At 66.8% G+C, this 54,441-nt stretch carries 61 protein-coding genes (2 of these 61 cut by a window edge); 24 read left to right on the top strand and 37 right to left on the bottom strand.

All coding sequences use genetic code 11. The features are described 5' to 3' along the window. Positions 1 to 837, top strand: the 3' portion of a protein-coding gene (locus MUU56_RS13680; protein ID WP_244767842.1) for an FAD-binding oxidoreductase. The gene continues 267 nt to the left of window position 1, outside the view; 837 of the gene's 1,104 nt are visible here — the last part of the coding sequence; its start codon lies beyond the left edge, outside the window; it ends in the stop codon at positions 835 to 837. A gap of 10 nt (positions 838 to 847) precedes the next feature. Here MUU56_RS13680 and MUU56_RS13675 read toward each other — a convergent pair whose 3' ends face one another. Continuing rightward, on the bottom strand, positions 848 to 1,942 hold the full coding sequence (locus tag MUU56_RS13675) for a glycoside hydrolase family 25 protein (RefSeq protein ID WP_244767841.1): 1,095 nt from the start codon (positions 1,940 to 1,942) through the stop codon (positions 848 to 850). Positions 1,943 to 2,160: 218 nt separating this feature from the next. Here MUU56_RS13675 and MUU56_RS13670 point away from each other — a divergent pair, with 218 nt between their 5' ends. The 6 genes from MUU56_RS13670 to MUU56_RS13645 all read left to right on the top strand — a co-directional run bounded on the left by MUU56_RS13670 (position 2,161) and on the right by MUU56_RS13645 (position 8,833). After that, on the top strand, positions 2,161 to 2,772 hold the full coding sequence (locus MUU56_RS13670; RefSeq protein ID WP_244767840.1) for a BA14K family protein: 612 nt from the start codon (positions 2,161 to 2,163) through the stop codon (positions 2,770 to 2,772). 183 nt (positions 2,773 to 2,955) lie between these two features. After that, positions 2,956 to 4,752, top strand: a complete 1,797-nt coding sequence (locus tag MUU56_RS13665) for an acyl-CoA dehydrogenase family protein (RefSeq protein WP_244767839.1) — start codon at positions 2,956 to 2,958, stop codon at positions 4,750 to 4,752. A 245-nt stretch (positions 4,753 to 4,997) separates the two neighbouring features. Next, positions 4,998 to 5,753: a crotonase/enoyl-CoA hydratase family protein gene (locus MUU56_RS13660; protein WP_244767838.1), complete on the top strand. Its 756-nt coding sequence runs from the start codon at positions 4,998 to 5,000 to the stop codon at positions 5,751 to 5,753. Positions 5,754 to 5,954: 201 nt separating this feature from the next. Continuing rightward, a complete protein-coding gene (mcpU, locus tag MUU56_RS13655) occupies positions 5,955 to 8,048 on the top strand; it encodes a methyl-accepting chemotaxis protein McpU (protein ID WP_244767837.1) in 2,094 nt (697 codons plus the stop codon). A gap of 108 nt (positions 8,049 to 8,156) precedes the next feature. Beyond that, positions 8,157 to 8,411, top strand: coding sequence for a type II toxin-antitoxin system Phd/YefM family antitoxin (locus MUU56_RS13650; protein WP_244767836.1), 255 nt, complete (start codon positions 8,157 to 8,159; stop codon positions 8,409 to 8,411). Beyond that, positions 8,411 to 8,833, top strand: coding sequence for a type II toxin-antitoxin system VapC family toxin (locus tag MUU56_RS13645; RefSeq protein WP_398432141.1), 423 nt, complete (start codon positions 8,411 to 8,413; stop codon positions 8,831 to 8,833). Before MUU56_RS13650 ends, MUU56_RS13645 begins: the two co-directional genes overlap by 1 nt. 4 nt (positions 8,834 to 8,837) lie before the next feature. Here the strand turns inward: MUU56_RS13645 and MUU56_RS13640 are convergent, their stop codons facing one another. From MUU56_RS13640 to MUU56_RS13570, 15 genes are all read right to left on the bottom strand, one after another. Then, on the bottom strand, positions 8,838 to 10,088 hold the full coding sequence (locus MUU56_RS13640) for a class I SAM-dependent RNA methyltransferase (RefSeq protein WP_244767835.1): 1,251 nt from the start codon (positions 10,086 to 10,088) through the stop codon (positions 8,838 to 8,840). Then, positions 10,085 to 10,837 (bottom strand): TlyA family RNA methyltransferase, encoded by a 753-nt coding sequence (locus MUU56_RS13635; RefSeq protein WP_244767834.1) that lies wholly within the window; start codon positions 10,835 to 10,837, stop codon positions 10,085 to 10,087. Before MUU56_RS13635 ends, MUU56_RS13640 begins: the two co-directional genes overlap by 4 nt. A gap of 42 nt (positions 10,838 to 10,879) precedes the next feature. Beyond that, positions 10,880 to 11,152, bottom strand: coding sequence for a hypothetical protein (locus MUU56_RS13630; RefSeq protein ID WP_244767833.1), 273 nt, complete (start codon positions 11,150 to 11,152; stop codon positions 10,880 to 10,882). 178 nt (positions 11,153 to 11,330) lie between these two features. Then, positions 11,331 to 13,250, bottom strand: a complete 1,920-nt coding sequence (dxs, locus tag MUU56_RS13625; protein WP_244767832.1) for a 1-deoxy-D-xylulose-5-phosphate synthase — start codon at positions 13,248 to 13,250, stop codon at positions 11,331 to 11,333. Positions 13,251 to 13,510: 260 nt separating this feature from the next. Continuing rightward, entirely contained in the window at positions 13,511 to 13,945 is a 435-nt protein-coding gene (locus MUU56_RS13620) for a DUF1801 domain-containing protein (protein ID WP_398432139.1), read from the bottom strand. Continuing rightward, positions 13,942 to 14,361 (bottom strand): DUF1801 domain-containing protein, encoded by a 420-nt coding sequence (locus tag MUU56_RS13615; RefSeq protein ID WP_244767830.1) that lies wholly within the window; start codon positions 14,359 to 14,361, stop codon positions 13,942 to 13,944. Before MUU56_RS13615 ends, MUU56_RS13620 begins: the two co-directional genes overlap by 4 nt. Next, positions 14,358 to 14,576 carry a hypothetical protein gene (locus tag MUU56_RS13610; RefSeq protein ID WP_244767829.1) on the bottom strand — a complete coding sequence of 73 codons (219 nt, stop codon included), beginning with the start codon at positions 14,574 to 14,576 and terminating at the stop codon, positions 14,358 to 14,360. The genes MUU56_RS13615 and MUU56_RS13610 overlap by 4 nt, the downstream gene beginning before the upstream one ends. Positions 14,577 to 14,611: 35 nt before the next feature. Next, complete coding sequence (locus tag MUU56_RS13605; protein WP_244767828.1) at positions 14,612 to 15,010, bottom strand: SRPBCC family protein; 399 nt, start codon at positions 15,008 to 15,010, stop codon at positions 14,612 to 14,614. After that, positions 15,007 to 15,330 carry an ArsR/SmtB family transcription factor gene (locus MUU56_RS13600; protein WP_244767827.1) on the bottom strand — a complete coding sequence of 108 codons (324 nt, stop codon included), beginning with the start codon at positions 15,328 to 15,330 and terminating at the stop codon, positions 15,007 to 15,009. Before MUU56_RS13600 ends, MUU56_RS13605 begins: the two co-directional genes overlap by 4 nt. Positions 15,331 to 15,456: 126 nt before the next feature. Beyond that, positions 15,457 to 16,380, bottom strand: a complete 924-nt coding sequence (locus MUU56_RS13595) for a pirin family protein (RefSeq protein WP_244767826.1) — start codon at positions 16,378 to 16,380, stop codon at positions 15,457 to 15,459. 105 nt (positions 16,381 to 16,485) lie between these two features. Then, complete coding sequence (locus tag MUU56_RS13590) at positions 16,486 to 16,839, bottom strand: HepT-like ribonuclease domain-containing protein (protein WP_244767825.1); 354 nt, start codon at positions 16,837 to 16,839, stop codon at positions 16,486 to 16,488. Further along, the gene (locus MUU56_RS13585) at positions 16,829 to 17,137 is read right to left on the bottom strand and encodes a nucleotidyltransferase family protein (RefSeq protein WP_244767824.1); all 309 of its coding nucleotides are present in this window, start codon (positions 17,135 to 17,137) and stop codon (positions 16,829 to 16,831) included. The genes MUU56_RS13590 and MUU56_RS13585 overlap by 11 nt, the downstream gene beginning before the upstream one ends. Positions 17,138 to 17,182: 45 nt before the next feature. Further along, the gene (locus tag MUU56_RS13580; protein ID WP_133034382.1) at positions 17,183 to 17,434 is read right to left on the bottom strand and encodes an exodeoxyribonuclease VII small subunit; all 252 of its coding nucleotides are present in this window, start codon (positions 17,432 to 17,434) and stop codon (positions 17,183 to 17,185) included. A 2-nt stretch (positions 17,435 to 17,436) separates the two neighbouring features. Next, on the bottom strand, positions 17,437 to 18,363 hold the full coding sequence (locus MUU56_RS13575; RefSeq protein WP_244767823.1) for a histone deacetylase family protein: 927 nt from the start codon (positions 18,361 to 18,363) through the stop codon (positions 17,437 to 17,439). A 69-nt stretch (positions 18,364 to 18,432) separates the two neighbouring features. Beyond that, positions 18,433 to 19,383 (bottom strand): zinc-dependent alcohol dehydrogenase family protein, encoded by a 951-nt coding sequence (locus MUU56_RS13570; RefSeq protein ID WP_280531047.1) that lies wholly within the window; start codon positions 19,381 to 19,383, stop codon positions 18,433 to 18,435. 21 nt (positions 19,384 to 19,404) lie between these two features. On the opposite strand from MUU56_RS13570, the gene MUU56_RS13565 reads away from it, so the two are divergent. Next, positions 19,405 to 19,806 (top strand): acyl-CoA thioesterase, encoded by a 402-nt coding sequence (locus tag MUU56_RS13565; protein ID WP_317633314.1) that lies wholly within the window; start codon positions 19,405 to 19,407, stop codon positions 19,804 to 19,806. On the opposite strand, the gene MUU56_RS13560 is transcribed toward MUU56_RS13565, so the two are convergent. The 6 genes from MUU56_RS13560 to MUU56_RS13535 are packed head-to-tail and all read right to left on the bottom strand — an operon-like array spanning position 19,792 to position 24,722. Then, positions 19,792 to 20,187 carry a GFA family protein gene (locus MUU56_RS13560; RefSeq protein WP_244767820.1) on the bottom strand — a complete coding sequence of 132 codons (396 nt, stop codon included), beginning with the start codon at positions 20,185 to 20,187 and terminating at the stop codon, positions 19,792 to 19,794. The genes MUU56_RS13565 and MUU56_RS13560 overlap by 15 nt on opposite strands. Positions 20,188 to 20,197: 10 nt before the next feature. Then, on the bottom strand, positions 20,198 to 21,373 hold the full coding sequence (locus MUU56_RS13555) for a thiolase family protein (RefSeq protein WP_244767819.1): 1,176 nt from the start codon (positions 21,371 to 21,373) through the stop codon (positions 20,198 to 20,200). Further along, a complete protein-coding gene (locus tag MUU56_RS13550) occupies positions 21,351 to 22,838 on the bottom strand; it encodes a class I adenylate-forming enzyme family protein (RefSeq protein ID WP_244767818.1) in 1,488 nt (495 codons plus the stop codon). Before MUU56_RS13550 ends, MUU56_RS13555 begins: the two co-directional genes overlap by 23 nt. Positions 22,839 to 22,842: 4 nt before the next feature. Beyond that, positions 22,843 to 23,406, bottom strand: a complete 564-nt coding sequence (locus MUU56_RS13545; RefSeq protein ID WP_244767817.1) for a biotin transporter BioY — start codon at positions 23,404 to 23,406, stop codon at positions 22,843 to 22,845. Positions 23,407 to 23,442: 36 nt separating this feature from the next. Next, positions 23,443 to 24,048, bottom strand: a complete 606-nt coding sequence (locus MUU56_RS13540) for an energy-coupling factor transporter transmembrane component T family protein (RefSeq protein ID WP_244767816.1) — start codon at positions 24,046 to 24,048, stop codon at positions 23,443 to 23,445. Further along, the gene (locus MUU56_RS13535) at positions 24,042 to 24,722 is read right to left on the bottom strand and encodes an energy-coupling factor ABC transporter ATP-binding protein (protein WP_244767815.1); all 681 of its coding nucleotides are present in this window, start codon (positions 24,720 to 24,722) and stop codon (positions 24,042 to 24,044) included. Before MUU56_RS13535 ends, MUU56_RS13540 begins: the two co-directional genes overlap by 7 nt. A gap of 181 nt (positions 24,723 to 24,903) precedes the next feature. Here MUU56_RS13535 and MUU56_RS13530 point away from each other — a divergent pair, with 181 nt between their 5' ends. Then, positions 24,904 to 26,100 (top strand): winged helix-turn-helix domain-containing protein, encoded by a 1,197-nt coding sequence (locus MUU56_RS13530; RefSeq protein ID WP_244767814.1) that lies wholly within the window; start codon positions 24,904 to 24,906, stop codon positions 26,098 to 26,100. Between the two features lie 10 nt (positions 26,101 to 26,110). Here the strand turns inward: MUU56_RS13530 and MUU56_RS13525 are convergent, their stop codons facing one another. From MUU56_RS13525 to MUU56_RS13505, 5 genes are all read right to left on the bottom strand, one after another. Then, on the bottom strand, positions 26,111 to 26,929 hold the full coding sequence (locus tag MUU56_RS13525; protein ID WP_244767813.1) for a class I SAM-dependent methyltransferase: 819 nt from the start codon (positions 26,927 to 26,929) through the stop codon (positions 26,111 to 26,113). A gap of 10 nt (positions 26,930 to 26,939) precedes the next feature. Then, positions 26,940 to 27,836: a metal-dependent hydrolase gene (locus MUU56_RS13520; protein ID WP_244767812.1), complete on the bottom strand. Its 897-nt coding sequence runs from the start codon at positions 27,834 to 27,836 to the stop codon at positions 26,940 to 26,942. Between the two features lie 116 nt (positions 27,837 to 27,952). After that, positions 27,953 to 29,053, bottom strand: a complete 1,101-nt coding sequence (ribB, locus tag MUU56_RS13515) for a 3,4-dihydroxy-2-butanone-4-phosphate synthase (protein WP_244767811.1) — start codon at positions 29,051 to 29,053, stop codon at positions 27,953 to 27,955. A gap of 9 nt (positions 29,054 to 29,062) precedes the next feature. Beyond that, complete coding sequence (gene aroC / locus MUU56_RS13510; protein ID WP_244767810.1) at positions 29,063 to 30,160, bottom strand: chorismate synthase; 1,098 nt, start codon at positions 30,158 to 30,160, stop codon at positions 29,063 to 29,065. 108 nt (positions 30,161 to 30,268) lie between these two features. Then, entirely contained in the window at positions 30,269 to 33,823 is a 3,555-nt protein-coding gene (locus MUU56_RS13505; protein ID WP_244767809.1) for a bifunctional diguanylate cyclase/phosphodiesterase, read from the bottom strand. Between the two features lie 287 nt (positions 33,824 to 34,110). Here MUU56_RS13505 and MUU56_RS13500 point away from each other — a divergent pair, with 287 nt between their 5' ends. After that, positions 34,111 to 34,371, top strand: a complete 261-nt coding sequence (locus MUU56_RS13500; protein WP_023511842.1) for a DUF1344 domain-containing protein — start codon at positions 34,111 to 34,113, stop codon at positions 34,369 to 34,371. 174 nt (positions 34,372 to 34,545) lie between these two features. Here the strand turns inward: MUU56_RS13500 and MUU56_RS13495 are convergent, their stop codons facing one another. From MUU56_RS13495 to MUU56_RS13480, 4 genes are all read right to left on the bottom strand, one after another. Then, the gene (locus tag MUU56_RS13495; protein WP_244767808.1) at positions 34,546 to 35,127 is read right to left on the bottom strand and encodes a histidine phosphatase family protein; all 582 of its coding nucleotides are present in this window, start codon (positions 35,125 to 35,127) and stop codon (positions 34,546 to 34,548) included. Between the two features lie 29 nt (positions 35,128 to 35,156). Continuing rightward, positions 35,157 to 35,975, bottom strand: coding sequence for an enoyl-ACP reductase FabI (gene fabI / locus MUU56_RS13490; RefSeq protein ID WP_244767807.1), 819 nt, complete (start codon positions 35,973 to 35,975; stop codon positions 35,157 to 35,159). A gap of 132 nt (positions 35,976 to 36,107) precedes the next feature. Then, the gene (locus tag MUU56_RS13485) at positions 36,108 to 37,169 is read right to left on the bottom strand and encodes a DnaJ domain-containing protein (protein ID WP_244767806.1); all 1,062 of its coding nucleotides are present in this window, start codon (positions 37,167 to 37,169) and stop codon (positions 36,108 to 36,110) included. Between the two features lie 98 nt (positions 37,170 to 37,267). After that, entirely contained in the window at positions 37,268 to 37,714 is a 447-nt protein-coding gene (locus MUU56_RS13480; RefSeq protein ID WP_398432127.1) for an RT0821/Lpp0805 family surface protein, read from the bottom strand. Between the two features lie 44 nt (positions 37,715 to 37,758). On the opposite strand from MUU56_RS13480, the gene pdxH reads away from it, so the two are divergent. Beyond that, positions 37,759 to 38,379 (top strand): pyridoxamine 5'-phosphate oxidase, encoded by a 621-nt coding sequence (gene pdxH / locus MUU56_RS13475; protein WP_244767804.1) that lies wholly within the window; start codon positions 37,759 to 37,761, stop codon positions 38,377 to 38,379. Between the two features lie 228 nt (positions 38,380 to 38,607). Here the strand turns inward: pdxH and MUU56_RS13470 are convergent, their stop codons facing one another. After that, positions 38,608 to 39,663: a polysaccharide deacetylase family protein gene (locus tag MUU56_RS13470; RefSeq protein WP_244767803.1), complete on the bottom strand. Its 1,056-nt coding sequence runs from the start codon at positions 39,661 to 39,663 to the stop codon at positions 38,608 to 38,610. A gap of 34 nt (positions 39,664 to 39,697) precedes the next feature. Beyond that, positions 39,698 to 39,826 (bottom strand): hypothetical protein, encoded by a 129-nt coding sequence (locus tag MUU56_RS32665; protein ID WP_263194278.1) that lies wholly within the window; start codon positions 39,824 to 39,826, stop codon positions 39,698 to 39,700. A gap of 100 nt (positions 39,827 to 39,926) precedes the next feature. On the opposite strand from MUU56_RS32665, the gene MUU56_RS13465 reads away from it, so the two are divergent. Continuing rightward, positions 39,927 to 40,826 carry a LysR substrate-binding domain-containing protein gene (locus MUU56_RS13465; protein ID WP_244767802.1) on the top strand — a complete coding sequence of 300 codons (900 nt, stop codon included), beginning with the start codon at positions 39,927 to 39,929 and terminating at the stop codon, positions 40,824 to 40,826. Positions 40,827 to 41,166: 340 nt separating this feature from the next. Here the strand turns inward: MUU56_RS13465 and tldD are convergent, their stop codons facing one another. Together tldD and MUU56_RS13455 are read right to left on the bottom strand one after the other, a co-directional pair. Beyond that, the gene (tldD, locus tag MUU56_RS13460) at positions 41,167 to 42,582 is read right to left on the bottom strand and encodes a metalloprotease TldD (protein ID WP_244767801.1); all 1,416 of its coding nucleotides are present in this window, start codon (positions 42,580 to 42,582) and stop codon (positions 41,167 to 41,169) included. Between the two features lie 78 nt (positions 42,583 to 42,660). Continuing rightward, a complete protein-coding gene (locus MUU56_RS13455) occupies positions 42,661 to 43,191 on the bottom strand; it encodes an invasion associated locus B family protein (protein WP_023512268.1) in 531 nt (176 codons plus the stop codon). A gap of 407 nt (positions 43,192 to 43,598) precedes the next feature. On the opposite strand from MUU56_RS13455, the gene coxB reads away from it, so the two are divergent. The 12 genes from coxB (at position 43,599) to rnhA (ending at position 53,360) form a co-directional block, all read left to right on the top strand. After that, positions 43,599 to 44,483 (top strand): cytochrome c oxidase subunit II, encoded by an 885-nt coding sequence (gene coxB, locus MUU56_RS13450; RefSeq protein ID WP_244767800.1) that lies wholly within the window; start codon positions 43,599 to 43,601, stop codon positions 44,481 to 44,483. Positions 44,484 to 44,502: 19 nt separating this feature from the next. Then, on the top strand, positions 44,503 to 46,170 hold the full coding sequence (gene ctaD, locus MUU56_RS13445) for a cytochrome c oxidase subunit I (RefSeq protein WP_244767799.1): 1,668 nt from the start codon (positions 44,503 to 44,505) through the stop codon (positions 46,168 to 46,170). Between the two features lie 274 nt (positions 46,171 to 46,444). Then, entirely contained in the window at positions 46,445 to 47,389 is a 945-nt protein-coding gene (locus MUU56_RS13440; protein WP_244767798.1) for a heme o synthase, read from the top strand. Further along, positions 47,389 to 47,529: a hypothetical protein gene (locus MUU56_RS13435; protein ID WP_244767797.1), complete on the top strand. Its 141-nt coding sequence runs from the start codon at positions 47,389 to 47,391 to the stop codon at positions 47,527 to 47,529. Before MUU56_RS13440 ends, MUU56_RS13435 begins: the two co-directional genes overlap by 1 nt. A 2-nt stretch (positions 47,530 to 47,531) precedes the next feature. After that, positions 47,532 to 48,152 carry a cytochrome c oxidase assembly protein gene (locus tag MUU56_RS13430; protein ID WP_244767796.1) on the top strand — a complete coding sequence of 207 codons (621 nt, stop codon included), beginning with the start codon at positions 47,532 to 47,534 and terminating at the stop codon, positions 48,150 to 48,152. A 58-nt stretch (positions 48,153 to 48,210) separates the two neighbouring features. After that, positions 48,211 to 49,089, top strand: a complete 879-nt coding sequence (locus MUU56_RS13425) for a cytochrome c oxidase subunit 3 (RefSeq protein WP_244767795.1) — start codon at positions 48,211 to 48,213, stop codon at positions 49,087 to 49,089. Positions 49,090 to 49,394: 305 nt separating this feature from the next. Then, complete coding sequence (locus MUU56_RS13420; protein WP_244767794.1) at positions 49,395 to 49,778, top strand: DUF983 domain-containing protein; 384 nt, start codon at positions 49,395 to 49,397, stop codon at positions 49,776 to 49,778. Positions 49,779 to 49,794: 16 nt separating this feature from the next. Continuing rightward, complete coding sequence (locus MUU56_RS13415) at positions 49,795 to 50,523, top strand: SURF1 family protein (protein ID WP_244768108.1); 729 nt, start codon at positions 49,795 to 49,797, stop codon at positions 50,521 to 50,523. A gap of 93 nt (positions 50,524 to 50,616) precedes the next feature. Continuing rightward, a complete protein-coding gene (gene ispH / locus MUU56_RS13410) occupies positions 50,617 to 51,618 on the top strand; it encodes a 4-hydroxy-3-methylbut-2-enyl diphosphate reductase (protein WP_064329307.1) in 1,002 nt (333 codons plus the stop codon). Between the two features lie 3 nt (positions 51,619 to 51,621). Further along, on the top strand, positions 51,622 to 51,942 hold the full coding sequence (locus MUU56_RS13405; RefSeq protein ID WP_244767793.1) for a hypothetical protein: 321 nt from the start codon (positions 51,622 to 51,624) through the stop codon (positions 51,940 to 51,942). Positions 51,943 to 51,951: 9 nt separating this feature from the next. Beyond that, positions 51,952 to 52,917, top strand: a complete 966-nt coding sequence (locus tag MUU56_RS13400; protein WP_244767792.1) for a homoserine kinase — start codon at positions 51,952 to 51,954, stop codon at positions 52,915 to 52,917. Next, positions 52,914 to 53,360 carry a ribonuclease HI gene (gene rnhA / locus MUU56_RS13395; protein ID WP_244767791.1) on the top strand — a complete coding sequence of 149 codons (447 nt, stop codon included), beginning with the start codon at positions 52,914 to 52,916 and terminating at the stop codon, positions 53,358 to 53,360. Before MUU56_RS13400 ends, rnhA begins: the two co-directional genes overlap by 4 nt. 60 nt (positions 53,361 to 53,420) lie before the next feature. Here rnhA and MUU56_RS13390 read toward each other — a convergent pair whose 3' ends face one another. Together MUU56_RS13390 and MUU56_RS13385 are read right to left on the bottom strand one after the other, a co-directional pair. Beyond that, positions 53,421 to 53,906 (bottom strand): peroxiredoxin, encoded by a 486-nt coding sequence (locus tag MUU56_RS13390; protein WP_064329310.1) that lies wholly within the window; start codon positions 53,904 to 53,906, stop codon positions 53,421 to 53,423. 114 nt (positions 53,907 to 54,020) lie between these two features. After that, on the bottom strand, positions 54,021 to 54,441 hold the 3' portion of the coding sequence (locus tag MUU56_RS13385) for a protein-disulfide reductase DsbD domain-containing protein (protein WP_244767790.1). It continues 368 nt past the right edge of the window; the window shows 421 of its 789 coding nt (coding positions 369-789); its start codon lies off the right edge, out of view; the stop codon is at positions 54,021 to 54,023.

Here is a 54,441-nt window from a genome sequence, read left to right as displayed (position 1 = left end):
GCGCAGAAGAACTCGATCGGCACGCGCTGGATGTTCGACACCCTGCGCCCCGGCATGCGGCTGAAGGCCTTCGGTCCGCTCGGCGACTTTTCCTTCGTGCGCTATCCCGCCGAAAAATACCTCTTCATCTCGGCCGGCTCCGGCGTCACGCCGATGATGTCGATGACGCGCTGGATGTCGGATTGCGCACCGCAGTCCGACGTCGCCTTCGTCACCTGTGCCCGCAAGCCCGAAGACCTTCTGTTCAAGGCGGAGCTGGAATGCCTCGCCGCGCAGATGCCGAAGCTGGCGCTCGGCTTCGTCGTGGAAGGGCACAATCCGCGCGACGGCTGGCACGGCCTGCGCGGCCGCATCGACGCCGCCCGTCTCTCGCTTCTGGCACCCGACTTCCGCGAGCGCACCGTCTTCTGCTGCGGCCCGGAACCCTTCATGCGCGGCGTGCGCGACATGCTGAAGGTCTGCGGCTTCAACATGGAGCGTTACCACGAGGAGAGCTTCCAGCCGGCCGCCGCCCCCGCGCCCGAGGAGATCGCCATCCGTGCCGGTGCCGGCGAGCAGGAGGTGGATGCCAACGCCGTTGCGACCGTCACCTTCACCATGGCCGGCAAGGACGCCAAATGTCCGCCGGGCCAGACGATCCTGCAGACGGCCCGCGCTGCCGGCGTGCGCATCGGCGCAGCCTGCGAGGGTGGCCTGTGCGGCACCTGCCGGGTCATGAAGGTCTCGGGCGAGGTCGACATGCGCCACAATGGCGGCATCCTCGACGACGAGATCGAGGAGGGCTACATTCTCGCCTGCTGCTCTCGGCCCATCGGCGACGTGCAGATCGAGGCGTAGGAGCGGGACCTCAGAAATCCTGGTAGTTTAGCGGCGTGACCTCCACCAGGCGGCGGCCGAGCGTGATGGTCGCGGTGCCTTTTGCCATGATGCCGGCGCGCACCTCGGCCGTCACGGCGACGGGGAAAGACGCCGTCGCGCCCGAGGCGAGCGTGACGGCGCCGGCCGTCTGCGCGGCGGTGCCGGCCTCGGCTTCGGCCGTCACCGTGGCCTTGAAGGCGCCGCCTGCCGGGATGGAGGCGGTGAGCATCCCGTCGAGAGGCTCGAAGGGTTTTTCCGGCAGCAGCCCGCCAAAGGCCCAGGCCTTGCCGAGCGCCGCCTTGGTCATCGGCGCCACGTTGACGTCGATATCCGTCAGTGCGCCCTTCACCCGGTAGGGGCAGCGCCGCTTCGAGCAGTTGACGCCGGCGGAGAACTGCCAGAGCGCGTAGCTGTCCCAGTTGCCCATCGGGAAGGCATCCTCGATCCCGGGCTTGTAGCGGGCGTACCAGAGCGGCAGGCGCGAGAGGATGCGGTATGTGTCGCGGTTGAGCGCGATGTGCCGGGCGGTCGAATGGTTGGTGTAGAGCACCGGATAGCGGCCCGTGCGCGTCTTGATATGGCCGGCGAAGACCTGCGCATCCGCAAGCGACATGTAGTTGTCCGGATCGATGCCCTCGATGTCCAGCACCATCATCTCGTCGTCCTGCGGATTGGCGTAGTCGAGGAAATGATTGGCCTGGTCGACCGGATTGCCCGGCCGGGCGAGGTGATAGGCGCCCCAGAGCAGCCCTTTCGACCGGGCGAGCAGCCGGCGCGTCTGGTAGAGCTCGCGGCTCACCGCGTATTTGCGCCACATGGTCTTGCAATGCGCCACCGTGTCGCCGCCATGCTCGCCCTTGCAGCTGAAACTCTCGGGCAAGCCGTCGGAAGCCTTGGAGATGAAGCCGGCGATGCGGCTGTCGGAGAGCATTTCCGACCAGTCGATCTCGTTCAGCTCATAGGCGTCGATGACGATGGCGTTCTCGGGTTTCTTCCATGGTTCCACATAGGCCGCGCTGGCGGAGAAGGGCAGGCCCGCCAGAAGGAGAAGAGCGGCCAGGCCGGCACGATGCTTCGGGTTCATGGACGCTCCTGTTCGATTCCTTTGCCTCCGCAAGCGGCCATGGTGGACGAAGCATGGTTAACGGACGGCTAACGCGCGCAAGGCTGCGCGAAGGCGCTTCGGCAGCCATTGAATCGGAAGCGGGGAGACCGCATATGGAACGAAAGGGACTTTTGTGCGTTTCGCGTTCAAATTGCCGTTCGAGCAACAGTCGAAAGGCACCGTTAGGGAGAAGTGTCATGAGGTTTCTCAACAAATGCCTGGCCGTGGCCATGTCGGCGCTCTTCGCCGCGACGCCGGTCGTGCCGGCGGGCGCCATGCCGCTTGCCGTTCCGAAGGCCCAGCCGGTCACCACGACCGGCGGCGGCGACGTGCAGCTTGTGCGCGATGGCGAGCGTCCGTTCTGGCTGAAGCGCAACTTCCGCTTCGACGGGAATTCGCGCGACGTCCGGCGCAACTATAACCGCCTGGGAACGCGCGAGCGCAACCGCCGGATCGAGCGTGCCTGGAACGGCGACAGCGGCTGGCGTGACAATCGCCGCTACCGCTATCGCGACCGGGATGTCGGCTGGCGTGACCGGGGCGACCGCTACGGCTGGTATCGCGGCCATCGCGGCTACCGCTACCAGCGCCCGGGCTATCGCTATCATGACGGTTTCTGGTTCCCGCTCGCCGCTTTCGGCGTCGGCACCATCATCGGCGGTGCGATCGCCAACGACCGGACCTATGTCGGCGGCGGCAGCGCGCATGTGAACTGGTGCGCCAACCGCTATCGTTCCTACAGGGCCTACGACAACACGTTCCAGCCCTATAACGGGCCGCGTCGCCAGTGCATCTCGCCCTATAGCTGATGGGTGATCCCCTGCGTGCCGGATGGTCCCCCCGGCACCTGGAACGGGCTGACCGGTCATCGACCGGCCGGCCCGTTTCCGTTTGCGCCGGTCTAATCACGTTGACGTTTACGTAAAAATCAATAATCTGCCGACAACACGTCGCTCCGCCAGCCGGGCAGGGCGGCCGGGAGGAGGATAGAGATGTACAAGGCGCCGGTCGAGGAGATTGCATTCACGCTGAAGCATGTGGCGGGGCTTGCGCCCGCGCTGGAAGGCGGCCACCTCGGCGAGCTGACGGACGACCTCGTCGATGCCATCCTCTCCGAAGCCGGGCGGTTCGCCACCGAGGAGGTGGCCCCGCTCGCCGAGATCGGCGACAGGCAGGGTGCCCGCCTTGTCGATGGCGCGGTGAAGATGCCCGACGGCTGGCCGGCACTCTACAAGGCCTGGGCGGAGGGCGGCTGGAACTCGCTGACGGCCTCGCCCGAATTCGGCGGGCAGGGCCTGCCGCATATGCTGCATGTCGCCGCGCTCGAAATGTGGAACAGCGGCTCCATGGCGTTTGCGATCGGCCCGACGCTGACGATCGGCGCTATCGAGGCGCTGGCGGCGCATGGCTCGGATCACCTGAAGTCCACCTATCTGCCGAAGATGGTGTCGGGCGAATGGATGGGCTCGATGAACCTCACCGAGCCCCATGCCGGCTCGGACCTCGGCGTGATGAAGACCCGCGCCGAGCGGCGCGACGACGGCACCTATCGCCTCTTCGGCCAGAAGATCTTCATCACCTATGGCGAGCACGATTTCACCGACAACATCGTGCATCTGGTTCTCGCCCGCCTGCCGGATGCGCCGGCCGGCACGCGCGGCATCTCGCTCTTCCTCGTGCCGAAGTTCCTTGTCAATGACGATGGTTCGCTTGGGCCCCGCAACGACGCCCATTGCCATTCCATCGAGCACAAGCTCGGCATCCACGGCTCGCCCACCTGCACGATGATCTACGGCGACGGCCGCTTCGGCGACGAGCCGGGCGCCATCGGCTGGCTGGTCGGCGAGGAGAACCGGGGCCTTGCCTGCATGTTCACCATGATGAACAACGCCCGCCTTGCCGTCGGCATGCAGGGTGTGGCGATCGCGGAGGCGGCGACGCAGAAGGCGATCGCCTATGCAAAGGAGCGCACGCAGGGCAAGGCGCCCGGCTGGCACGGATCGGGACAAGGTTCGGGCCAAGGTTCGGGCATGAGCCCGATCATCGAGCATCCCGACGTCGCCCGCATGCTTCTGACCATGAAGGTGCTCACCCAGGGCGCCCGCGCCATCACCTATGCCTGCGCCCACGCCGTCGACATGAGCCACGGCGCGGAGGCGAAGCACTGGGCCGAGCGCGCGAGCCTGCTCACCCCCATCGCAAAGAGCTTCGCCACCGATGCCGGCGTCGACGTCGCCTCGCTCGGCGTGCAGGTGCATGGCGGCATGGGCTTCATCGAGGAGACGGGCGCGGCCCGCCTCTATCGCGACGCCCGCATCGCGCCGATCTACGAGGGCACCAACGGCATCCAGGCCATCGACCTCGTCACGCGCAAGCTGCCGCTTTCGGACGGCGACCATCTGCGCGGCTTCATCGCCGAACTGCGGGAGATCGCGGCAAGGGCCGGGCAGGCGAATGCGCCGGCCCTCGGCGAGACCGCATCCCGCCTCGATGCCGCCATCGCAGACCTTGAGGCGGCGAGCGAATGGCTGCTCGCCGCGCTGGCGGAAGGCCGGCAGGCCGAGGCGCTCGCCGGCGCCACGCCCTACCAGCGCCTCTTCGGCCTGGTCCTGACCGGCGCCTATCTCGCCAAGGGCGCGCTCGCCGACGGCGGCGACGGCCGCAACGGCGAACGCGCCGCGCTGTGCCGCTTCGCCGCGGAGAATATCATCGGCGAGACGGCGGCGCTGCGGGACAGGGTGGTCTCCGGTGCCGGGAGCCTGGAAGCCGCGCGCGTGGTGCTGGGATAGGAACGCTTGGGCTGCCAGCGAAGTGAGAGACTGTAGCTGCCGGATCCCCCCTCTGCCCTGCCGGGCATCTCCCCCTCAAGGGGGGAGATTGGTTGGGGCCGCCGTTTCGCCCATCTCCGGCGTTGCCGGTTGAGCGAGGTTCTCGCGTCCTGCTGACCTCCCCCATTGAGGGGGAGATGCCCGGCAGGGCAGAGGGGGGATCCGGCACCCGAGTGACAGCCATTCGATGAAGGAAACCGATACCCATGACCGACCATATCCTGATCGAGCGCCCCGAAGCGGCCCCGGGCGTCCAGGTGATCCGCCTCAACCGTGCCGACAAGAAGAACGCCATCACCCGCGCCATGTACCAGGCGATGACCGGGGCGCTGGCGGCGGGTGATGCGGACGAGACGGTGCGCGCCACCGTCTTCCTCGGCAGCGAGGGCTGCTTTTCCGCCGGCAACGACCTCAACGATTTCCTCGCCTTCGCCATGGGCGGCACGATGGGCCGCGAGGTGATCGACTTCCTCCATGCGCTTGCCGCCCATGGCAAGCCGCTCGTTTCCGGCGTTGACGGCCTGGCGATCGGCATCGGCACGACGATCCATCTGCACTGCGACCTCACCTATGCCTCGATCCGCACCGAGTTCCGCACGCCCTTCGTCGATCTGGCGCTGGTGCCCGAGGCGGCCTCCAGCCTTCTCGCCCCGCGCCTGATGGGCCACCAGCGCGCCTTCGCGCTGCTCGCCGCCGGCGAGGGCTTTTCCGCCACCGCCGCGCGGGATGCGGGCCTTGTCTACGCCGTCGTCGAACCCGCCGCGGTGGAGCGCGAGACGCTTGCCGCCGCCGCGCGCCTCGCCGCCAAGCCGCCGAAGGCGCTCGCCATCGCCCGCACCCTCATCCGCGGCGCGCGCGTGGACGTGGCGGCACGCATCGACGAGGAGGCGGGGCATTTCGCGGCGCAACTGAAAAGCCCGGAAGCTCGCGCCGCCTTCGAGGCCTTCATGGCCCGCCGCTGAGGCGCGCGGCGCCGCCGCGGCGGCTCGTAATTTGTGGTATGTTCATTTTAACAGCGCCTTAAACACGTTTTCTTATGGTACGGCATTCTCCGGCGCCTAAGGCCGGCGGCCGCATGATGCGCCCGATTTCCGCCCTCCGGCATGTCGTTCAGCATCGCGCCCGCCGGTTTTGGCAGAGGCGCCCGAAGGAACACCCTTTCCATGGCCAAGCGCTCCAATCTGATGACGCGCATCCTCGTCGTCGCGTCCCTCGTCGTCGTCGCCGCCTTCACCGGCTTCTCCCTCTATATCGACAGCCTGCAGCGCAGCGTCTTGACGAACTCCGTCGAGGAAAGCATCGACAGTTCCGGCAAGCAGGCCGCCCAGAGCATCGCCAACTGGCTGAATGCCCGCGTCTCGCTGACCGAAATGGCCGGCAACGCCGCCGGCAAGGCCGTCGAGGCGTCTGGCATCGAGGCCGTTCTGCAGAACGACGTGCTCGTCAGCCAGTTCATGACCACCTATGTCGGCGACGAGACGGGCCTCTTCACCATGTGGCCGAAATCGGAGATGCCCGAGGGCTACGATCCGCGCCAGCGCCCGTGGTATCAGGATGCCGTCAAGGCCAACGGCAGCGTCCTGACCGAGCCCTATATCGACGCCTCCACCAACGACCTGATCATCAGCGCCGCGACGCCCGTCAAGCATGACGGCAAGCTGCTCGGCGTCGCCGGCAGCGATTTTTCGCTGAAGTCGCTCGTCGACATGGTCAATTCGGTCGATCTCGGCGGCACGGGCTTCGCCTTCCTCGTCAGCAAGAACGGCCAGATCCTCGTGCACCAGGACAAGGGGCTCGTCACCAAGACACTCGCCGATGCCTTCCCGAAGGCGACGCCGGCCATCGGCGGCGGCATCGCCCACACGACCTATGCCGGCAAGCCGGTGCTGGTCTCCTTCGTGCCGGTCACCGGCCTGCCGTCGGTCGAATGGTATCTCGGCTTCACCATCGACAGCGGCATGGCCTATGCGGCGATCGACCAGTTCCGCATCGCCGCGACGATCGCCACCATCCTCGCCGTCGTCGTCATGATGGGCTTCCTCGCCACCGTGCTCTCCCGCCTCGTCGTGCGCCCGGTCAAGGACATGACCGCCGCCATGGACAAGCTCGCCTCTGGCGATGTCACCGCCGCCATTCCCGGCGAGGACCGTACCGACGAGATCGGTCGCATGGCCGCCGCCGTCGCCGTCTTCCGCGACAATGCCATCGAGCGCACCCGCCTCGAAAACGCCGCGGAAGAAGGCCGCGTGCTCTCCGAAAGCGAGCGCCGCGAGCGCGAGGCTGTCAAGGCGCGCGAAGCCGGCGAGATCCAGCACGCCGTCGAGGCGCTGGCGGACGGCCTCGGTCGCCTTGCCGACGGCGATCTCGCCCATCGCATCGAGGAACCCTTCGCCGGCCATCTCGACCGCCTGCGCACCGACTTCAACCACTCGCTCACCAGGCTGCACACGGCGATGACGACGGTCGGCCAGAACGCCCGCGCCATCGATGCCGGTGCCACCGAGATCCGCTCGGCCGCCGACGATCTCGCCCGCCGCACGGAGCAGCAGGCGGCGTCCGTCGAGGAAACCGCCGCCGCGCTGGAGGAGATCACCACGACCGTGAAGGACTCCACCCGCCGCGCCGAGGAGGTCGGTTCGCTCGTCTCGCGCACCCGCCAGGGTGCGGAGAAGTCCGGCGAGGTGGTGCGCCGCGCCGTCTCGGCCATGCAGGGCATCGAGAAGTCCTCGCACGAGATCTCCAACATCATCGGCGTCATCGACGACATCGCCTTCCAGACGAACCTCCTTGCGCTCAATGCCGGCGTGGAAGCGGCCCGCGCGGGCGAGGCCGGCAAGGGCTTTGCCGTCGTTGCGCAGGAAGTGCGCGAGCTTGCCCAGCGCTCGGCCAATGCCGCCAAGGAGATCAAGGCGCTGATCACCGCGTCCGGAGAGCAGGTCCGCTCCGGCGTCTCGCTCGTCGACGAGACGGGCGCCGCGCTGGAGGCCATCGTGCGCGAGGTGCAGGAGATCAACGGTCATGTGAACGCCATCGTCACGGCCGCCCGCGAGCAGTCGACGGGCCTGCAGGAGATCAACACCGCCGTCAACACGATGGACCAGGGCACGCAGCAGAACGCCGCCATGGTGGAGGAACAGACCGCCGCCAGCCATGGCCTCGCCGCCGAGGCGGGCGCCCTCAACGCCCTGCTCGCCCAGTTCAAGCTCGGCGCGGGCGGCGCTGGTTACGCCGCGACGCCGGCACGCCGCGCGGCATAAGGCCTCCAGGCGGCATGATCCAACGCCGGCCTTCCTCGGAGGCCGGCGTTGTCATGAGCGGAGTATTGTTCTAATGTGTCAACAAATATCCGTTGAGGAGGTGCCGCCATGACGATCACCACCCTATCGAGCCGCGAATTCCAGCAGAATGCCAACAAGGCGCAGAAGGCTGCGAAAGACGGCCCCGTCTTCATCACCAACCGGGGGCGGACGGCCCATGTCCTTCTCAGCTATGAAGAATACCGCCAGCTTACCGGCGGCCGTCGAAGCCTTGTCGAGGCGCTTTCCATGCCCGGTCTTGGCGAGACGGAGCTGGACATTCCCCGCACCGGGGCACTGCCGCGTCCGGCCGACTTTTCCTGATGTTCCTGCTCGACACGAATGTCCTTTCCGAATCGCGCAAGATGGGCGCCGGAAAAGCGGACGAGAATGTCGTCGCCTGGCTCGCGGCCCGTGACGCGGCGGCCTGCTTTGTCTCAGCCGTCACGCTGATGGAGCTGGATCTCGGAATCCTGCTGATGGAGCGGCGTGATCCGGTGCAGGGCGCACGCCTGCGTACCTGGATGGAGAAATATGTGCTCCCGGAGTTCTCCGATCGCATCGTGCCCGTCGACAGGAGCGTCGCGCTTGCCTGCGCGCGCCTGCATGTGCCCGACCCACGACCGGAGCGGGATGCCTTCATTGCGGCGAGCGCGCTCGTCCATGGCATGACGCTCGTCACCCGCAATGTTCAGGATTTTGCACCGATGGGTGTCGCGCTGATAAATCCCTGGGAGCCTATCTGAACGCCTACTTCTCCAGCACCGCCACCGCTTCCACATGCGCCGACCACAGGAACTGGTCGATCGGTGTCACGAGGCGGATGCGATAGCCGGCGGCTGTGAGGATGGCGAGGTCGCGGGCAAGGCTCACGGGATTGCACGAGACGGCGACGATGGTCTTGACGCCGGAGCGGGCGAGTTCCCGGCACTGGTCCTCCGCGCCGGCGCGCGGCGGATCGAAGACCACGGCGTCGAACACCTTCAGCTCGGAGGCCATCAGCGGGCGGCGGAAGAGGTCGCGCCGCTCCACCGTCACCGGCTTCAGGCCTTGCGTGTTGCGCGCGGCCTGGTCGAGCGCCTTCAGCGCCTTCTCCTCGCCCTCCACCGCATGCACCTTGGCCTGCCGCGCGATGCGCAGCGCGAAGGTGCCGGAGCCGGCGAAGAGATCGGCGACGCGCCTGGCCTTGCCGAGCGCCGCCAGCACCAGGTCCGCCATGGCGTCCTCGGCCGGCTTCGTCGCCTGGGTGAAGCCGCCGGCGGGCGGGAAGACGCGCACGCCGGAAAAATCGATCACCGGCTTCTGCGGCTCGATGAGGACCTCTCCGTCGCTCGAAACGCGGGCGATGCCGCGCAGCGAGAGGATGCATTCGGTGACGGCGCGCCGCTCCTTGTCGCCCACCTTCTTCACGCCCTCGAAGGCAAGGTCGAGGCCGGAGAGCGTTTCGAGCACGGTGACGCGGAAGGGCTCGGCCGAGGTGGCGATGGCGGCGGCCACCCGGCGGATCGCTGCCAGCATGGAGACGATGCCGTCGCTCGAGATCGGACAGTGCTCAATGGAGACGATGTGGTGGCTGCCGGCCTGGTTGAAGCCGAGCAGCATCTCCTTTTCCGTCCGGCGGACGGTGAAGACGACGCGGCGGCGTTCGCCCGGCCGGGCGATGACGAGCGGGGCGACCTCGGGCGCAAGGCCCTTGGCCTTCAGCGCGTTGACGACGAGGCTCCGCTTGAAGTCGTGGTAGAGTGCATCGGAAGCGTGCTGCAGCGTGCAGCCGCCGCAGGTGCCGTTCCTGCCGTCCGGGCCGAAATGCACGCAGGGCGGCTCCACCCGTTCCGGCGAGACCACCGACATGGACATCACCGTGCCGTGGTTCTTCACCCGCGCGACGGCGGCCGTTTCGCCGGGCAGGGTGAAGGGCACGTAGACCGGGCCGCCGGCCGCCTCCGCGATGCCGTCGCCGCCGCTGCCGAGCCGCGCGATGGTGAGCGTTTCCGTCGTCATGGCTTTCGGCCTCCCAGAAGAAATTCGTGATTGCCGTCGCCGCCGGTGATCGGCGAGGGGATGAGGCCGAGGCTCTGCCAGCCCATGTCCTCGACGAGCCAGCGTTCCAGTTCCGCCGCGACCGCCGGCGCGCTCTCCGGGTCCTTCAGCAGCCCCGCCTTGCTGATCGCCTCGCGCCCCGCCTCGAATTGCGGCTTGACGAGCAGGGCGCAGAAGGCGCCGGGCCGTGCCAGCGCCAGGGCCGGGGGCAGCGCCAGTTTCAGCGAGATGAAGGAGACGTCGGAGACGACGGCGCCGATGGCGCGGCCGTCGAGATGGTCCGCATCGAGCACGCGGGCGTTGAGGCCCTCGTGGCTGGTGACGCGGGCGTCCGCCGCCAGCCTTGGGTGAAGCTGGCCGTGTCCCACATCGACCGCGACGACATGGCTGGCGCCGCGCTCCAGCAGGATCTCCGTGAAGCCGCCGGTGGAGGCGCCGATGTCGAGACAGTCGAGGCCTGCGGGATCGAGCCCGAAGGCGTCGAGCGCGGCCTTCAGCTTCAGCGCCGCGCGCGAGACATAGGCCTGCGCGGGATCGTCGATCTCGATGGTGGCAGAGGCGGGAAAGGCCGAGCTCGGCTTTGTGACGACGCGGCCGTCGACGCGGACGGTGCCGCGCGAGATGGCATCACGCGCCCGCGAGCGGCTGGCGACGAGACCGGCGTTCAAGAGAAGCTGGTCGAGGCGGATGGTTTCTGTGGGTTGGGACATTGCCTCTCATGACGCCTCGCAGGCCAAGAGGCAAGTCCCGCCTCACAGCCAGATGATGCGGCCGGGGAAATATCGGTGCGATTCAAGGTCGACAAGCGCGGCAATGCCGCGTGGCGCCTGCACCGGCCGTGCCGCACGCACGAAGATGGGCGCGCTGTGGATCCCGTGCGCCGGGCGGATATCCGGCAGCCGCTTCTGCAGCATCGCGATGGCGGCGGCCTCGATGGCCGGGTCGTGCGACGGCCGTTCTCCGGCCGCCGCGATGGAGGCATGGCAAAGCGTGGCGGCAAGGGCCGCAAGCAGCGCGTGACGCATGGTGAAAATCCGTGTCCGGTTCTTCTCTTTGGCGTGAAACCTAGCAGCCGGAGGTTTCAGAACGGCCAAGGGATGTGGTTACAGGGTTGCAAATCCGGATGGTTGAGAAACCGTGACGGAACATGCCTGCCTGCCGGAAGGCAATGCCCGGCAGGCAAGGAAGGGACGGGTGTTCAGGTCACCCGGCCACGCCGACGCCAACGGCCTTCTGGCCGAGCGCCTGGAACACGGTGGAGATGATGCCGGCGCGGTCGAGGCCGGCCTTGGCATACATCGCCTCGGGCTTGGCCTGTTCCATCCAGATGTCCGGCAGCACCATCGGGCGCACCTTCAGGCCGTGGTCGAGCAGGCCCTCCAGCGCCAGGAACTGCAGCACATGGCTGCCGAAACCGCCGATGGCGCCTTCCTCGATGGTGATCAGCACCTCGTGGTGGCGGGCGAGCTGGCGGATGAGGTCGTGGTCGAGCGGCTTGGCGAAGCGCGCATCGGCAACGGTCGTAGAAAGGCCGGCGGCATCGAGGTCTTCTGCGGCCAGCAGACAGTCGGCCAGCCGCGTGCCGAAGGAGAGGAGGGCCACCTTGGAGCCCTGCTTGACGACGCGGCCCCTGCCGATCGCAAGGATCTCCCCGCGTGCCGGCATGTCGACGCCGACGCCTTCGCCGCGCGGATAGCGGAAGGAGATCGGACCGTCGTCATAGGCGCTGGCGGTGCGCACCATGTGTTTCAGCTCCGCCTCGTCGGCGGCGGCCATCACCACGAAGCCGGGCAGGGTGGCGAGGTAGGTCGTGTCGAACGAGCCGGCATGGGTCGGCCCGTCGGCGCCGACGAAGCCGGCGCGGTCGATCGGGAAACGCACCGGCAGGCCCTGGATGGCGACGTCGTGCACGACCTGGTCATAGCCGCGCTGCAGGAAGGTGGAATAGAGCGCGCAGAACGGCTTGTAGCCTTCGGAGGCAAGGCCGGCGGCGAAGGTCACGGCATGCTGCTCGGCAATGCCGACATCGAAGGTGCGGGCCGGATAGGCCTTGGCGAACTTGTCGAGCCCGGTGCCGGAGGGCATGGCGGCGGTGATGGCGAGGATCTTCTCGTCGAAGCCCGCCTCCTGCACCAGCGCCTCGGCGAAGACGGAGGTATACGCGGGCGCGTTCGGCTTGGCCTTCGCCTGCGCGCCGGTGATGACGTCGAAGGTGTTGACGCCGTGATACTTGTCGGCGGCCGCTTCCGCCGGCGGATAGCCCTTGCCCTTCTGGGTGACGACGTGGATGAGCACCGGCCCCCTGGAATTGTCGCGCACATTGCGCAGCACGGGCAGGAGGTGCTCGAAGGAATGGCCGTCGATCGGGCCGATATGGTAGAAACCCAGTTCCTCGAACAGCGTGCCGCCGGTGACGTAGCCGCGCGCATGCTCGACGGCGCGGGTAATCGCCCGGTCGACCGTCTTGCCGAGATAGGCCGTCAGTTTCTTGCCGAGTTCGCGAAAGCCCATATAGGTGCGGCCGGAGGCGAGGCGCGCGAGATAGGCGCTCATCGCGCCCGTCGGCGGGGCGATCGACATGTCGTTGTCGTTGAGGATGACGATGAGGCGCGCATCGAGCGCGCCGGCATTGTTCAGCGCCTCATAGGCCATGCCGGCCGACATCGCGCCGTCGCCGATGACGGCGATGACGTTGCGGTGCTCGCCGGAAAGATCGGCCGCCACCGCCATGCCGAGGCCGGCGGAGATCGAGGTCGAGGAATGGGCGGCGCCGAAGGGATCGTATTCGCTTTCCGCCCGGCGGGTGAAGCCGGACAGGCCGTCCTCCTGGCGCAGCGTGCGGATGCGCTCGCGCCGGCCGGTCAGGATTTTGTGCGGATAGCACTGGTGGCCGACGTCGAAGATCAGCCGGTCCTTGGGCGTGTCGAAGACCTTGTGGATGGCGATGGTCAGTTCCACCACGCCGAGGCCCGCGCCCAGATGCCCGCCGGTGCGCGAGACGGCATCGACCATCTCGGCGCGCAGTTCGCTGGCCAGCTGCGGCAGGTCGCGATCGTCCACGGCCTTCAGGTCCGCGGGAATGTGGACCTTGTCGAGCAGGGGGGTGGCGGGTGCTTGTGTCACTCTCATGCCTCGTGTTCTCGCCCGCGTGCCCTGGTTCCGTTGGGGAACCCGGCCCGGACATGCGGTCTCATGCCGCGCTCACCTGTCACATGCAGAATGCGGCGCGCGATTTCAACCGTTTCAGCAAGTCTAGAGCGTATTTCGCCGGATTGATACCGCGCAATCCGACGCATTCCCGCGTTCTCCCGGGCAATTGGGGCATTTTGCGGACGTAAGGCCCCTACACTCACGTTGTCGTGATTTCCGGACGCGGAAGTTCCCTATGCCTTCTTCGAACGCGACTTGGCGCGCGCGGCTCCATTCAGCGCCACCGCGGCGCGGATCAGCGCCTTGAAGGCGGCCTCGTGGATGACGTCGCCCTCGCGGAAATCGATGGCGCGGCGGGTGTTGCCGTCCAGGCTGGAATTGAAGAGGCCCGCCGGATCCTCCAGGGAAGCGCCCCTGGCGAAGGTCAGCTTCACGACGGCCTTGTAGGTCTCCCCGGTGCAGACGATGCCGTCATGCTCCCAGACCGGCACGCCGCGCCACTTCCATGCCTCGACGATATCGGGGTCGGCCGCCTTCACGAGCGCGCGCAGCCGGGCGAGCGTCTCGCCCCGCCAGTCTGCAAGCTCGGCAATACGCGCGTCGATCAACGCGGAAGGGGTGGCCGTTTTGCTTTCCATCTTGTCCATCGTCCTCGTGCCCTTCGTCACATGCGCTCGCCCGGAAGCCGGCTCGCCTGCCGGATCCACTCGGCAAGCGGCGTCTTGTCGAGGTCGTCGCCGTCATGGATGTGGAAATAGCGCGTTTCCGGGGTTTTCGAGGCGACCGGCGGGACGGGATCGAGCGACGTGCCGCGGAAGAAGGTGAGCTTGATGTATTTCGCAAAGCAGTGGTAGCTGAGAAACCAGCCGTCGCCCTCGATGCCGTAGAACGGCGAGTTCCACTTCACCGCCTTGTGGACATCAGGCACCGTCTTGACGATCAGCGCGTCGAGCTTGCGGCCGACATCGCTCTTCCACCCTGGCATGGCCGCGATATAGGCCTGGATCGGGCCGTCGCCATAACCCTTGGCGATCTGCGGATTGCCGCCCGAAAGGAGCTTCGGTTCGTCCGGTGCCTTGGTCATCGCAGGCCCCCCGGGCTGCGCCGCCGCGCCAGATAGGGCAGGGCGAAGAGATAGAGCCCGCTTGCCAGCAGCAGGATGAGCGGGAAGAGCGCGAGAAGGCCGATCCACAGGGCCGGGTTCTCCTGCGTCATGGCCGCGATGTTGATCAGCACCGCGACGGTGAAGACGATCGAGAGCCAGCGGTGTATCTGCCGGATCCGCATGTTCCAGTTCATTGTTGCCTCCTCAAGCGACAAGAGAGCCCGGCGATTCAGTCCAGATTGTCCAGGACGCGGTCGAGATTGTCGAGGAACCGCGGCCAGCCGGCCTGCGCGCCCTGGAAATAGCGCGGCTGGTCCGGCTTGAAGCCGGTCTGTTCCATGCGCAGCGTCGTGCCCGCGCCGACGGGCGTCAGCGTCCAGGTGACGATGCTCTTCAGGCGCGAATCGCCCCATGTATAGGAAAGGCTGCGGTGCGGCTCGACCTCCAGCACCTCGCAGTTCACCGAGCCCCACTCCGCCCGGAAATCGAAGCGATGGCCGACACTGGCCGCAAAGTCGGTCTCCATCAGCCATTCGGCGATGAGATGGGGTTGGGTCAAAGCGCGCCAGATCTTTTCCGGCGGATGGGGGATGTGCCGTTCCATGACGACGGAAAGGGTTTCTGTCATTGATCCATTCTCTTCAGGAGGTCTTCCAGGCGATCGAACCGGCTCTGCCAGAAGCCGGCCATCTGGCTCGTCCAGTCGACGAGCGGGGCGAGGGCATCGAGTTGCGCGCTGTAATGCGTCTGCCGGCCCTCGTGCCGGTCGCGCACCAGGCCCGCCTGCTTGAGCAGGGCGAGATGCCTGGAGACGACCGGCTGGGAGACGCCGGCCTGCGCCGTCAGCGCCCCCACCGTCTTCTCCCCCTCGCGGCACAGCCGCTCGAAAAGCGCCCGGCGGGTGGGATCCGCAAGCGTGCGGAAGAGCGCATCATGTGCTTCGGCCACGTCGATCCATACCTTGATAGCTATGGATTTTCTATAGCCGGTTGACTATGAATAAGTCAAGAAGGCAAAGAGAGGCGAAAAGGTCCGGCTCCGCTTTCCTGAAATATATGCTTATCTGTCTATATATCAGCCGGCCGGCAGCGGTACGAATTCCTCTTCGTCGCCGGGCACGATGTCGAAGCGGCCGCTGCGCCACTCCTCCTTGGCCTGTTCGATGCGTTCCTTCGAGGAGGAGACGAAGTTCCACCAGATATGGCGCCTGGAGCCGAGCGGCGCGCCGCCGAACAGCATGATATGACAGCCCTCCGGCCCGGCCTTCAGCGTGATCGCGTCGCCGGGGCGGAAGACAAGCAGCTGGTCGGGCGCAAAGACGTCGCCGGCGACGTCGAGCGTGCCCGACAGCACGTAGACCGCCCGCTCCTCCCAGTCCGCCGCAAGCGGCGCGGAAGCGCCGGGCGCCAGTGTCAGGTCGGCGTAGAGCGTCTGCGTCGGCACGCCGACCGGCGAGGCATAGCCCTCGTAGGAGCCGATGATGGTGCGCCCGGTGATGCCGCCCGCCGAGAAGGCCGGAAGCTCCGCCTTGGTCGTGTGGGCGAAGACGGGTGCCATCTCCTCGTGGCTGTCGGGCAGCGCCAGCCAGGTCTGCAGGCCGGAGATCGACTGCGGCCGGCCGCGCAGGTTCTCCGGCGAGCGCTCCGAATGCACGATGCCGCGGCCCGCCGTCATCAGGTTCACGTCGCCGGGGGCGATGACCATCTCGGTGCCGAGGCTGTCGCGGTGCTTGATCTCGCCGTCGAAGAGATAGGTGACGGTGGACAGCCCGATATGCGGATGCGGCTTGACGTCGATGGCCTCGCCGGCGCGCAGCAGCGCCGGCCCCATGCGGTCGAAGAAGATGAACGGCCCGACGAGCCGGCGCTTGGCCGTCGGCAGCGCCCGCCGCACCTCCAGCCCGCCGATATCGCTCGTGCGCGGAATGATCAGATGCTCCAGCGCATCGCACGCCGCCGCATCGCCGGCCTCCGGGTCCTTTCCGGGAAAGAAGCTCATTGCGCCCTCCTGTCGTTGCTTCGTTCGCGGATGCTAGCGGGCGGGCAGGGGCATGGATAGGGCAGCGGGCGTTGACGGTGTGTCGCCGGGTTCGGCCACTGCCTCTCAGGTGTCGTCGGGAAGCTGCGCAGCAGCACGCTCGGCGTCGATGATCAATGTGGGCAGGCGTTCGGTCACGATCGACCAGACGATTTCCTCATCGACATTGTCATAGGCGTGGCGAAGGATATTGCCGAGATCGCGGATTTGCCGCCATGGATGGTTTGGAAGCAGTGTTTCGGCGGTTCCACCGAGCTTGCTGGCCGCCTCAGATATCCGCTCCAGGCACCGTTCCACCGCATCGCGGACCAGATTGTTGCGTGCGAAAGCCTCTCGGTCCATGCCGGTGGTATAGGTGAGGATACTCGCCGCATTCTCGACGATGTCCTGCAGACGGGTCTTCGGCCGCTCAGTAGGCAACGACGCGCTCCCGCTCGACATTCTGCCGGAGTCTTTCTCTCTGGATCGGTTCTGGAAGCACGTCCACCGGCCGCCCGGTGAGGTTTTCTATCATCTCCTTGAGATCGACAAGGGCGCCAAAGTAACCGAAGCCGGACTGCCGGACCGGCTCCGAAAGCTTGACCAGAACGTCGATGTCGGAGCTGGCGGTGGCAGTTCCGCGCGCCACCGAGCCGAACAGCGAGATATGCTCCGCCCCCGCCGCCTCAAGTTCGGCGCGGTGTTCCAGAAGCTTCGCGATGATCTCGTCCCTGGTCATGGGAAAAATTCTACCACGACGCGAGAAGGGCGTCGAGTTGGGGGCTTATGCCCCGTCGAGCGGCTCGGTGCCCTGCGGCTTGCCGGCGCGGTCGAGGCGGATCTTCTCGATGCGGTTCTCGGCGGCCGAGAGCAGCGTCTCGCAATGCTTCTTCAGCGCCTCGCCGCGCTCGTAGATCTCGATGGAGCGGTCGAGCGGCACGTCGCCGCGCTCGAGGGCGGCGACGATCTTCTCCAGCTCCTCCACGGCCTGTTCGAAGGAGAGGGCGGAGACGTCAGGGGCGGCGGCGTTTGTCATGGTCAGCCTCTCATCAGGCGAAGGATATGGGTGGCGGCGGATTCGGCGAGGCCGGTGAGGTCGTAGCCGCCTTCCAGCAGGCTGACCACCCGGTTGTTCGCCGATTTTTCGGAAAGCTCCATCAGCTTGGCGGTCGCCCAGTCGAAGTCGTCGGCGACGAGGTTGATCTGCGCCAGCGGATCGCGGTGATGGGCGTCGAAGCCGGCGGATATGATGATCACGTCCGGCCGGAAATCGGCGACGCGCGGCAGGACGCGCGAGCGGAAGGCGTCGCGGAAATGGTCGCTGCCGTCGTTCATCGAGAGCGGCGCGTTGACGATGTTGCCGGCGCCCGTCTCGTCCTTCGCGCCGCTGCCGGGATAGAGCGGCATCTGGTGCGTCGAGCAGAACAGCACCGACGGGTCGTCGTAGAAGATGTCCTGCGTGCCGTTGCCGTGGTGCACGTCCCAGTCGACGATGGCGACGCGCTCGGCGCCGTGCGCCTTCTGGGCATGGCGGGCGGCGATGGCGGCATTGTTGAAGAAACAGAAGCCCATCGCCCTGTCGCGCTCGGCATGGTGGCCGGGCGGGCGGGCGGCGACGAAGGCATTGTCCGCCTTGCCGGTGAAGACGGCGTCGATCGCGGCGATGGCGCCGCCGATGCCGGTCAGCGCCGCCTGCAGCGTCGCGGGGCTCGCATAGGTGTCGGCCTCGACCTGGTTGATGTCCTCCTCCGGCATGGCGGACATGACGGCGGTGAGGTGGCGCTCGGGATGGGCGAGCAGCACGACGTCCTCGTTCGCCTGCGGCGCCTTCTCGCGAACGAGCGGCGAAAAGCGCTCGTGCTCCAGCGCGAGGTTGATCGCCCGGATGCGGTCCGACCGCTCCGGGTGGCCCTCCGGCGTATGGTGCTCGAGGAAGATCGGGTTCTCGAAGAGACACGTCGTCATGGCCGGAAGCTACCCATTGCGGTTCACGAGGTCCACGGGAAATGGGCCGTGTCCACGGCTTTTCAACCGTCAGGGAGCGAGAAGCAGCTTTCCGGTGCGCGCGGGATCGTCCTGCCGGGCGAGGGCTGCGGGAAGGTCGGAAAGGGGAAAGACGCCGTCGACGGCCGAGCCGAGGACGCCGGCGCGGATGCCCGCAAAGCTGCGCGCGAAGGCTGCCTCGATCGCCGCGCGCGGCGCCGAATGCACCCAGTTGCGCAGCCAGAGGAAGGAGAAGGCCACCGTCTCGCGCCGGCTCGCCACCAGCGCGGCATCGAGCTGCGCCCCGCTCAGCGCGCCGTACTGGATGAAGGCGCCGCCGCCGCGGATCTGCCGGAACAGCGCATTGCCGGGTTCCCCGCCGACCGCGTCGAGCACCGCGTCGAGCGGCGGGGCGGCATGGGGAACGATCTCGCCGGCAAATGTCTCCGCCAGCCGCGCCGCGCTCGCCGCGCTGCGCACGAGGGCGACGGGCCGGAAGCCGGCCTCGGCCAGCAGCACCAGCAGCATGCCCCCGATGGCGGAGGCCGCGGCCGTGACGCCGACGCGCTGGCCCCCTGCCGCGCCGAAATGCGTCCTGGCGGCCTCGACCAGCCGGAAGGCGGTGAGCGGGTTCACATAGGCCATGGCGGCGGCCTCGTCGGAGAGGTCGTCCGGCACGGCGAAGCACCAGTCGGCCGGGCGGAGAAGAAAGGACTGCCACAGTCCGCTCGCGCCGATCGGCAGCACGCGCTGGCCGAGGGAAAGCCCGCTGACGCCCTCGCCGAGCGCGGCGATCTCCCCGATGCCCTCGAAGCCGGGCACGAAGGGCAGCACCGTGCGGCTGCGATAGGCACCGGTGACGGGGATGAGGTCGGAGGGGTTGATCGCCGCGCGGCGAATGCGGATTTGCACCTCGCCGGGGCCGGGCGCGGTGCGCTCGGCTTCCTCGAGGCGGATCACTTGCCGGGGATCGCCGAACGCTCTAACAACGGCACGGAACATGGCTTTACCCCGGGGCAGGACGTGGAACAGGCGGCAGACATCACGCTCAGCGAGGTCCGGATACCCTTCCGCGATATAGACATGCACGGCCACATGCACAATGCCGCCTATTATGCCCATGCCGAGGCGGCCGTCGCCGGGCTCTGGCGGCACCGGCCGCACGGCGCGGCCGATCCGGTCTATTTCGTGCGCAAGTCCGGCTGCACCTTCCATCGCGGCCTGAAGCTCGATGACCTTGCCCGCCTGAAGGTGTCCGTCACGCGCATCGGCGCGACCTCGCTGAGCTTCGCGGTCGCGATTTCCGCAGAAGGCGCGCCGGTCGCCGACCTGGAGATCGTCTGGGTCGCCGTCGATCCGGCAAGCCGCCAGCCCGTCAACGTGCCGCAGCCGGTGCGTGACTGGCTGAAGTCATTCCTCGCCTGACGCCGTCCCGACCTGCAGCCAGCCCGGCCGGCAATCCTCGAAGGAATGATATTGCGGCGCAAGCGTCGGATCGGCCGGATCGTCGAAGCCGCCGATCAGCAGCGCCACGACCGGTTCGTCGTCGATCGCGCCGATGGAGCTGCCGCAGGCCGGGCAGAAGGCACGGCTGGAATAGTCGGAGGAGCGCCAGGTGGCAGGCCTGCCGCCGCTGCCGGTCCAGGCGAGGCGCTCGGCGGGAAACTCCACCCAGGCGGCGGTCGGCGCGCCCGTATGCCGCTGGCAGAAGCGGCAGGAGCAGGTATGCGGCTTTTCCGCCACGCCCCGCGCCTCGAAACGGATGGCGCCGCACAGGCAGCCGCCGGCATGGATCTTCTCGCCCATGGTCCCTCCCTCACAGTTTCCGGAAAAGCGTCACGATCCCCATGCCGCCGCCGACACCCATCATGGCAAGCGCCTCGGCGCCCGCTTCCGCTGCCCGCATCTGCGCGAACAGCCGCGTGACGAGGATGGCGCCGGAGGCCCCATAGGGATGGCCGAGCGCCAGCGCACCGCCCTCGCGGTTGACGGCGGCGGGATCGATGCCGAGCGCATCGAGGCTGGCGAGCACCTGGGACGCGAAGGCCTCGTTGAATTCGATGAAGGGAACGCGCGCTGCGTCAAGGCCGGGATGGCGCGCGGCGAGCTTCCGCATGGCCGGCACGGGGCCGAGGCCGAGCAGGTTCGGATCGACGCCGGCGACCGCGCTGTCGACGATTTCCAGCAGCTCGGTCAGGCCCAGTCTCTGCGCCTCGGCGAGCGACGTGACGAGCACGACGGCGGCGCCGTCGTTGACCGGGCAGGCATTGCCCGCCGTCACCGTGCCGCCGGGGCGGAAGACGGGCTTCAGCGCGGCGAGTTTCTCCAGTGCGGTGTTTTCGCGCGGGCATTCGTCGCGGGAGACGGGGCCGGCGGGCGTGTCGACCGGTACGATCTCGCCGGCAAAGCGCCCGGCCTTCTGCGCCGCCACGGCGCGGCGGTGGCTTTCGAGCGCGAAAAGGTCCTGCCGCTCCCGGCTGATGCCGGCATGGGCGGCGACGTTTTCGGCGGCGATGCCCATGTCCGGATCGCCCACCGTATCCGGTGCCATGCGGGCGCGGCGGAGCGGCTCGGGCGTGCCGCCCGCCGTCGACGGCGGGCGGAAGCGCAGATGGGCGCGGCTGGTGCTCTCGGTGCCGCCGGCAAGGTAGAAGCGCCCGGCGCCCGCCTGCACCAGCCGCGCCGCCAGCGCGATCGCCTCCAGCCCGGAGCCGCATTGCCGGTCGATAGTCATGCCGGGCACGCAAACCGGAAGGCCCGCCTCCAGCGCGGCAAGGCGCGCCAGATTGCCCGCGCTGTTGGCGGCATTGCCGAGGATCACGTCGTCGACGGCATCGGGCGGCAGTCCCGTCTCGGCAAGGATTTTCCGGATGAGCGGCACGGCGAGGCTGGCCGGCTCGATGGCCGAAAGCGTGCCGCCGATGCGGCCGACCGGCGTGCGGAAGGCCGCGGCGACGACGGGGATGCGGTCAGAGGAAACGGTCGAGCGCATCGCTTTCCTCCGCCACCCATTGCCGCACGGTCTTCGCCGCCACCTTGCCGGAGGATGTCATCGGCATGGCGCGGCACAGCCAGATGCGGCGCGGCTGCTTGTAGCGCGGCAGGAATTCCGAGAGCGCCGCCGTCAGCGCCCGGGGCGTCAGGCCCGGCCGTTCCGGCTCGATCACCGCGACGAGCTCGCTGCCGAGATCGGCATGGTCGATGCCGAAGACATGGGCGGCGCGCACGAGGCCGGTGTCGCGCAACGCCGTCTCCACCTCCGAAGGATAGATGTTGTTGCCGCCGGACAGCACCATGCCGCCGGAGCGGCCGAGCAGGTGCAGCATGCCGTCCGCCTCCAGAAAGCCGAGGTCGCCGACGGTCGCGAGCCTGCCGGAACGGGCAAGCCCAGCCCCGTCGCCCTGTCCGAGATAGCCGGTCGCGACCAGCGGGCTTTCGACGAAGACCGTGCCCGTCTCGCCCGCCGGCAGCGGCCTGCCGGCATCGTCGAGCACGGCGATCCTGACGCCCGGAAAGGCCCTGCCGACCGCCGTGGAGGAGGCGGCCTCGCCCGGCGCGGTGACGGTGACGAAACCGAGTTCGGAGGCGCCGTAATATTCGCGCAGCGCCGCCCTGGGGAAATGCGCCGCGCAGAGCGCATGGTCCGCCGCCGTCAGTTTCGCACCGGCAATGGTGATGGCCGTGACGCCGGTCACCGGGGGCTCCGCGGCGAGGCGGCGCAGCATGGTCGGCACCAGGACGAGGCGGCGGATCGTGTTCGCCCGGATCGTCGCCAGCGCCGCATCCGGATCGAAATGCGCGGCGGAATGAAAGGCACCGCCGGCAAGCAGCGTCTCGGTCATCGCATAGAGCGCAAGGCCATGGGCGAGCGGGCCGGGGGCATAGGTGCTCACCGTCCGGTCGATGCCGAAGAAGGGCGCGCCCGTGGCAAGGCTGGTCCGCCAGGAGCGCCGGTCGCGGATGATCGGCTTCGGATCGGCCGTCGTGCCCGAGGTGAAGACGATGAGGAACGGAGCGTCGGCCGCCCCTTCCGGCAGGGGCGGCGTGTCCAGCGCGGCGCTTTCGGCGATCACGTCCCGCGCATCGCCGCGCCGGCTCTCGACGACGAGGTTCGCTCCATGGGCCGTGACAAGAAGGTCGGGGTCGATTTTCCCGATCAGGCGCTGGCGCTGCGCCTCCGGCAGGTGCGGATCGATCAGCGCGGCGCAATGGGTGCCGGCCGTCGCGGCCGCGAAGGCGGCGGGAAAGAGCGCGTGGTTGCCGGTCATGATCGCGACCAGCCGGTCTTTCGGCCCGATGGCGCTGCGCCCCTGTGGGGCGAGATCGGCGAAGGCGGCGTGGAGCCGCCGGGCGGTCGCCGTGAGCGTGCCATAGGAAAGAACCCGGTCCTCCAGGTGGAAGGCCGGGTTCGCGGGGCTTTCGGCGGCGTGCCGTTCGAGGGCGCCGGAAAGCGGCATCGGCTCAGGCGCGCTGCGGCAGCAGCGGATAGCCGGCGAGCACGGCGCGGCCGGCCAGCATGGCGACGAACGCCTTGATGAGATCGCCGGGCACGAAGACCATCGAGGCGAGGGCCGTCTCGAAGAAGGCCTTGCCGCTCATATAGGCGAGCCACGGAATGCCGAAGAGGTAGACGACCGCGATGCCGCCGGCGACCGAGGCGGCGAGGAAGGCGAGGAACTGCGCCAGCTCCGGCTGGTCTTCCCGCACGAAGCGCTCGGCGATCAGGCCGCAGACATAGGCGCCGAAGAACCAGCCGACGAGATAGCCGGCCGTCGGCCCGGCAAAGACGGCAAGGCCGCCGCGCCCGCCAGACAGGACCGGCAGGCCGATCGCCACGAGCAGCAGCACGAGCAGCACGGCCGCCGCGCCGCGCCTGGCGCCGAGAATGCAGCCGGCGAGCATGACGCCGAGCGTCTGCGCGGTGATCGGCACCGGAATGAAGCCGAGCGTGAGCGGCGGCAGCAGGCCCAGCACCACGATGATCGCGGCGAAGAGGGCGACGAGGACGATGTCTCTGGTGGTCATGTCGGGTTCCCCGGTGGACAAAATAGGGTAGAATGTTTAGTGCCGCCGAAAGCCGCGCGCGTCAATCGCCATGGCGATCGTATCGGCGTCCTTCAGCGTCAGGATGATGAGCGGCACGAGGGTGGTCAATGGCCGGACCGGCAGGCCGCGCGCCCGGTGCGCATCCGCGATCTCGCCATAGCGCGCGAAGATTTCCGGCACGAAGCGGATGACGAGGCCGACCGCCAGACTCACATCGGCCGCCCGCACGAAGCCGAAGCGCTCGAGCGGCCTCAGGAGCCGGGTGATCTCGTCCATGAAGGCGGAGATGGAGGTCGTGGCGGTGACGGCGGCGGCGAGCAGGACCAGCGCGCTCAGCCGGCAAAGGACGACCAGCGCCTCGTGCAGCGAATGGAACGCATAGTTCGCGGCCGCGACGAGGAGCACCGTGAAGAGCACGAAGCGCACGCGCCGTAGGGCCTCGCGAAAGCCGATGCCGGTCGAAAGGTAGAGGAAGGCGGAAAGCCCGAGCGCCGGCACGAGGATGCGCAGGTCCGAAACGAGGAAGAGCCCGATCGCGGCGGCGAAGAGCAGGATCAGCTTGCCGCGCACGGGCATGCGGTGCAGCGGCGAATTCCCCTCGATGTCGAGCCCGTTCAGCATGCCGCGATCTCCCGGTAGGCGCGGATCGCCTCCGCCGGCCGGTCGTCGGCCGCAAGCCGGCCCTCGTGGAAGACCAGCACCCGGTCGAAACCGTCGAGCAACGCGAGATCGTGCGTGATGACGAGCACCTGTTCCGGCAGGCCCGCCACCGTGCGCTCGATGAGCGCGCGGTTCTTCAGGTCGAGCTGGTTGGTCGGCTCGTCGAGGATCAGGAGGTCCGGGCCGGTGACGAGCACGCTGGCGATCGCGCCGAGCTGCGTCTCGCCGCCGGAAAGCTCGTGCACGCGCCGCCGCGCCAGGTGGGTTATGCCGAAGCGGGCAAGCACCGCCTCCGTCCGTTCGGCGATCTCCGCCTTGCCGAGGCCGCGGTTCTTGAGGCCGAAGGCGATGTCCTCGGCAAGGATCGGCAGGATCATCTGGTGCTGCGGGTTCTGGAAGATGAACCCGGTTTTTCCGCGCGCGGCGCTCTCGTCCTTCACGGTGTCCAGCCCGTCGACCGTCACCGTGCCGCCCGTCGGCTTGACGAGGCCGTTGATCAGCCGCGCCATGGTGGTCTTGCCCGAACCGTTGAGCCCGACGACGCCGATGCGCGGTTCGCTCAGCGCAAGCGTCAGCGGATGTAGCGCGGCGCGCCCGGCATAGGTCACCGTTGCGGCGGAGAAGACGATATCCAAGAGCGGGGTCCCGTTTCGCGGATGCTGGAGGAGCTATAGGCAATTCTACCGCATGTGCGAAGAGGTTTTCCGCGCCGGCCTGTGCGATAAGCGACAATCGGGCGAAGGGCAAAACGGCCGATCCCCGCATTCCTGTCGAAATCGGGTGGAACAAACCAAGAATATGTGCCTATCATCCACCATGACGATTCTCCTCTCCAACGCCGAGGCCCGGCGTATCTTTCTCGCCCGGCAGGGCCTGAGCGCGCCGCCCGGCCGCGTTCTCGGCAAGGCCGGCCTGCTGAACCTCATCCACGACATCGGCTTCGTGCAGGTGGACAGCATCGCCACCGTGGAGCGGGCGCATCACCAGATCCTGTTCTCGCGCAACCAGACCTACCGGCGCGAGCACCTGACGGCGCTGCTGGAGAAGGACGGCGAGCTCTTCGAGAACTGGACGCACGACGCCTCGGTCATCCCGAGCGCCTTCTTCCGCTACTGGAAGCATCGCTTCCGCCGCGAGGACGCCGCCATCATCGAGCGCTGGCGCAAGTGGCGCGGCGAGGGCTTCGAGGCGGCCTTCGACGAGACCTATGCGCGCATCGCTTCCGGCGGTGCCGTGCTGTCGCGTGATCTCAAGGCGGACGATCACAAGTCCGGCGGCTGGTGGAACTGGCATCCGAACAAGACGGCGCTGGAATATCTCTGGCGCACCGGCAAGGTGGCGATCGCCCGGCGCGAGAACTTCCAGAAGGTCTACGACCTCGTCGAGCGCGTGCTGCCGGCCCATCATCATGCGCCGGATGTCGAGCACGACGCCTTCGTCGACTGGGCCTGCCGCAGCGCGCTGGAGCGGCTGGGTTTTGCCACCCATGGCGAGATCGCCGCCTTCTGGGACCTCGTCTCGCCGGACGAGGCCAGGGCCTGGGTGGAGGTGCATCGCGAGGAGCTGCGCCCCGTCGCCATCGCGCCGGCGGATGGCGGCAAGCCGCGCGCCTCCCATGCCTTCGCCGATTTCCCGGCCTGCCTCGGCGACGTTCCCGATCCGCCCGCCCGCCTGCGCGTGCTCTCGCCCTTCGATCCGCTGATCCGCGACCGCAACCGCACCGAAAGGCTGTTCGGCTATTTCTACCGCATCGAGATCTTCGTGCCGGAGCCGAAGCGGCAATACGGCTACTATGTCTTCCCGCTGCTCGAAGGCGACCGCCTCGTCGGCCGCATCGACATGAAGGCCGACCGCAAGGGCGGCACGCTCGACGTCAAGCGGCTGTGGTGGGAACCGAAGGTGCGCGCCTCGGCCGGCCGGATGGAGAGGCTGGAGGCGGAACTGGCGCGCGTGGCGAAATTCGCGGGCGTCGAGGACGTCCGGTGGCTGGACGGGGCGAGGGCGGACGCGTGATGCCGGGCGGTCAGCCCACCTTCCGGTAGCGGCGGGCGACATAGGCCACCTGCCCGGTGGCGAGGCCCTTGTAGAGGATCGAGCCCCTGGAGCCGGAAAATTCGGACATGAAGCGCCGCATCAGGCGCAGCCGGCCGATACGCTCCCGCTTGCGCGCCTCGGCCGCATCGAGAGCCGCCACGACGCCCGCGGAAAGATCGCGTTCGCCCATCTTCTCCAGTCCCGGGGCGCCCAGCTGGTCGTCGAGTTCCGCAAGGCTGGCCCTGGCGCGCATGTCGGCGAAGGTGAACCAGCCGCCCGGCGCCAGCACGCGGGCCACTTCGCGGGCGAAGGCGGGCACGTCGGCGTAGCAATGGGACGATTCGATGTTCACGACGACATCGAAAGCGCCATCGGGAAAGGGCATGCGCTCGGCATCTCCCACCTCGAACGAAAGCGACGGCGTGCCGGCATTCAGGCTTTTCGCCCGGGCCACGGTCGCCTGGGAATAATCAAGGCCCACCACCGATGCCGGCGCGTGGTAGCGGGCGATGTAGCGTGATCCGCCGCCGCGGCCCGAGCCCACTTCGAGGACGCGCAGGCCGGCGACGGGCAGGTTTTCGACGGCCTGCTGGTAAAGCCCGATGAAGACCCTTTCGGGTTCGTCCTCGGGCTTCAGGGGAAACGGAACGCCCTCCGGCACGAAGCCGTAGTTCATGAAGCGCCAGTCCTCGTCGCGCCAGAAGCGGGAGAGCAGGTTGTAGAGGCGCCGCCAGACCCATTTCTGCGCCCGCGGAAACCGGCCTTGCTCAATCGACTTGAGAAGATTGGAAAAGAGACTGCTGCCCATTTCCGGTCCGTCAGGCCGTGGCGCCGGCGGCGGGCATTTCCCGCGCGATCCACTCACGGCCCTTCATCACAAGCGCGGCATCGTCGCTGTTGCGCGGATCGAAGCCCGGCAGATAGTAGCGCAGGAGCAGCGGGATGCAGCGGCGCCAGAAGCCGGGAGAGACGAACACGACCCACAGGAAGCGCATCCAGAAGCGGAAGCCGGGCTTCACGCCGTCTGTCTTGGCATAGAGATGCGTGTTGCGCAGGAAGATCAGGAGGAACGGGACGATGGTGGCGTTCATGGCGATGACGCGCAGCAGGTAGCGCTGCCAGCCGGACATGTTCGCCGTCGCCTTCTTCAGCACGTCGAGCGCGACGGCCTTGTGCTCGATTTCCTCCAGCGCATGCCACATCCAGAGCCGGCGATAGTGCGGTTCCGCGCCGTCGAACATCTCCGGATGCCGCAGCGTGACGGTGGACAGCGTCGCCGTCAGATGCTCGATGGCGCAGGTCACCGCCAGTCTCTGCAAGGGTTTCTTCGTCAGGCCGAGAGCCGAGGCGACCGGCCCTTCCATCGCCTTCACGTCGTAGCCGAGGGCGGCCATGGCGCGGTTGTAGTCCTCGTGCTCGCGGGTATGGTAGGCCTCCTGCACGGCATAGCCGTTGATTTCCTCCGCAAGCTCGCGGTCGTCCAGCTGCGTGGCATAATGCTTGAGCGAGCGGATGAAGAAGCGTTCGCCTTCCGGCAGGAAGATGGACAGGCCATCCGCCAGCGCCGTCTTGACGATGTCACCGGCGAACCAGTGCCGCGTCGGCTTGTCGACGATCCCGAAGCGAATGTCGCGCGGGATGATGTCGTCCGCGCCATGGTGATCGGCGGTCGCGCCTTCCTTGCCTTTCCAGCCGTAGCCAGCTCCGTCTGTCACGATCGTCACCATGCTGTTCGTCGCTTGCCGAGCGGCAGGACTTCGATAATGCCACAAGCCGGCGGACGCGCGCAACAGGGCAGGGCCGCGCCCGTTGGCGCGGCGCCCTCCTATTCCTAAAGGACGTCCGTCCCGGCGATTGCGATGCCGAACCCTTCAAGGCCGACATAATGGCGCTCGCGCGAGGCCATGAGACGGATCGAGCTGATGCCGAGATCCTTCAGGATCTGCGCGCCGAGGCCGATTTCCAGCCATTCGCTCTCGCGCGCCTGCGCCTCGTCGTGGCCCTCGCGGTCGTGTTTGCCCTTTCGGGCGGTGGAGGACTGCCCGACGCCGACGGAGCCCTCGCGCAGGTAGACGATCACGCCGCGGCCCTGCTCCGCGATCCGCTTCATGATGCCGTCGATCTGGCGGTTCGCGCCGAAAACGTCGCCGCCGACATTCTCGAGATGCAGGCGCACCGGAATGTCCACGCCGTCGCGGATGTCGCCGAAGACGACGGCGAGGTGCTGCATCGGATCCCAGGGCAGGGTGTAGGTCAGGGCCTTCGCCTTGCCGTAGGGCGTGTCGATGTCGAAGCTGTCGACCTGCTCGATCAGCGTCTCCTTGCGCTGGCGGTAGGCGATGAGATCGGCGACGGAGACCTGCTTGAGGCCATGCTGCTCGGCAAAGCTCGCGACTTGCGGCCCGCGCATGACGGTGCCGTCGTCGTTGACGAGTTCGCTGATCACGCCGATCGGCGGCAGGCTTGCGAGCCTGCAGAGGTCGACGGCGGCTTCCGTATGGCCGGAGCGCATCAAGACGCCGCCCTCGCGCGCGACGAGCGGGAAGATGTGGCCGGGGCGCACGAAATCCGTCGGGCCGACATTCGGGTTGGCGAGGTTGCGCACGGTCAGCGTGCGGTCGTCGGCAGAAATGCCGGTCGTCGTGCCGTGCTTGAAGTCGACGGAGACGGTGAAGGCGGTGGTGTGGGCCGAATCGTTCTCCGCCACCATGGCGTTGAGGTTGAGGCGCTTGGCTTCCTCGCGCGGCATGGGCGTGCAGACGATGCCGGAGGTGTGGCGCACGATGAAGGCCATCTTCTCCGGCGTGCAGTGCACGGCGGCGACGATGAGGTCGCCCTCGTTCTCGCGGCCGTCGTCATCCATGACGACGACGATCTCGCCGGCCTCGAAGGCACGGATGGCATCGACGACGCGCTTCTGGTCGTAGCTCATGGCGGTTTCCTATTTCAGGCGGCCGGTCTGGCCGCGGTCGCGGAGATAGTGGTCGGCGATGGCGCAGGCAACCATCGCCTCGCCGATCGGCACGGCGCGGATGCCGACGCAGGGATCGTGCCGGCCCTTGGTGCGCACGTCGACATTGTTGCCGTCGGCGTCGATCGAGCGGCGCTCGGTGAGGATGGAGGACGTGGGCTTGATGGCGAAGCGCGCGATCACCGGCTGGCCGGTGGAAATGCCGCCGAGGATGCCGCCGGCATGGTTGCTGAGGAAGATCGGGTTGCCGTCATTGCCCATGCGCATCTCGTCGGCGTTCGCCTCGCCGGTCAGTTCCGCGCTCGCAAAACCCTCGCCGATCTCCACGCCCTTGACGGCGTTGATCGACATCAGCAGCGAGGCGATGTCCTGGTCGAGCTTGCCGTAGATCGGCGCGCCGAGGCCGGCTGGCACACCCTCGGCGACCACTTCGACGACCGCGCCGATGGACGAGCCCGCCTTGCGGATGCCGTCCAGGTATTCTTCCCAGACCGGAACGATGGCGGGGTCCGGCGCGAAGAACGGGTTGTCGTTCACCGCGTTCCAGTCCCAGTTGTCGCGGTTGATCCTGTGCTTGCCGATCTGCACCAGCGCGGCACGCACGGTAAGGCCCGGCACGACCTTGCGGGCAAGCCCGCCGGCGGCGACGCGCGCCGCCGTCTCGCGGGCGGAAGAGCGGCCGCCGCCGCGATAATCGCGGATGCCGTACTTGACGTCATAGGTATAGTCGGCATGGCCGGGGCGGTAGCGCCGGGCGATCTCGCCATAGTCCTTGGAGCGCTGGTCGGTGTTCTCGATCAGCATGGAGACGGGCGTGCCGGTGGTGATCATCGTCTCGCCGTCGTCGTCCATCATCACGCCGGAGAGCACCTTGACGAGGTCATCCTCGCGGCGCTGCGTCACGAAGCGCGACTGGCCGGGCTTGCGCTTGTCGAGCCAAGCCTGGAGTTCGGCGAGCGTGAAGCGGATGCCGGGCGGGCAGCCGTCCACCACGCAGCCGAGCGCCGGCCCATGGCTTTCGCCCCAGGTGGTGACGCGGAAGAGATGACCGAAGGTATTGTGCGACATGAGCGGAACCGGACCCCACAAGAAAGTGCGCCCTCTCTTAGGGGAAAAGGTGGGGTCGGGACAAGGGTTTCGCGTGGGTGAAGCGGTTTTGGCGCTATCCCAGAAGCTCTAGGACGCCAGTTTCCAACGCATCTCGCTGCCGAAGGCGAGGAAGGCGTCGCGGGAGAGCGGCTTGGCGAAGGCATAGCCCTGCAGCAGGTCGCAGCCGAGCAGGCCGAGCATTTCGGCATGGGCCATCGTCTCCACGCCTTCCGCCACGATCTCGATGCCGAGCGAGCGGCCGATCTCGATGATCGAGCGAACCAGCGCCTGCTCGTTGCGCGAGGTGAGGATGGGGGCGACGAGCTGGCGGTCGATCTTCAGCCGTTTCGGCTTCAGCTTGAGCAGGCTGACGATGGAGGTGTGGCCGGTGCCGAAATCGTCGATCTCGATGTCGATGCCGAGCGCCTTGATGCGTTCGAGATTGGCAAGCACCACGTCGTCGCTCTCGTCGAGGAAGATCGATTCGACCAGCTCGAAGGCGATCTGGCCGGGCTGGATGGACAGGCCCGTCAGGCTGTCGATCAGGCTCTCGTCCCTGAGGCGCCGCGCCGAGACATTGACCGAGATCTTCGGCATGATGAGGCCCTGGGCGGCCCAGCGGGCGCAGTCCAGCAGCGCCTTTTCCAGGACGATGCGGTCGAGCGTCGCCATGACGTTGAGGTCCTCGGCGATCTTCAGGAACCGGTCGGGCGTGAGCAGCCCGTCGCGCGGGTGGTTCCAGCGGATGAGCGCCTCGGCGCCGGCGAGCTTCAGCGTGCCCGCGTCGATCTGCGGCTGGTAGTAGGGCACGAACTCGTTGTTCTCGATGCCGGCCAGGATGTCGTCGGCGATGCGCTTGTTCGAGATGATCTCGGCCTGCAGCGCCTCGGTGAAGAATTCGTGCCGGTTCCGCCCGAGCGCCTTGGCGCGGTAGAGCGCGATATCGGCGTTGACGAGCAGCTTGGCGGTGTCGATCGACCGGCCCTCGGTCAGCGCGATGCCGATGCTGACGCCGAAGCGGCAGAGATGACCCTCATATTCGACAGGCTGCTGCATCAGGCTGATGATGCGGCGCGACAGCGCGCTGAGATAGGTCTGGTCCGTCGTGTTCGTCACCACGACGACGAATTCGTCGCCGCCGATGCGCGCCACGAGGTCGCCGGCATGCACGCAGGCCCGCAGCACCTGCGAGGCATGCACGAGCAGCGCATCTCCGGCGGCGTGGCCGAGCGTGTCGTTGATCTGCTTGAAGCGGTCGAGGTCGATATGCAGGATGCCGACGCGGGCGTCCTTCGTCTCGCTGCGCGCGGCGATGCCGGTCAGCTCGTCGTCGAGCTTGCGGCGGTTGCCGAGGCCGGTCAGCGGGTCGTGCAGCGCATTGTGCTCGATGCGGACCTTCGCCTGTTCCAGTTCGATATTCTTGGCGTCCGCCTGCTCCTTGGCCGCCTTCAGGTTCTCCTTCAGGATCACGTCTTCCGTGACGTCGAAGGCAAGGCCGATGAGCTTGCGGCTGCCGTCCTGGCCGAGATGGACCTTGCCGACGGAGCGGACGTGGCGGACCTCGCCGTCCGGCAGCACGACGCGGGCCTCATGAACGTAGGGCAGGTGGTGCTCGATGCAGTGGTTGACGGTCTCGACCGTCGCGGCGCGGTCGTCCGGATGCATCGCCTCGAGCCAGGCCTCGTGCGTCACGATGCCGTCGGTGAAGGCGAGGCCGTAGAGCTGGTGCATGCGCTCGTCCCAGTAGGTCCGGCCGAGGTCGAGGTCGGCCTCCCACAGGCCGCACTGGTAGGAATCGAGCGCGAGGTCGAGGCGGCGGCTGGTCCGTTCGAGCTCGGCATTCTGCCGGTCGGACTGTTCCTTGGCCTCGCGCAGGCGGGCGGTCATCTGCATGTCGTTGGTGACGTCGAAGGCGAGGCCGACGAGCTTGCGCCGGCCATCCTGCCCGACATGCAGCTTGCCCACCGACTGGACGTGGCGCACGGAGCCGTCAGGATGCACGACGCGCGAGGTGCGCAGATAGGGCACGTTCTCCTTGATGGTCTGCGTGGCCTTGCTCTCGGCCTCCGCACGGTCCTCGGGGTGGATGGCGTTGATCCAGGTCTCGTGCGTGATGCGCTCGCCGGTGTTCGTGACGCCGTAGAGCTGGTGCATGCGGTCGTCCCACAGCGTCAGGCCGTCCTCCAGGTCGGCTTCCCACAGGCCGCATTCGTAGGAATCGAGCGCGAGGTCGAGGCGCTGCGTCAGCTTGGCAAGCTCGGCGTTCTGCACCTCGGCATGGTCCTTGGCGCTCTTCAGCGCCTGGTTGAGCAGCACGTCCTCGGTGACGTCCCAGCTGATGCCGGTCAGTTTCTCCTCGCCGTTCGGGCCGACGAGGCGTGAGCCGACATTGCGGATGTAGTGCCAGCTGCCGTCCGGCATGAGGATGCGGTACTGCGACTTGTAGTCGTTGCCGCCGGCACGGATCATATCCATCTCGGCCCTGGTGGTGGCGACGTCCTCCGGGTGAAGGACGGAACGCCATGCGTGGTCGTTCGGCGTCTCGTTCTCCGGAAAGCCGTGCAGGCGATGCATCTGCGCGTCCCAGTTGCGCGCGCCGGTCGAGAGCTCGACTTCCCAGATGCCGATCTTGGAGGCGTCGAGCGCGATGTCGAGGCGCTGGGAGAGCGATTGCACCTGGCGTTCGCGCGCCCGCAGGCGGGCGATGTTGCGCTGGCGCTCGCTGACGAGGCCGCCGGTCAGGAAGATCGGCACGATGATGACGAGGGCGGCGGCGACGATGATCAGCCGGACCTGCGTGAGGTTTTCCGGCGGATGGTGCCAGCCCTTGGCCGGAATGGCCGCCAGTTCCCAGCGGCCGCCCGGAAAGTCGAGGGCCTGCACGACGGGATCCTTCTCGAAGATCTCCGCATCGCCGAAGAACGGATCGACGATATTGTCCGGCACGCTGACATCGCGGATGGCGAGCTGGATGTCGGTCTCATGCCGTTGCGCGCCGTGCAGGGCGGCCTGGTCGGGATCGAACAGGCCGGCATCGCTGAAGAGCTTGCGCTCGTCGATCAGGCCGTCGATGTAGCCCCAGAAATAGTGCCGCGCGCCCGCATTGGTGAAGACCGGGATGAAGAGGTTGAAGCCGCGACCGCCCTTGGCGAACTGCACCGGCCCGAACATCAGCGGTCGCCCGCGCGAACGGTCCGCCTGGGCGGCCTGGCGGAAGGAGGGGAAGCGGTTGAAGTCGGTGCCGAGATAGTGCTGGTTGCCGTCGAGCGGGAAGGCCTGCCGGACGATGCCGTCCGGCGCGACGCCGACGCGCCGGAAATGGGCGTTCTGCAGCATCAGCTTGCGGGCGAAGACATTGAACTGCAGCGTCGCCTGCTCGGGGGCCACGGCGAACATGTTGGCGACGCTGCGCAGCGCCGCCACGTTGCTGCTCACCTGGCTCTGCAGCCGGGCGCCGACCAGCGCGAGATCGCCGGCGACATGGTTCTGCAGCTCGTTGTGATAGATGCGCTCGTTCTGCCGCTCGTAGATGACGCCCGCCGTCAGGATGACGCAGCCGGCGATGGCCGCCGGAACGAGCGATGGCTTCGCCCATTCTGCTATGGACGCCAGAGCGTGGCGAAGGGCGGCTGGAAGGTGCAAGACGGCGGTCCCCGATGATCGCAAAACGGTAAGTGAGGCATTGTTAAAATTGCATTTATAAGCAGCTGAAATACTTGCACTTCCCATCCGATACGGCGGCTCCGTCCACAGGAGCGTTGCCGACTTGTCCGTCAATTCGGGGGACGAGCCGGCGGTGCGCCTTGATTCGCCTGACCTTTCCGGCCATCCATTTCGTGACGCGCGCGGGGGCGGGCGAATTTCGCCATATTTGGGGGGCATCTGACATGGCCAGCAAAAAGACTGATTCATTCCCAGAGGTTCGCAAGATGCGCTTTCTGATCGCCGCGCTGATGGCCACGGCCGTTTTTCTCTCGCCGCTCGCCGCTTCGGCCGAAAGCGCCGACGTGGAGGCGGTGATCACGAATGTCGACACGACGAATCTCAGCCTCTCGCTGGACGACGGCAAGAAGTACCAGGCGCCGGAGGAGTTCAACTTCGAAGGCCTGGAGCCGGGCGTGAAGGTGCTGGTCTTCTACACCGAAGTCGACGGCAAGCGCGTCATCAACGATCTGGAGATCATCCAGTAGAGGGTCGTCCCTCATCCCCCTGCCGGGACCTTCCCCCGCGGGCGGGGAGAAGGGGAATGCCGTGCCGCTCCTTCCTCCGGAAATGGGCTGAATGCAGGAAAACGGCGAGCCCATCGCTGCTCGCCCCGCTTGCGGGGAGAGGATGCCGGCAGGCAGGTAAGGAGCCTTCGCTCCTCAGAGCCAGTGCATTCCCGTCGCGTCGATGCGCAGCACGCGGTCCTGGTGGATCGGCGTGTTGGCCGCCTCCTCCTCGTCCATGCCGTTGAGGCGGAAGGCCGCGCGGAAAACGCCGCCATGGCTGACGCAGACGGTCGGCTTGCGCACGTCGGCAAGCCATGAGGCGACGCGCCAGGAGAGGATCTCGTAGCTTTCCGCCGCTTCGCCCGGCGGAATGAAGTTCCATTTCGCGCGGCTGCGCTCCTCGACCCGCCCCGGCGCTTCGGCCATCAGTTCGGGCAGCGTATGGCCCTCCCAGTCGCCGAAGGAGACTTCGACGAGGCGGGCATCGGTGCGGTAGGCCAGCGGATCGAGCCCCATGGCGCCGCGCAGGATCTCCATGGTCTCGCGTGTGCGCCCGAGCGGGCTTGCGACGAAATCGAAATCGCCGGCTTTCTTGCCGAGAATGCCCTTGAGGGCGGCGCCGTTGCCGGCCGCCTGGCGGCGGCCGGTCTCGTTCAGCGGGATGTCCTTCTGGCCTTGCAGCCTGCCCTCTGCATTCCACGCGGTCTGGCCGTGGCGGATCATGTAGATGAGCAAGGCGGGAAACCTCGGGAGAAAGGCCTGTATCAGTCCTTGACGACGGAGATGTCCGGCGCATCGACGGCCTTCATGCCGACGACATGGTAGCCGCTGTCCGCATGATGGGTCTCGCCGGTCACCGAGCGCGAAAGATCGGAGAGCATGTAGAGGCCGACATCGCCCACTTCCTCGATGGTGACGGTCCGGCGCAGCGGCGCGTTGTACTCGTTCCACTTGAGGATGTAGCGGAAGTCGCCGATGCCGGAGGCCGCGAGCGTCTTGATCGGGCCGGCCGAGATGGCGTTGACGCGGATGTTCTTCGGGCCGAGGTCGACGGCGAGATACTTTACGCTCGCCTCCAGCGCGGCCTTGGCGACGCCCATGACATTGTAGTTCGGCATGACCTTTTCCGCGCCGTAATAGGTCAGCGTCAGCATCGAGCCGCCGTCGGTCATCAGCTTTTCCGCGCGGCGGGCGACGGAGGTGAAGGAATAGACCGAGATCTGCATGGTCTTGGCGAAGTTCGCCGGCGTCGTGTCGACATAGCGGCCGGTCAGTTCGTCCTTGTCGGAAAAGCCGATGGCGTGCACGAGGAAGTCGATCTTGCCCCAGGTCTTCTCGATGTTCTCGAAGACGGCGTCGATCGACGCCTCGTCGGAGACGTCGCAATCGCCGGCCAGCACCGCGCCGATTTCGGCGGCCAGCGGCTCGACGCGCTTCTTCAGCGCATCGCCCTGGTAGGTGAGGGCGATCTCGCCACCCTGTGCGTGGATAGCCTTGGCGATGCCCCAGGCGATGGAACGGTTGTTGGCGACGCCCATGATGACGCCGCGCTTGCCCTTCATCAGACCAGATGCCTGAACCATGGTTTGCCCCCTGATACGTAAGTCAGGTTTGCCTATGGCATAGGCGGCAATGGCGTTCAAGCGCGCGGGGGTTCAGGAACTGTTAGCACACGTAACAATGGGTGCATGTTTTATGAAAGCGTCACGAAGCGCTTAAAGATAGAGCCCTTCGCGCAGGCTGCGCATCAGGTCGATCATCTTGTCGTCCGGCTTTTCCCACAGGAGGAGGCGGATTTCGGCGACGAGATCGCCCCGCTCGCCGTTCTCCATGACGAGGCCTTCGCCGGGAATGCGGATCTGCTGGTCGGAGCCCGACCAGGCCGGAACCGTCACGGGGAGGGTCCCGAGCGGGCCCTCGACGGTCGTCTCGCAGCCGAGCACGGCATTCTCGATCGTCACCGGCAGGTCGACCTTGAGGTCGAAACCGTCGACCCGGAAGCGGCCGGGAATAACGCGCAGGGTAAGGACGGCATCGCCGCGCCTAAGGCCCTCGATACGGTGTCCGGCCTCCTTGAGGCGGATCACCTGGCCGTCGGTCGACCCGGCGCCGACCGGCACGCGCAGCGTCTGGCCGTCCGGTGTCTCGACGGTCGGGCGCACCTTGTTGAGGATGTCCTCGACGCTGACGGCGACGTCTGCGACGAAGTCGGGCGCCGTTTCCACCTTGGCGCGGCTGCCGCGGATGCGGCGGATGATGGCGGAGATGAGGTTGGACGCCGGGGCGACGCCGCGGCCTGGTGCCGCCTTCTCCGCGTCCGGCTCGTCGGTCGCCTTGCGGGCGTCCTGGGCGGGGCCTGCGGTCGCCTGTGCCTGTGCCTGCGGGCGAGGCTGCGCCTGGGATTGGGCCTGTGCCTTGGTCTCCGCCGGCTGGCCGCGCGAATCGACGCCGAAGATGCGGGCGATCATGTCCTCCGCATCCTCGTTCGACATGCGCGGCGGCGCCTCGCTCTTCGTCTTGCGCTCGGCCTGCTGGCGGCGCATCTGCTCCATGCGGCGCAGTTCGGCCTCGCGCTGCTGGCGGTCATAGCGGCTGCGCTTGTCGGGATCGCGCAGGATGTCGTAGGCGCGGCCGGCCTCGGTGAAGCGCACGGTGGCGTTGGGATCGTCGTGATTCTGGTCGGGATGCACGGCCTTCGCCAGCGAGCGCCAGGCAGCCTTGATTTCCTCCTGCCCGGCGTTCCGCTTCACACCGAGCACCGAATAGGGGTCACGCATAACTTCCACCCGTTGCCGTTTTGCCCGCCATGATAGCGATGAACGTCCTAATCACTCGTTACGGGTCAGAGTTGAGAAATCGCAAAGATCGCGCGCCCTCAACCCTGCAGGTCGAAGGCGAGCAGCAGCCATTCGCCGGAACTGGCAAGGCAGGTCCGGCCGGAATAGTTGGCGATGCCCTGGTAGGAATGGCGCGTCGTCACGAAATCGCGGCAGGGCCGCCCGGCATTGTCGCGGTTTTCCGCAATGCTGCTGATGACGCCGGCGCTGCCCGAGGCGGAGTTCGCCCAGGGAATGGGGCTGCCGCCGATGCGCGCAAGATCGGCGGAGGAGACGGCATTGCGCACGGTGATCTCGTCGGTCAGCCGCTCCGTGCCGGCGGGCACGGAACTGGTGCGCACGGCATCCACCTTGCCGCCGTCGAAGAGGTCGAGACCGCCCATGCAGCCCGAGAGAGAGGCGCCGCACAGGGTCACGACAACAACCGCAAGGCAATGTGCCCCGTATGGCTTTGTCTGCGCTCGCGACTTTGCTATGACGTCCACTCCAACCTGCCTCATGCAGCCAATAGATCGGCATTGAATCGAATATGAGCGAAAATGCGTTAACAAGCGGTGACTTCACCGAGGAAAACGAACCCTATTCCCTCTTCGGCGCATGGCTGGAGGAGGCGGGGAAGACCGAGCCGAACGACCCGAACGCGGTGGCGCTCGCCACCGTCGACGAGGCGGGCCTGCCGAATGTGCGCATGGTCCTGCTCAAGGGGTTCGATGCGCGCGGTTTCGTCTTCTACACGAATTTCGAGAGCCGGAAGGGCGTGGAGATCCTTGGCGCGCGCAAGGCCGCCATGTGCTTCCACTGGAAGTCCCTGCGCCGCCAGGTGCGCATCCGCGGCGAGGTGGAGATCGTCACCGATGCCGAGGCCGACGAATATTATGCCTCGCGCCCGCGCGGCAGCCGCATCGGCGCCTGGGCGTCGAAGCAGTCGCGCCCGCTGGAAGGCCGCTTCGCGCTGGAAAAGGCCGTCGCCGAATACACGGCCCGCTACGCCATCGGCGAGATCCCCCGCCCGCCGCACTGGTCCGGCTTCCGCATCAGGCCCGTCTCGATCGAATTCTGGCACGACCGCCCCTTCCGCCTGCACGACCGCGTGGAATTCCGCCGCACGGAGGACGGCGCGGGCTGGACGAAGGTCAGGATGTATCCGTGAAAATTCGGGACCGCCGTGTTCTATGGCGGCATACCCCCCTCTGGCCTGCCGGCCATCTCCCCCTCAAGGGGGGAGATTGGATGGGGCGGCATTTTGCCCTCTTTTTAGCGTTGCAATTTGAGCGAGGTTTTCGCCTCTAGCCGATCTCCCCCCTTGAGGGGGAGATGGCCGGCAGGCCAGAGGGGGGCGCAGCATGGAACGGTTTCCTGAACGTGCGGAGGCCATAGCTCAGCGCCGCATCAGCCGGAAGGGAATGCCCGAGGCCAGCGCGCCGACATATTTCGGCTTCTGGTAGTGCCCGTTCAGCGAGATACGGGGCAGGGTCGTCGGCGCGTCGAAGGAGCGGGCCGAAAGCGTGCCCGGATCCGTGGTGACGGCGACGCGGAAGCCGAGGTCCCTTGCAAGCTTGTGCTCGCGCGGCGAGACGGCGGCGCGGTCGCCATAGGGATAGGCGAGCGTGTCCGGCCGGTGGCCGACGATGTCGGCGATGCGCGCGGCCGACTGGTCCATCTCGTGGCGCGCCTCCTCGTCGCCGAGGCGCGCGAGGGCGCGGTGGCTCACCGTATGGGCGCCGATCGAGGCAAGGGGGTTGACGACGAGGCTCTTCAGCTCCGGTTCGCGCATGACGAGCCGTTCGGTGATCATCAGCGGATCGATGCCATGGGCCCTTGCCGCCGCATCGAGGCGCTCGATCGCTGCCGCCTCCTCCATCTCTGCCTGGATGAAGCGGGCGAGCCGGGCATAGGCGGCCTGTTTCTGGAAGGGCGTGGCAAGCGGCATGGCGATCGCGCCGGAGCCGAAATCGAATTCCAGATGGGGCGCGGTGCGCAGAAGTTCCGTCAGCGTCTCCCACCAGATGCCGTGGGTCTTGCAGGTGAAGCCCGGTGAGACGAAGACGGTGAACGGCACCTTGTGCCGCGTGAAGACCGGCTGGGCATGGACCGCATTGTTGCGGTAGCCGTCATCCAGCGTGAAGGCGGCGAAGCGCTCGCCGGCGCGCGCGATGGCGAGCCGCGCCGGCATGTCGGCCAGCGCCACGAACTGGTAGCCTTCTTCCGTGAGGTATTCGATCGCCGCATCGAGAAATTCCGGCGTGACCTCCAGATGCGCATTCGGATCGAAGGCCTGCGGCGTCTTCGGCCGCACATGGTGCAGCGTGAAGATCGCGCCCATGCCGCGGGCGGACGCCATCAGCCCGACGCGTTCGGCCAGGTGCGCGAACTCCAGCCCGCCGGTGATCACGGCGCGCCTCAGTCCCTGTCGCATGACACTGCGGATCGGCATGTCGTCTTCGTTGTCCCTTCGTCTCTCGCGGCCGTTATCGCACCCGGTCGGTATCCGAGTGGTTAACAACGGCTTTCCTGTGGCGCGGCGGCGCCGGCCGCCCGGTCTGGAAGGTGAGGATGCGGATGACATCCATGAAGATGCGGGTGATGGGGTCGAACATCGTCGTTCTCCGTGCTTTCGGTCTGCACGGAGTGTCCGCCCGCTTGCCCCTGCGGCTCAAACGAGTTTATCGTCGATTTCGGATGACTTGAGGTTATGCGATGAAACGCGGACGTCTGCCGCTCACGGCGCTCAGGAGTTTCGAGGCGGCGGGCCGGCTCGGCAGCTTCACGCTGGCGGCCGAGGAACTGCTCGTCTCGCAGGCCGCGGTGAGCCGGCAGGTCAAGGAGCTGGAGGCCGAGCTCGGCAAGCCGCTCTTCGAGCGCCGCCATCGCAGCGTGCGCCTCACCTCCGCCGGCGAGGCGCTGCTCGACGTCCTGTCGCGCGCCTTCGACGCAATGGATGCGAGCCTGTCGGAGATCCGCGGCCGGCGCGGCGGCGGGCTGCTGGAGATCAGCTCCGAGCCTTCCTTCGCGGCAAGCTGGCTCGTGCCGCATCTCGACGATTTCCATGCTGACCATCCCGAGATCGACGTTGTGGTCGAATCGGACATGCGGCTCATCGAGTTCCGCACGCACGAGGCGGAAATCGCCATCCGGCACGGCATGGATGCCAGGGCCTGGCCGCGCGTTGCGGCCGAGCATCTGGCGGACGTGGAGCTGGTGCCCGTGATCATGCCCTGCCTGATGGCGGAGGGGCCGCCGCTGCGCGTGCCGGCCGATATCCTCGCCTATACGCTGCTGCACGAGGAGAACCGCAGCGCCTGGCAACGCTGGTTCGCCGCCGCCGGCCTGCCGGATGTGCCGCCCGGGCGGGCGCAGATCTTCACCGAAGGCAATCTCGTGCTGCAGGCGGCGCTGCGCGGCCACGGCATCGCGCTGGTCGACCGCGCCTTCGCGGCCGAGGACATCGCCGAAGGGCGTCTCGTGCAGCTCTTCGACATCTCGATCCGCTACGGCGCCTACTGGCTCGTCGCCCGCGATTTCAAGCGCCTCTCCCCGGAGGCCCGCGCCTTCCGGCAATGGCTGTTGCAGCGCTTTGCCGTCTCTGGCGGTCCTTGAGGCCGAGGTCCGGCTGCCCCTCATCCCGCTGCCGCGACCTTCTTTCCGTCTGTGGGAAGGCAATCGCATCAAGCAGGGCGGCATGTTGCGCCCCCCCTCTGGCCTGCCGGCCATCTCCCCCTCAAAGGGGGGAGATTGGCAAGAGGCAAAAACCTTGCTTGATCAGCAACGTTAGAGCGAGGCGAAACGCTGCTCCATCTAATCTCCCCCCTTTGAGGGGGAGATGGCCGGCAGGCCAGAGGGGGGGACGCCTCGTCAGATATGATTGCCCTCCCGCTTGCGGGGAGAAGCTGCCGGCAGGCGGATGAGGGGTTGCGGAACGGTAGGGGAGCTTGCGGGATCAGGCCTTGGTGCCGCCCACCGTCACCTGGTCCATGCGCAGATGCGGCTGGCCGACGCCGACCGGGACCCACTGGCCGGCCTTGCCGCAATTGCCGATGCCGGTATCGAGCTTCGTGTCGTTGCCGACCATCGAGACGCGACGCATGGCGTCCGGCCCGTTGCCGATCAGCATGGCGCCCTTGACCGGCGCCGTCACCTTGCCGTTCTCGATGAGATAGGCTTCCGTGCAGCCGAAGACGAATTTTCCGGAGGTGATGTCCACCTGCCCGCCGCCGAAGGAGACGGCATAGAGGCCGTTCTTCACGGAGGCGATGATCTCCTCCGGTGTCCTGTCGCCGGAAAGCATGTAGGTGTTGGTCATGCGCGGCATGGGCCGGTGGGCGTAACCCTGCCGGCGGCCGTTGCCGGTCGCCTTCATGCCCATCAGGCGGGCATTCTGCCTATCCTGCATGTAGCCGACGAGCTTGCCGTCCTCGATCAGCACGTTATAGGCCGACGGCGTGCCCTCGTCGTCGACGGTGATCGAGCCGCGGCGGTTGTCGATCGTGCCGTCGTCGACGACGGTGACGCCCCGGGCGGCGACCTGCTCGCCCATCAGCCCGGCGAAGGCCGAGGTCTTCTTGCGGTTGAAATCCCCTTCCAGCCCGTGGCCGACGGCCTCGTGCAGCATGACGCCCGGCCAACCGGAGGAGAGCACCACGTCCATCGTGCCCGCCGGCGCCTCGACGGCCTCGAGGTTGACCAGCGCCTGGCGCAGCGCCTCGTCCGCGCCGAAACGCCAGCTCTCCTCGGTGAGGAACGCGTCGAAGGTGGTGCGCCCGCCGATGCCGTAGCTGCCGGTCTCCTGCCGGTCGCCTTGCCCGGCGACGACGGAGATGTTGACGCGGGTCATCGGGCGGATGTCGGTGACGCGGTGCCCGTCGGCGCGCAGGATGTTGACGACCTGCCAGCTCGCGGCGATCGAGGCCGTCACCTGCCGCACCTTCGGGTCCTTGGCGCGCAGGTAGGCGTCGATCTCGGTGAGGAGGGCGACCTTCTGCTCGAAGCTCGGCGCGCCGATCGGGTTGTCGGGCGTATAGAGCTGGCGATTGGTGCCCTGCGGCGCGGCGGCATAGTCGCCGGAATAGCCGCGCGTGACGGCGCCCGCCGCATCGGCCGCGCGCTTCAGCGCCGCAAGCGTCATCTCGCCGGAATGCGCATAGCCCACCGCCTCGCCGGCGACGGCCCGAAGGCCGAAGCCCTGGTCGGTGTTGAAGCTGCCGCCCTTGAGGCGGCCATTGTCGAAGGAGAGGGATTCGGCCTGGGCATGCTCGAGGAAGAGCTCGCCATCGTCGGCACTATCGAGCGCCTCCTTCAGCACCGCCTGCACGGACGCCTCGTCGGCGTCGAAGAGGGAGAGGAGGTCGGTGTTCATGGGAGGCTCCGCAAGCAATGGACTTGGGGCTCATGTAAGTCCCCGGTGGGCGGGCGGCAAGCCCGCCCGGAAGCGGGCTTACGGCAGCGCGTCGTAGCCTTCGCCGAAACCCTTGAGGTCGACGGGGATGCCGATGCCTTCCTCGGGCGACTGGAAGACGATGAAGGTCGCCGTCGCGCCGGAGCGGAAGGTCTTCAGCAGCTCGTCCTCCAGCACGACCTCGGCATAGCAGCCGTCCGAGAAGCAGCGCACGAAATAGGCGCGGCCGATATCCTTGCCGTCGACATTGAGGCCGAGGCCGTTCGGCAGGAGCACGCCGAGCGGCGCCAGCACGCGCAGGATCTTCGCCTTGCGGTCGGCGGTCTTCAGCACGACGACGGAGAGGCCGAGCTCGGGCCGGTCCTCGGCCAGCACGTTCTGCATCAGCGCGCACTGTTCGCCGGAGGCGCCGGCCGGCTGGTCGCAGACGATCGACCAGGCGCCATGGTTCGATTTCACCGTGCCGGGCTGCTGGGCTGCCGAAAGGGAGGGAAGCGCGAGAGCGCCGAATCCGAGCGCGGCAAGGCCAAGTGCCGTGCGGGACAGCCGGGAAAGGGGAGCAAAACCCATGAAAACCTCGGAATCTCGAATCAGTCGGGCCTATCTTTGAAGGGGCGGCGGCGAAATGAAAAGCCCCGGGCGCTCATTTCCAATTGATTGAAGGCGGAAATTGGACGGCCCGCCCACTCATTATAATAGGGGCCTTGCGCGGGGCGGGCGAGGCGCCGCAGGCAGGCGGACGAGGCCGGGCGAGGGGGCGTGCGGCGGGATCGGCGCAGCCAAACCTTTCATGCTATAGAGGATTGTGAAGAAACTGTGGGGAGCGGGGCCATGCTTTTGCTTTTGCGCAAAAATGCCGCACGGGGTGTCCCCCATGGCTGTTGCGGCGAGCATGAAACTGTGGTTTTAAGCACTCAGTATAGCAGGGATTCTGCGCGTCTGTTTGATCCCGATCAAACGCCTTGGGGAGATACGTTGTGAAAAACAAAGCTTTTGCAGTTCTGGCCGCGATCGGCTGTCTGCTCTTTGCTTCCACCGCTTTCGCTGATCAGCCGTTCGACTGGCAGAAGGGCCTCCAGCCCGCTGCGACCTCGATCATGGAAGAGATCCGCTGGTTCGAGCAGTACACACTGTGGTTCATCGTCCCGATCACCCTGTTCGTTCTCGCGCTGCTTGTCGTCGTCGTCGTGAAGTTCCGCGAAGGCGCCAATCCGGTCCCGTCCAAGACCAGCCACAACACGGCGATCGAAGTCGTCTGGACGCTCGGCCCGGTCATCGTTCTCCTCTTCCTCGCCGTTCCCTCCTTCCAGCTCCTCACCAAGCAGCTCGCCCCCACGGAAGAGCCGGAACTGACGATCAAGGCCACCGGCTACCAGTGGTACTGGGGTTATGAATACCAGATCGGCGAAAGCCCGCTCTCCTTCGACAGCATCCTGCTCCAGGAAGGCGATCGCGCCGCCGCCGGCAAGGAAGACAAGGGCGTCTATCCGCGCCTTCTCGCCGTCGACAACGAGGTCGTCGTTCCCGTCGGCAAGCATGTCCGTCTCCTCGTCACCGCTGCCGACGTGATCCACGCCTTCGCGATGCCCTCCTTCGGCGTGAAGATCGACGCCGTGCCGGGCCGCCTCAACGAAACCTGGTTCAAGGCCGACCGTGAAGGCCTGTTCTACGGCCAGTGTTCCGAGCTGTGCGGCAAGGACCATGCGTACATGCCGATCGCCATCCGCGTCGTCTCGCAGGAGAAGTACGATACGTGGCTTGCCGCCGCCGCGACGAATCTCGGCGATGCAAACAAAGCCCTGATGGCGTCGGTCGACGGTGCGGCGAAGTCCGTCAACGTCGCCGCCAACGCCGCGCAGTAATTCCAAGGGAGTCGAGACCATGGCCGGAACATCCGCTGCCCACGGCGATCACCACGATCACCACGAACACAAGCCGCTCACCTTCTTCCAGCGTTGGTTCCTGTCGACCAACCACAAGGACATCGGCACCCTCTACCTGATCTTCGCGATCTGTGCGGGCATCATCGGCGGTACGCTGTCGGTGGTGATGCGCATGGAACTGCAGGAGCCGGGCATCCAGATCTTCCACGGTCTCGCCCAGATGGTCTACGGCTTCGAGGGCGATGCCGCCATCGACGGCGGCAAGCACATGTTCAACGTCTTCACGACGGCGCATGCGCTCATCATGATCTTCTTCATGGTCATGCCCGCGCTCATCGGCGGCTTTGCCAACTGGATGGTGCCGATCATGATCGGCGCGCCGGACATGGCCTTCCCGCGCATGAACAACATCTCCTTCTGGCTGATCATCCCGGCCTTCCTGCTGGTTCTCCTTTCGATGTTCGTCGAAGGCCCGGCGGGCGCCTACGGCGCGGGCGGCGGCTGGACGATCTATCCGCCGTTCTCGACCTCCGGCCAGCCGGGTCCTGCCATGGACTTCGTGATCCTCGGCCTGCACATCGCCGGCGCATCCTCGATCCTCGGCGCGATCAACTTCATCACCACGATCCTCAACATGCGCGCCCCGGGCATGACGCTGCACAAGATGCCGCTCTTCGCCTGGTCGGTGCTGATCACCGCCTTCCTGCTGCTGCTCTCGCTGCCGGTCCTGGCGGGCGGCATCACTATGCTTCTGACCGACCGCAACTTCGGCACGGCCTTCTTCGCGCCGGAAAACGGCGGTGACCCGATCCTCTTCCAGCACCTGTTCTGGTTCTTCGGTCACCCGGAAGTGTACATCCTGATCCTGCCCGGCTTCGGCATCGTCAGCCACATCGTGTCGACCTTCTCGCGCAAGCCGATCTTCGGCTACCTCGGCATGGCCTATGCCATGGTCGCCATCGGCGCCGTCGGCTTCATCGTGTGGGCACACCACATGTACACGGTCGGCATGTCGCTCGACACGCAGCGCTACTTCGTCTTCGCCACGATGGTCATCGCGGTTCCGACGGGCGTGAAGATCTTCTCGTGGATCGCGACGATGTGGGGCGGTTCGATCCGCTTCACCACGCCGATGGTCTGGGCGATCGGCTTCATCTTCCTGTTCACCGTCGGCGGCGTCACGGGCGTCCAGCTCGCCAATGCCGGCCTCGACCGCGCCCTGCACGACACCTACTACGTGGTTGCCCACTTCCACTACGTCCTGTCGCTCGGCGCCGTCTTTGCCATCTTCGCGGCCTGGTACTACTGGTTCCCGAAGATGACCGGCTACATGTATTCGGAATTCCTCGGCAAGCTGCACTTCTGGGTCATGTTCGTCGGCGTGAACCTGATCTTCTTCCCGCAGCACTTCCTCGGCCTTGCCGGCATGCCGCGCCGCTACATCGACTACCCGGATGCCTTCGCTGGCTGGAACGCGGTGTCGTCCTACGGCTCGTACATCTCGGCCTTCGCCGTCGTGATCTTCCTCTTCGGCGTCTTCGAAGCCTTCGCCAAGAAGCGCGTCGCCGGAGACAACCCGTGGGGCGAGGGTGCCAACACGCTGGAATGGCAGCTCTCCTCGCCGCCGCCGTTCCACCAGTGGGAACAGCTCCCGAAGATCAAGTAGGATCTTTTGAGATTGGGGCCGCCGGAAACGGCGGCTCCCTGACTTGCAGAACACGTGAATGCAGAACGCGTGAATGTTGGCGGAGACGACGGTTCGTTGGGCAGCGGCCCACGCCCCACCCTCCGTCATCCTCGGGCTTGACCCGAGGATCCACTCCCTACGGCACGCCGGAGGGGGGTGGCGTGGATCCTCGGGTCAAGCCCGAGGATGACGGAAGAGAGGGAGGAGGCATGAGGTTTGCTCTCTCTGACAACGGAACGATACGGTAAAGAACATGGCGGTCATCGAGCATCACGAAACGGTTCCGGGCGGCGGCGAGGTCTACCTCTCCGAAGCGTCGCCGCGTGATTTCTTCGAGCTCCTGAAGCCGCGCGTCATGTCGCTTGTCGTCTTCACGGCCTTTGCCGGCCTCATCGTCGCGCCGGGCGAGATCAATCCCCTCATCGGCGCCATCGCGATCCTCTGTATCGCCGTGGGCGCCGGAGCCTCCGGTGCCCTCAACATGTGGTACGACGCGGACATCGATGCGGTCATGACCCGCACCGCCAAGCGTCCCATCCCCTCCGGCCGCATCCGCCCGGAAGAAGCGCTCGCCTTCGGCCTGACGCTCTCCGCCTTCTCGGTCGCGATCCTCGGCCTTGCGGTCAACTGGCTCTCGGCGGGCCTGCTCGCCTTCACCATCTTCTTCTACGCCGTCATCTACACGATGTGGCTGAAGCGCTCGACGCCGCAGAACATCGTCATCGGCGGCGCGGCCGGCGCCTTCCCGCCGATGATCGGCTGGGCTTGCGTTACCGGTGGCGTCTCCGTCGAGAGCGTCGTTCTCTTCCTCATCACCTTCCTGTGGACCCCGGCGCATTTCTGGGCGCTCGCCCTCTTCAAGATGCGCGACTACGACGCCGTCGGCGTGCCGATGCTGCCGAATGTCGCCGGCGAGTGGACGACGAAGGTACAGATCCTTGTCTACGCCGTCCTGACCGCCGTCATCGCCGTCGTGCCGACCGTGCTCGGTTTCGCCAGCTTCGGCTATGGTCTCTTTGCCGCAGCCCTCGGTCTCGGCTTCGTGTGGTATTCTGTCGGCGTGTTGCGCATGCCGGAAGGCGACCGCGCGATGGTGCCGGCCAAAAAGCTCTTCGCCTTCTCCATCGTCTATCTGTTCGCGGTCTTCTCCGGCCTGATGGTCGACCACCTGGTCGCGTCGCTTGGATGGGTGCTGTAATGGAAACGGTCAATCTCACGGAAAGCCAGAAGAAGTCGCGCCGCGGCCGGAACATCGCGCTCGGTGCGGTGCTCCTGGGGCTCGTCGTGCTGTTCTACGTCATAACCCTCGTCAAGTTCTCCGGCGGAATGGCGGGCTGACGATGAGCGAGCTGCAGAAGACCGAGAAAAGCGGGCCTGAGAAAAGCGGATTGGGCAACGGCACGATCGTCGCCATCTGCTGTTCCTTCGTCATCGGCATGGTCGGCATGGCCTATGCGGCCGTGCCGCTCTACGAGATGTTCTGCAAGGTGACGGGCTATGGCGGCACGACGCAGCGCGTCGAGCAGGCCTCCGACGTCATCCTCGACAGGACGATCAAGGTGCGCTTCGACGCCAATGTCGGCCCGGGCCTCGCCTGGAGCTTCGAGCCGGTGCAGCGCGAGGTCGAGCTGAAGATCGGCGAGACCGTGCAGGTCCTGTACAAGGCACGTAACAACGCCTCGACGCCGACGACCGGCCAGGCGACGTTCAACGTCACGCCCCAGGCCGCCGGCGCCTATTTCAACAAGGTCCAGTGCTTCTGCTTCACCGAGACGACGCTGAAGCCGGGCGAGGAACTCGAAATGCCCGTCGTCTTCTTCGTCGACCCGGCGATCGTCGAGCCGGTCGAGACGAAGGGCATCCACACGCTCACGCTGTCCTATACCTTCTATCCGCATGAGGCGTCGAAGCCGGTGGCTTCGGCTGCGGAGGCGAAGGTGGACGACGCGAACAAGCTTTGAATACCATGCGTTTCCGGCTATGCCGGGAACGGAACGCGATACATTGGGGATAAGTCAGATGGCCGATGCGCATCAGAAGAAACACGACTACCACATCATCGACCCCAGCCCGTGGCCGTTGCTTGCCTCCATCGGCGCCTTCATCCTGGCGTTTGGCGGTATCGGCTACATGCGCTACCTTTCGGGCGGTGCCTTCAGCCTGTTCGGCATCAACTTCGCCAATCCGTGGATCTTCTACATCGGCCTCCTGATCACGCTCTACACCATGTATGCCTGGTGGGCGGATACGGTGAAGGAAGCCCATGAGGGCCACCACACGCGCGTCGTCTCGCTGCACCTGCGCTACGGCATGATCATGTTCATCGCCTCCGAGGTGATGTTCTTCGTCGCCTGGTTCTGGGCCTTCTTCGACGCCAGCCTCTTCCCGGGCGAGGCCATCCAGGCCGCCCGCGTCGAGCATACCGGCGGCGTCTGGCCGCCGAAGGGCATCGAGGTGCTCGATCCCTGGCACCTGCCGCTCTACAACACGGTCATCCTGCTGCTTTCGGGCACCTGCGTGACCTGGGCGCACCACGCGCTGCTGCACAACGACCGCAAGGGCCTCGTCAACGGCCTCGCGCTGACGGTGGCGCTCGGCGTGCTGTTCTCCTTCGTCCAGGGTTACGAATACGCCCACGCGCCGTTCGCCTTCAAGGAATCCATCTACGGCGCGACCTTCTTCATGGCGACCGGCTTCCACGGCTTCCACGTCCTGGTCGGCACGATCTTCCTGATCGTCTGCCTCATCCGCGCCATGCGCGGCGATTTCACCCCGAAGCAGCACTTCGGCTTCGAGGCGGCCGCCTGGTACTGGCACTTCGTCGACGTCGTCTGGCTCTTCCTGTTCTTCTCCATCTACATCTGGGGTGGCTGGGGCGCGCCGATCGCGCATATGTAGGCGAGCCTCGCTCGATTTGTCGAAACGGCCGCAGCGATGCGGCCGTTTTCCGTTTCGGGGCCGTTTGTCGCGGCCTTTCGATTGGACGGGGCAAGGGCAGGGCGGTATAGGGATGTATGCGCCGGCTTGGCCCCTCATCCCCTGCCTGGACTTTCTCCCCGCAAGCGGGGCGAAGGGGCAGAAGGCGCATCCATCGCTCCTCGCCCCGCTTGCGGGGAGAGGATGCCGGCAGGCAGGTGAGGGCCTTGCCGCCCGAAGCATGAGCCCGCGGTCGCCCGCCCGGGCGTGAACACACGGACAAGACCATGGACGAGGACAAGGCACTCTATCCCCCCGTCGACCCCTTCAGCGCCGGCGTGCGCGGCTGCTGCCCGCGCTGCGGCCAGGGCAAGCTGTTCGACGGCCTGCTCAAGGTGAAGCCGGCCTGCGCGAACTGCGGGCTCGACTATTCCTTCGCCGATTCGGGCGATGGCCCGGTCGTCTTCGTGCTGCTTATCGTCGGCTTCATCGTCGTCGGCGCGGCGCTGTGGATGGAGGTGAACGTCAACCCGCCGCTCTGGGTGCATTTCCTCTTGTGGATCCCGCTCGTCATCGTCCTCGGCCTCGGGCTGACGCGCATCCTCAAGGGCCTGCTGATCGCCCTGCAATACCGCAACAATGCGCGGCCGGGCGAGATCGACCGTGGCTGAGGTCCCCGCCGGTGCCATGCCGCGCAAGGGCAAGGGCAAGGCGATCCTCACGGGAACCGCCTTCGTCATCGCCCTCGCCATCCTCCTGTCGCTCGGCACCTGGCAGGTCCAGCGCCTCTACTGGAAGGAACAGCTTCTCGCAGACATGGCCGCGCGCCGCATCGCCGCGCCGGCGGCGCTCGCCGATATCGAGGCGATGGCGACGCGGGGCGAGGATATCGAATACCGTCCCGTCACGGTTTCCGGCACCTTCGCCAACAACAGGGAGCGGCACTTCTTCGCCACCTGGCACGGCCAGACCGGCTATCACGTCTATACGCCGCTCCAGCTCGCCGACGGCCGCTTCCTCTTCGTCAACCGCGGTTTCGTGCCCTTCGAGGCGAAGGAGCCGGAAATGCGCAAGCAGGGCCAACTCACCGGCGGGCAGACCGTGGTGGGCCTTGCCCGCGCCCGCCTTGCCGAAAAGCCGTCCTCCATCGTGCCCGACAACGACCTGCAGAAGAACATCTTCTATTGGAAGGACCTCGACGCGATGGCGTCGAGCACCGGCATTCCGGCCGACAGGCTCGTGCCCTTCTTCGTCGATGCGGGCGATGCGCCGAACCCCAAGGGCCTGCCGATCGGCGCCGTCACCCAGTTCGACCTGCCGAACAACCACCTGCAATATGCCGTCACCTGGTATGGCCTCGCGGCCGCGCTGGTCGGCGTCGGCCTCTTCGCCGTGCTGCGGCGCAAGGCGGCCTGAAAGCGCGCGACCAAGCTGTTTTTTCTTGGCGCGGCGCCGCTTGCCGGCCTATATGGGGCGCAAGGCCCGACCATTGCCGGATACAAGAGAAGCATGATTGATACCCGACCGGACTTGACCATCAGGCTGTGTGGCCCGCGCGGCTTCTGCGCCGGCGTCGACCGCGCCATCCAGATCGTCGTCCTGGCGCTGAAGGCCTATGGCGCGCCGGTCTATGTGCGCCACGAGATCGTGCACAACCGCTATGTCGTGGAGGGCCTGGAGGCCAAGGGGGCGATCTTCGTCGAGGAGCTCGACGAGATCCCGGAAGAGCACCGCCAGCAGCCCGTCGTCTTTTCCGCGCACGGCGTGCCGAAATCGGTGCCGGCGGATGCCGAGGCGCGTAACCTCTTCTATCTCGACGCGACCTGCCCGCTGGTTTCCAAGGTGCACAAGCAGGCGATGCGCCACCAGCGCCTCGGCCGCCATGTCGTGCTGATCGGCCATGCCGGGCACCCCGAGGTGATCGGCACGATGGGCCAGCTGCCGGAGGGCTCCGTCTCGCTGGTCGAGACCGTCGAGGACGCCGACAGATACGTGCCGCCGGATCCGGACAATCTTGGCTTCGTCACTCAGACGACACTGTCGGTGGACGATACGGCCGGCGTCATCAAGCGCCTGCACGAGCGTTTCCCGAACCTCACGGCCCCGGCCGCCGATTCGATCTGCTACGCCACCACCAACCGGCAGGAGGCGGTCAAGCAGGCCGCGCCCGGCTGCGACCTCTTCCTCATCGTCGGCGCGCCGAACTCGTCCAATTCCAAGCGCCTCGTCGAAGTGGCGCTGAGGGCCGGGGCGACGAAATCCGTGCTCGTCCAGCGCGCCGCCGAGATCGACTGGGAGACCATCGGCGACATTCGCACCGTCGGCCTCTCGGCCGGCGCATCGGCGCCGGAGGTCATCGTCAACGAGATCATCGAGGCTTTTCGCGCGCGCTACAATGCTGTCGTGGAGCTTGCCGATACCGTCGAGGAGAACGAGCACTTCCTCGTCAACCGCGAGCTTCGCGCCATCGAACTCACCCCCGCCGACATGGCCTTTGTCAATGGGGAGTAGCCGGTGACGGGGGATGCAGCGACCACGCTGCTTCTCCAATATGCGCTGAGCGGGATTCTGCTGCTTGCCATCATCTGCGGGATCGCGAGCTTTTTCTTCATGCTGCGATCGATAATGAGCTTCGGATCGGGACTTGGAAATCCGGCAGGCAGTTCGTCTGATTCCGAAGGGGCTGCGCGGATGTTCGACGGTCCGGAATACGCCGCGAAACGTAGACAGCTGGGCTTTTCCGTCCTGGTGCTGGTTTGCTCCCTTGCAATCCTCGCCGCATTCATCCTGATTAAGAATCATCTGACCTGTTGTCAGCTATCAGCCATTTCCTAGGTAGTTCACTTGGCCGTCTACACCGATATCACCGAAGACGATCTGTCCCGTTTCCTCACCGCCTATGACGCGGGCACGCTGCTCTCCTACAAGGGCATCGCCGAGGGCGTGGAGAATTCCAACTTCCTGCTGCACACCACCAAGGGCGCCTTCATCCTGACGCTCTACGAAAAGCGCGTCGATCCGAACGACCTGCCGTTCTTCCTGGGCCTGATGCACCATCTCGCCGAACGTGGCCTGTCCTGCCCGTTGCCGCTGCCGCGCAGTGACGGCGCGCTGCTCGGCGAACTCTCGGGCCGCCCCGCCGCGATGATCTCCTTCCTGGAAGGCATGTGGCTGAGGAAGCCCGCGGCGAAACATTGCCGCGAGGTGGGCCGGGCGCTGGCCGAAATGCATCTGGCCGGCGAAGGCTTCGAGCTCACCCGCGCGAATGCGCTCTCCGTCGGCGGCTGGCGACCGCTGTGGGAAAAGTCCGCGGACCGCGCCGATGAGGTGGAGGCGGGCCTGCAGGACGAGATCGCCGGCGAACTCGCCTTCCTTGAGGCGAACTGGCCGAAGGACCTGCCGTCGGGCGTCATCCATGCCGATCTCTTCCAGGACAATGTCTTCTTCATCGGCGACACGCTGTCGGGTCTCATCGACTTCTACTTCGCCTGCAACGACCTGCTCTCCTACGACGTTTCCATCTGCCTCAATGCCTGGTGCTTCGAGAAGGACGGCGCGTTCAACCTGACCAAGGGCATGGCGCTGCTGGAAGGCTACGAGAGCGTTCGCCCGCTTTCGCCGGAGGAGGCGGTGGCCCTGCCGCTTCTCGCGCGCGGCTCGGCCCTGCGCTTCTTCCTGACGCGGCTCTACGACTGGCTGACGACGCCGCCGGGCGCGCTGGTCGTCAAGAAGGACCCGCTGGAATATCTGCGCAAGCTGCGCTTCCACCGCCAGATCCGCAACCCCGCGGAATACGGTCTGTCGCGATGAAGCATGTCGATATCTTCACGGACGGCGCCTGCTCGGGCAATCCCGGTCCCGGCGGCTGGGGCGCGGTGCTGCGCTACGGCGAGGTCGAGAAGGAAATGCTCGGCGGCGAGGCACTGACCACCAACAACCGCATGGAGCTTTCCGCCGCCGTCGCCGCGCTCGGCGCGCTGAAGAGCCCGTGCGAGGTCGATCTCTATACGGACTCGAAATACGTCATGGACGGCATTTCGAAATGGATCTTCGGCTGGAAGAAGAACGGCTGGAAGACCGCCGACAAGAAGCCGGTGAAGAACGGCGACCTCTGGCAGGCGCTCGACGAGGCGCGGGCGCGCCACAAGGTGGAATGGCACTGGGTCAAGGGCCACGCCGGCCACCCGGAGAACGAACGCGCCGACGAACTGGCGCGCCAGGGCATGGCGCCGTTCAAAGGCATTAGGAGTTAGGCAGTAGGAATTAGGGGAACCGGCTATCTTCTTCTCTACTGCCTACTGCCTAATTCCTCCTCAAAGCTGCTCGATCATCGCGGCGGCGCCCGAGACCGTCGCCTGGCCGGGGCTTTCCTCGATGTTCAGCGCCTTCACCACGCCGTCCTCGACGAGCATGGAATAGCGCTTGGAGCGCACGCCGAGCGTGCCGGCGGAAAGGTCGATATCCAGGCCGAGCGCCTTGGTGAAGGCGGCGTCCCAGTCGGCGAGGAAGCGCAGCTTGCCGGCGCCGCCCGTGGAGGTCGCCCAGGCGCCCATCACATGGTGGTCGTTGACCGCGACGACGGCGATGTCGTCCACGCCCTTGGCGAGGATTGCGTCGCGGTTCTCGAGATAGCCCGGAAGATGGTTCAGCGAGCAGGTCGGCGTGAAGGCGCCCGGCACGGCGAAGAGCACGACGCGCTTGCCCGCGAAAAGGTCCGCGGTCGAGATATCGGCGGGACCGTCCGGCGTGCGTTCCTTGAGCGTGAGGTCGGGCAGCTTGTCTCCAACGGAAATGGTCACGGCGTCTCTCCTGTCTGGTATGGGATGGCGCGGGGCCGGAAGGGCCCGCCGGCGGCACTATAAGCAGCGCCGGCCAAAGTGCGAAGCGGTTTTCCGCCTGAAGAGGCAGGCGGCTCACTTCACCGCGAGCGGGCCTTCCATCGTCTTCTCGCCGGCCCGGAGGGTCAGCCGGATGGGGTTCTTCGCAAGGTCGAACACCTTCGGCCGGTGCAGCACCGGCACGTCGGAGACGAAGGCGTCGCCCTCCCGCCGCACGGGGCCGGCCGCGCCGAATTCGAACGGGGCGCCGGAGAGGAAGACGTCCGCGTGGTCTCCGTCCGCCGGTGCCTCGAAGCGCACGGAGATCGTCTTGCCATCCGCCGACCACTGGCCGCCGAGCGGGCGGAAGCCATCGCCCGCCGTGCCGGGAAGCGTCGCCTCGGCCGCGGCGACCGCGGTCTCCTCCAGCGGGTTGGTGAAGCCTTCGCCGCCCGTCTCCACCGTCAGGTCCGCCTGCACGGGAATACAGATATCCTTGCACACGCCGAGGAAGACG

The organism is Shinella yambaruensis, assembly GCF_022899355.1.
In the GTDB taxonomy this organism is placed as follows: Bacteria; Pseudomonadota; Alphaproteobacteria; order Rhizobiales; family Rhizobiaceae; genus Shinella; species Shinella yambaruensis.
This window is presented reverse-complemented; position numbering and strand designations above follow the sequence as displayed.

Excerpts from the sequence above, each read along its gene's own strand:
- MUU56_RS13675 (WP_244767841.1), bottom strand. The coding sequence starts at position 1,942 with ATGAACCCGAAGCATCGTGCCGGCCTGGCCGCTCTTCTCCTTCTGGCG.
- MUU56_RS13670 (WP_244767840.1), top strand. The coding sequence starts at position 2,161 with ATGAGGTTTCTCAACAAATGCCTGGCCGTGGCCATGTCGGCGCTCTTC.
- MUU56_RS13665 (WP_244767839.1), top strand. The coding sequence starts at position 2,956 with ATGTACAAGGCGCCGGTCGAGGAGATTGCATTCACGCTGAAGCATGTG.
- MUU56_RS13660 (WP_244767838.1), top strand. The coding sequence starts at position 4,998 with ATGACCGACCATATCCTGATCGAGCGCCCCGAAGCGGCCCCGGGCGTC.
- mcpU (WP_244767837.1), top strand. The coding sequence starts at position 5,955 with ATGGCCAAGCGCTCCAATCTGATGACGCGCATCCTCGTCGTCGCGTCC.
- MUU56_RS13650 (WP_244767836.1), top strand. The coding sequence starts at position 8,157 with ATGACGATCACCACCCTATCGAGCCGCGAATTCCAGCAGAATGCCAAC.
- MUU56_RS13645 (WP_398432141.1), top strand. The coding sequence starts at position 8,411 with ATGTTCCTGCTCGACACGAATGTCCTTTCCGAATCGCGCAAGATGGGC.
- MUU56_RS13640 (WP_244767835.1), bottom strand. The coding sequence starts at position 10,088 with ATGACGACGGAAACGCTCACCATCGCGCGGCTCGGCAGCGGCGGCGAC.
- MUU56_RS13635 (WP_244767834.1), bottom strand. The coding sequence starts at position 10,837 with ATGTCCCAACCCACAGAAACCATCCGCCTCGACCAGCTTCTCTTGAAC.
- MUU56_RS13630 (WP_244767833.1), bottom strand. The coding sequence starts at position 11,152 with ATGCGTCACGCGCTGCTTGCGGCCCTTGCCGCCACGCTTTGCCATGCC.
- MUU56_RS13615 (WP_244767830.1), bottom strand. The coding sequence starts at position 14,361 with ATGACCAAGGCACCGGACGAACCGAAGCTCCTTTCGGGCGGCAATCCG.
- MUU56_RS13610 (WP_244767829.1), bottom strand. The coding sequence starts at position 14,576 with ATGAACTGGAACATGCGGATCCGGCAGATACACCGCTGGCTCTCGATC.
- MUU56_RS13605 (WP_244767828.1), bottom strand. The coding sequence starts at position 15,010 with ATGACAGAAACCCTTTCCGTCGTCATGGAACGGCACATCCCCCATCCG.
- MUU56_RS13595 (WP_244767826.1), bottom strand. The coding sequence starts at position 16,380 with ATGAGCTTCTTTCCCGGAAAGGACCCGGAGGCCGGCGATGCGGCGGCG.
- MUU56_RS13585 (WP_244767824.1), bottom strand. The coding sequence starts at position 17,137 with ATGACCAGGGACGAGATCATCGCGAAGCTTCTGGAACACCGCGCCGAA.
- MUU56_RS13580 (WP_133034382.1), bottom strand. The coding sequence starts at position 17,434 with ATGACAAACGCCGCCGCCCCTGACGTCTCCGCCCTCTCCTTCGAACAG.
- MUU56_RS13575 (WP_244767823.1), bottom strand. The coding sequence starts at position 18,363 with ATGACGACGTGTCTCTTCGAGAACCCGATCTTCCTCGAGCACCATACG.
- MUU56_RS13570 (WP_280531047.1), bottom strand. The coding sequence starts at position 19,383 with ATGTTCCGTGCCGTTGTTAGAGCGTTCGGCGATCCCCGGCAAGTGATC.
- MUU56_RS13560 (WP_244767820.1), bottom strand. The coding sequence starts at position 20,187 with ATGGGCGAGAAGATCCATGCCGGCGGCTGCCTGTGCGGCGCCATCCGT.
- MUU56_RS13555 (WP_244767819.1), bottom strand. The coding sequence starts at position 21,373 with ATGCGCTCGACCGTTTCCTCTGACCGCATCCCCGTCGTCGCCGCGGCC.
- MUU56_RS13550 (WP_244767818.1), bottom strand. The coding sequence starts at position 22,838 with ATGCCGCTTTCCGGCGCCCTCGAACGGCACGCCGCCGAAAGCCCCGCG.
- MUU56_RS13545 (WP_244767817.1), bottom strand. The coding sequence starts at position 23,406 with ATGACCACCAGAGACATCGTCCTCGTCGCCCTCTTCGCCGCGATCATC.
- MUU56_RS13540 (WP_244767816.1), bottom strand. The coding sequence starts at position 24,048 with ATGCTGAACGGGCTCGACATCGAGGGGAATTCGCCGCTGCACCGCATG.
- MUU56_RS13530 (WP_244767814.1), top strand. The coding sequence starts at position 24,904 with ATGACGATTCTCCTCTCCAACGCCGAGGCCCGGCGTATCTTTCTCGCC.
- MUU56_RS13525 (WP_244767813.1), bottom strand. The coding sequence starts at position 26,929 with ATGGGCAGCAGTCTCTTTTCCAATCTTCTCAAGTCGATTGAGCAAGGC.
- ribB (WP_244767811.1), bottom strand. The coding sequence starts at position 29,053 with ATGAGCTACGACCAGAAGCGCGTCGTCGATGCCATCCGTGCCTTCGAG.
- aroC (WP_244767810.1), bottom strand. The coding sequence starts at position 30,160 with ATGTCGCACAATACCTTCGGTCATCTCTTCCGCGTCACCACCTGGGGC.
- MUU56_RS13500 (WP_023511842.1), top strand. The coding sequence starts at position 34,111 with ATGCGCTTTCTGATCGCCGCGCTGATGGCCACGGCCGTTTTTCTCTCG.
- fabI (WP_244767807.1), bottom strand. The coding sequence starts at position 35,975 with ATGGTTCAGGCATCTGGTCTGATGAAGGGCAAGCGCGGCGTCATCATG.
- MUU56_RS13485 (WP_244767806.1), bottom strand. The coding sequence starts at position 37,169 with ATGCGTGACCCCTATTCGGTGCTCGGTGTGAAGCGGAACGCCGGGCAG.
- pdxH (WP_244767804.1), top strand. The coding sequence starts at position 37,759 with ATGAGCGAAAATGCGTTAACAAGCGGTGACTTCACCGAGGAAAACGAA.
- MUU56_RS13470 (WP_244767803.1), bottom strand. The coding sequence starts at position 39,663 with ATGCCGATCCGCAGTGTCATGCGACAGGGACTGAGGCGCGCCGTGATC.
- MUU56_RS32665 (WP_263194278.1), bottom strand. The coding sequence starts at position 39,826 with ATGTTCGACCCCATCACCCGCATCTTCATGGATGTCATCCGCATCCTC.
- MUU56_RS13465 (WP_244767802.1), top strand. The coding sequence starts at position 39,927 with ATGAAACGCGGACGTCTGCCGCTCACGGCGCTCAGGAGTTTCGAGGCG.
- tldD (WP_244767801.1), bottom strand. The coding sequence starts at position 42,582 with ATGAACACCGACCTCCTCTCCCTCTTCGACGCCGACGAGGCGTCCGTG.
- MUU56_RS13455 (WP_023512268.1), bottom strand. The coding sequence starts at position 43,191 with ATGGGTTTTGCTCCCCTTTCCCGGCTGTCCCGCACGGCACTTGGCCTT.
- ctaD (WP_244767799.1), top strand. The coding sequence starts at position 44,503 with ATGGCCGGAACATCCGCTGCCCACGGCGATCACCACGATCACCACGAA.
- MUU56_RS13440 (WP_244767798.1), top strand. The coding sequence starts at position 46,445 with ATGGCGGTCATCGAGCATCACGAAACGGTTCCGGGCGGCGGCGAGGTC.
- MUU56_RS13435 (WP_244767797.1), top strand. The coding sequence starts at position 47,389 with ATGGAAACGGTCAATCTCACGGAAAGCCAGAAGAAGTCGCGCCGCGGC.
- MUU56_RS13430 (WP_244767796.1), top strand. The coding sequence starts at position 47,532 with ATGAGCGAGCTGCAGAAGACCGAGAAAAGCGGGCCTGAGAAAAGCGGA.
- MUU56_RS13425 (WP_244767795.1), top strand. The coding sequence starts at position 48,211 with ATGGCCGATGCGCATCAGAAGAAACACGACTACCACATCATCGACCCC.
- MUU56_RS13420 (WP_244767794.1), top strand. The coding sequence starts at position 49,395 with ATGGACGAGGACAAGGCACTCTATCCCCCCGTCGACCCCTTCAGCGCC.
- MUU56_RS13415 (WP_244768108.1), top strand. The coding sequence starts at position 49,795 with ATGCCGCGCAAGGGCAAGGGCAAGGCGATCCTCACGGGAACCGCCTTC.
- ispH (WP_064329307.1), top strand. The coding sequence starts at position 50,617 with ATGATTGATACCCGACCGGACTTGACCATCAGGCTGTGTGGCCCGCGC.
- rnhA (WP_244767791.1), top strand. The coding sequence starts at position 52,914 with ATGAAGCATGTCGATATCTTCACGGACGGCGCCTGCTCGGGCAATCCC.